The organism is Streptomyces sp. NRRL F-5123, assembly GCF_000721495.1.
Classification (GTDB): Bacteria; Actinomycetota; Actinomycetes; order Streptomycetales; family Streptomycetaceae; genus Actinacidiphila.
The window spans coordinates 1-55,536 of the sequence record NZ_JOHY01000037.1 but is presented as its reverse complement, the minus strand read 5'-3'; the positions used below and the strand labels follow the sequence as shown (position 1 = coordinate 55,536).

At 73.6% G+C, this 55,536-nt stretch carries 53 protein-coding genes and 1 pseudogene (1 of these 54 only partly in view); 27 read left to right on the top strand and 27 right to left on the bottom strand.

The window, feature by feature from the left end; genetic code table 11:
• On the top strand, positions 1-26 hold the 3' end of the coding sequence (locus IH54_RS0125575) for a sugar isomerase domain-containing protein (RefSeq protein WP_031520996.1). 739 nt of this gene lie to the left of the window's left edge; 26 of the gene's 765 nt are visible here — the last part of the coding sequence; the start codon falls outside the window, past its left edge; it ends in the stop codon at positions 24-26.
• Between the two features lie 120 nt (positions 27-146).
• Positions 147-1,814 carry a glucose-6-phosphate isomerase gene (gene pgi, locus IH54_RS0125570; RefSeq protein ID WP_031520994.1) on the top strand — a complete coding sequence of 556 codons (1,668 nt, stop codon included), beginning with the start codon at positions 147-149 and terminating at the stop codon, positions 1,812-1,814.
• A gap of 163 nt (positions 1,815-1,977) precedes the next feature.
• Here pgi and pgl read toward each other — a convergent pair whose 3' ends face one another.
• From pgl to tkt, 5 genes are read right to left on the bottom strand one after another with little or no spacing between them, the layout of a single operon-like run.
• Complete coding sequence (pgl, locus tag IH54_RS0125565) at positions 1,978-2,691, bottom strand: 6-phosphogluconolactonase (RefSeq protein WP_234343844.1); 714 nt, start codon at positions 2,689-2,691, stop codon at positions 1,978-1,980.
• Between the two features lie 38 nt (positions 2,692-2,729).
• A complete protein-coding gene (gene opcA, locus IH54_RS0125560) occupies positions 2,730-3,785 on the bottom strand; it encodes a glucose-6-phosphate dehydrogenase assembly protein OpcA (RefSeq protein ID WP_031520990.1) in 1,056 nt (351 codons plus the stop codon).
• A complete protein-coding gene (gene zwf, locus IH54_RS0125555) occupies positions 3,782-5,332 on the bottom strand; it encodes a glucose-6-phosphate dehydrogenase (protein WP_052397857.1) in 1,551 nt (516 codons plus the stop codon). Before zwf ends, opcA begins: the two co-directional genes overlap by 4 nt.
• A 1-nt stretch (position 5,333) precedes the next feature.
• Positions 5,334-6,452: a transaldolase gene (tal, locus tag IH54_RS0125550; RefSeq protein WP_031520985.1), complete on the bottom strand. Its 1,119-nt coding sequence runs from the start codon at positions 6,450-6,452 to the stop codon at positions 5,334-5,336.
• A 36-nt stretch (positions 6,453-6,488) separates the two neighbouring features.
• Positions 6,489-8,576 carry a transketolase gene (gene tkt / locus IH54_RS0125545; RefSeq protein ID WP_031520983.1) on the bottom strand — a complete coding sequence of 696 codons (2,088 nt, stop codon included), beginning with the start codon at positions 8,574-8,576 and terminating at the stop codon, positions 6,489-6,491.
• Positions 8,577-8,972: 396 nt separating this feature from the next.
• Between tkt and IH54_RS0125540 the strand changes: the two genes are divergently transcribed.
• Both IH54_RS0125540 and IH54_RS0125535 read left to right on the top strand, forming a co-directional pair.
• A complete protein-coding gene (locus IH54_RS0125540) occupies positions 8,973-9,917 on the top strand; it encodes a heme o synthase (protein ID WP_031520980.1) in 945 nt (314 codons plus the stop codon).
• Positions 9,918-9,970: 53 nt separating this feature from the next.
• The gene (locus IH54_RS0125535) at positions 9,971-10,279 is read left to right on the top strand and encodes a hypothetical protein (RefSeq protein ID WP_324607818.1); all 309 of its coding nucleotides are present in this window, start codon (positions 9,971-9,973) and stop codon (positions 10,277-10,279) included.
• A gap of 5 nt (positions 10,280-10,284) precedes the next feature.
• Here IH54_RS0125535 and IH54_RS47960 read toward each other — a convergent pair whose 3' ends face one another.
• From IH54_RS47960 to IH54_RS0125515, 4 genes are all read right to left on the bottom strand, one after another.
• Positions 10,285-11,247: a hypothetical protein gene (locus tag IH54_RS47960; protein ID WP_031520975.1), complete on the bottom strand. Its 963-nt coding sequence runs from the start codon at positions 11,245-11,247 to the stop codon at positions 10,285-10,287.
• A gap of 438 nt (positions 11,248-11,685) precedes the next feature.
• Complete coding sequence (locus tag IH54_RS0125525; protein ID WP_031520973.1) at positions 11,686-12,687, bottom strand: COX15/CtaA family protein; 1,002 nt, start codon at positions 12,685-12,687, stop codon at positions 11,686-11,688.
• A gap of 65 nt (positions 12,688-12,752) precedes the next feature.
• Positions 12,753-13,562, bottom strand: coding sequence for an ABC transporter permease (locus IH54_RS0125520; protein WP_031520971.1), 810 nt, complete (start codon positions 13,560-13,562; stop codon positions 12,753-12,755).
• Positions 13,559-14,494 (bottom strand): ABC transporter ATP-binding protein, encoded by a 936-nt coding sequence (locus IH54_RS0125515; protein ID WP_031520969.1) that lies wholly within the window; start codon positions 14,492-14,494, stop codon positions 13,559-13,561. The genes IH54_RS0125520 and IH54_RS0125515 overlap by 4 nt, the downstream gene beginning before the upstream one ends.
• Before the next feature lie 133 nt (positions 14,495-14,627).
• On the opposite strand from IH54_RS0125515, the gene IH54_RS0125510 reads away from it, so the two are divergent.
• The 8 genes from IH54_RS0125510 (at position 14,628) to IH54_RS0125475 (ending at position 21,270) form a co-directional block, all read left to right on the top strand.
• Entirely contained in the window at positions 14,628-15,404 is a 777-nt protein-coding gene (locus IH54_RS0125510) for a helix-turn-helix transcriptional regulator (RefSeq protein ID WP_031520966.1), read from the top strand.
• Entirely contained in the window at positions 15,401-16,822 is a 1,422-nt protein-coding gene (gene sufB / locus IH54_RS0125505; RefSeq protein WP_031520964.1) for a Fe-S cluster assembly protein SufB, read from the top strand. Before IH54_RS0125510 ends, sufB begins: the two co-directional genes overlap by 4 nt.
• Positions 16,823-16,915: 93 nt before the next feature.
• Positions 16,916-18,085: a Fe-S cluster assembly protein SufD gene (gene sufD, locus IH54_RS0125500; protein ID WP_031520962.1), complete on the top strand. Its 1,170-nt coding sequence runs from the start codon at positions 16,916-16,918 to the stop codon at positions 18,083-18,085.
• Positions 18,082-18,411, top strand: coding sequence for a non-heme iron oxygenase ferredoxin subunit (locus IH54_RS0125495; RefSeq protein WP_031520960.1), 330 nt, complete (start codon positions 18,082-18,084; stop codon positions 18,409-18,411). The genes sufD and IH54_RS0125495 overlap by 4 nt, the downstream gene beginning before the upstream one ends.
• A 7-nt stretch (positions 18,412-18,418) precedes the next feature.
• Positions 18,419-19,183, top strand: a complete 765-nt coding sequence (sufC, locus tag IH54_RS0125490) for a Fe-S cluster assembly ATPase SufC (RefSeq protein ID WP_031520958.1) — start codon at positions 18,419-18,421, stop codon at positions 19,181-19,183.
• Positions 19,184-19,209: 26 nt separating this feature from the next.
• Positions 19,210-20,457 carry a cysteine desulfurase gene (locus tag IH54_RS0125485; RefSeq protein WP_031520955.1) on the top strand — a complete coding sequence of 416 codons (1,248 nt, stop codon included), beginning with the start codon at positions 19,210-19,212 and terminating at the stop codon, positions 20,455-20,457.
• A 13-nt stretch (positions 20,458-20,470) separates the two neighbouring features.
• Complete coding sequence (sufU, locus tag IH54_RS0125480; protein WP_031520953.1) at positions 20,471-20,935, top strand: Fe-S cluster assembly sulfur transfer protein SufU; 465 nt, start codon at positions 20,471-20,473, stop codon at positions 20,933-20,935.
• Positions 20,932-21,270 (top strand): metal-sulfur cluster assembly factor, encoded by a 339-nt coding sequence (locus tag IH54_RS0125475; RefSeq protein WP_031520951.1) that lies wholly within the window; start codon positions 20,932-20,934, stop codon positions 21,268-21,270. Before sufU ends, IH54_RS0125475 begins: the two co-directional genes overlap by 4 nt.
• A gap of 138 nt (positions 21,271-21,408) precedes the next feature.
• Here the strand turns inward: IH54_RS0125475 and IH54_RS0125470 are convergent, their stop codons facing one another.
• Entirely contained in the window at positions 21,409-22,962 is a 1,554-nt protein-coding gene (locus IH54_RS0125470) for an MFS transporter (protein ID WP_107060251.1), read from the bottom strand.
• A gap of 92 nt (positions 22,963-23,054) precedes the next feature.
• Between IH54_RS0125470 and IH54_RS0125465 the strand changes: the two genes are divergently transcribed.
• Positions 23,055-23,699 carry a TetR/AcrR family transcriptional regulator gene (locus tag IH54_RS0125465; protein ID WP_031520947.1) on the top strand — a complete coding sequence of 215 codons (645 nt, stop codon included), beginning with the start codon at positions 23,055-23,057 and terminating at the stop codon, positions 23,697-23,699.
• Between the two features lie 22 nt (positions 23,700-23,721).
• Here IH54_RS0125465 and IH54_RS0125460 read toward each other — a convergent pair whose 3' ends face one another.
• On the bottom strand, positions 23,722-24,513 hold the full coding sequence (locus tag IH54_RS0125460; protein ID WP_031520945.1) for an alpha/beta fold hydrolase: 792 nt from the start codon (positions 24,511-24,513) through the stop codon (positions 23,722-23,724).
• A 111-nt stretch (positions 24,514-24,624) separates the two neighbouring features.
• Here IH54_RS0125460 and IH54_RS0125455 point away from each other — a divergent pair, with 111 nt between their 5' ends.
• On the top strand, positions 24,625-26,445 hold the full coding sequence (locus tag IH54_RS0125455) for a DUF2264 domain-containing protein (protein WP_234343830.1): 1,821 nt from the start codon (positions 24,625-24,627) through the stop codon (positions 26,443-26,445).
• Positions 26,446-26,448: 3 nt separating this feature from the next.
• On the opposite strand, the gene IH54_RS0125450 is transcribed toward IH54_RS0125455, so the two are convergent.
• A complete protein-coding gene (locus IH54_RS0125450; protein WP_031520941.1) occupies positions 26,449-26,844 on the bottom strand; it encodes a cupin domain-containing protein in 396 nt (131 codons plus the stop codon).
• Between the two features lie 53 nt (positions 26,845-26,897).
• Here IH54_RS0125450 and IH54_RS0125445 point away from each other — a divergent pair, with 53 nt between their 5' ends.
• The 5 genes from IH54_RS0125445 (at position 26,898) to IH54_RS0125425 (ending at position 33,202) form a co-directional block, all read left to right on the top strand.
• Positions 26,898-27,860: a helix-turn-helix domain-containing protein gene (locus tag IH54_RS0125445; protein WP_031520939.1), complete on the top strand. Its 963-nt coding sequence runs from the start codon at positions 26,898-26,900 to the stop codon at positions 27,858-27,860.
• Between the two features lie 165 nt (positions 27,861-28,025).
• Complete coding sequence (dapD, locus tag IH54_RS0125440; RefSeq protein WP_031520936.1) at positions 28,026-29,006, top strand: 2,3,4,5-tetrahydropyridine-2,6-dicarboxylate N-succinyltransferase; 981 nt, start codon at positions 28,026-28,028, stop codon at positions 29,004-29,006.
• A 155-nt stretch (positions 29,007-29,161) separates the two neighbouring features.
• Complete coding sequence (locus IH54_RS0125435; RefSeq protein WP_031520934.1) at positions 29,162-30,643, top strand: hypothetical protein; 1,482 nt, start codon at positions 29,162-29,164, stop codon at positions 30,641-30,643.
• 304 nt (positions 30,644-30,947) lie between these two features.
• Entirely contained in the window at positions 30,948-31,454 is a 507-nt protein-coding gene (locus IH54_RS0125430) for a YcxB family protein (RefSeq protein WP_031520932.1), read from the top strand.
• Positions 31,455-31,705: 251 nt separating this feature from the next.
• Positions 31,706-33,202 carry an alkaline phosphatase PhoX gene (locus IH54_RS0125425; protein ID WP_031520930.1) on the top strand — a complete coding sequence of 499 codons (1,497 nt, stop codon included), beginning with the start codon at positions 31,706-31,708 and terminating at the stop codon, positions 33,200-33,202.
• A gap of 78 nt (positions 33,203-33,280) precedes the next feature.
• On the opposite strand, the gene IH54_RS0125420 is transcribed toward IH54_RS0125425, so the two are convergent.
• Entirely contained in the window at positions 33,281-33,721 is a 441-nt protein-coding gene (locus tag IH54_RS0125420) for a MarR family winged helix-turn-helix transcriptional regulator (RefSeq protein WP_031520928.1), read from the bottom strand.
• Between the two features lie 102 nt (positions 33,722-33,823).
• Between IH54_RS0125420 and IH54_RS0125415 the strand changes: the two genes are divergently transcribed.
• The gene (locus IH54_RS0125415; protein ID WP_031520926.1) at positions 33,824-34,750 is read left to right on the top strand and encodes a quinone oxidoreductase family protein; all 927 of its coding nucleotides are present in this window, start codon (positions 33,824-33,826) and stop codon (positions 34,748-34,750) included.
• 71 nt (positions 34,751-34,821) lie between these two features.
• Here the strand turns inward: IH54_RS0125415 and IH54_RS0125410 are convergent, their stop codons facing one another.
• The 3 genes from IH54_RS0125410 to IH54_RS0125400 form a co-directional block, all read right to left on the bottom strand.
• Positions 34,822-35,466 (bottom strand): HNH endonuclease family protein, encoded by a 645-nt coding sequence (locus IH54_RS0125410; RefSeq protein ID WP_031520924.1) that lies wholly within the window; start codon positions 35,464-35,466, stop codon positions 34,822-34,824.
• Between the two features lie 302 nt (positions 35,467-35,768).
• On the bottom strand, positions 35,769-36,965 hold the full coding sequence (locus tag IH54_RS0125405) for a TerD family protein (protein WP_031520922.1): 1,197 nt from the start codon (positions 36,963-36,965) through the stop codon (positions 35,769-35,771).
• Positions 36,966-37,159: 194 nt separating this feature from the next.
• Positions 37,160-37,801: a nucleotidyltransferase domain-containing protein gene (locus tag IH54_RS0125400; protein ID WP_031520920.1), complete on the bottom strand. Its 642-nt coding sequence runs from the start codon at positions 37,799-37,801 to the stop codon at positions 37,160-37,162.
• A 103-nt stretch (positions 37,802-37,904) separates the two neighbouring features.
• On the opposite strand from IH54_RS0125400, the gene IH54_RS0125395 reads away from it, so the two are divergent.
• Complete coding sequence (locus IH54_RS0125395) at positions 37,905-38,201, top strand: DUF6087 family protein (protein WP_031520917.1); 297 nt, start codon at positions 37,905-37,907, stop codon at positions 38,199-38,201.
• 503 nt (positions 38,202-38,704) lie between these two features.
• Here the strand turns inward: IH54_RS0125395 and IH54_RS0125390 are convergent.
• The 3 genes from IH54_RS0125390 to IH54_RS0125380 all read right to left on the bottom strand — a co-directional run bounded on the left by IH54_RS0125390 (position 38,705) and on the right by IH54_RS0125380 (position 41,803).
• Positions 38,705-39,703, bottom strand: a complete 999-nt coding sequence (locus IH54_RS0125390; RefSeq protein ID WP_031520915.1) for a cupin domain-containing protein — start codon at positions 39,701-39,703, stop codon at positions 38,705-38,707.
• A gap of 113 nt (positions 39,704-39,816) precedes the next feature.
• A complete protein-coding gene (locus tag IH54_RS0125385; RefSeq protein ID WP_063762371.1) occupies positions 39,817-40,992 on the bottom strand; it encodes a macrolide family glycosyltransferase in 1,176 nt (391 codons plus the stop codon).
• Between the two features lie 208 nt (positions 40,993-41,200).
• Positions 41,201-41,803: a CatB-related O-acetyltransferase gene (locus IH54_RS0125380; protein ID WP_052397870.1), complete on the bottom strand. Its 603-nt coding sequence runs from the start codon at positions 41,801-41,803 to the stop codon at positions 41,201-41,203.
• A gap of 155 nt (positions 41,804-41,958) precedes the next feature.
• Between IH54_RS0125380 and IH54_RS0125375 the strand changes: the two genes are divergently transcribed.
• Positions 41,959-42,723, top strand: coding sequence for an MgtC/SapB family protein (locus IH54_RS0125375; RefSeq protein WP_031520909.1), 765 nt, complete (start codon positions 41,959-41,961; stop codon positions 42,721-42,723).
• Between the two features lie 4 nt (positions 42,724-42,727).
• Here the strand turns inward: IH54_RS0125375 and IH54_RS0125370 are convergent, their stop codons facing one another.
• On the bottom strand, positions 42,728-43,537 hold the full coding sequence (locus tag IH54_RS0125370) for an NAD-dependent epimerase/dehydratase family protein (protein ID WP_031520907.1): 810 nt from the start codon (positions 43,535-43,537) through the stop codon (positions 42,728-42,730).
• A 226-nt stretch (positions 43,538-43,763) separates the two neighbouring features.
• On the opposite strand from IH54_RS0125370, the gene IH54_RS0125365 reads away from it, so the two are divergent.
• The gene (locus IH54_RS0125365; protein ID WP_031520905.1) at positions 43,764-44,696 is read left to right on the top strand and encodes a 5-dehydro-4-deoxyglucarate dehydratase; all 933 of its coding nucleotides are present in this window, start codon (positions 43,764-43,766) and stop codon (positions 44,694-44,696) included.
• A gap of 1 nt (position 44,697) precedes the next feature.
• Complete coding sequence (locus tag IH54_RS0125360; RefSeq protein WP_031520902.1) at positions 44,698-45,879, top strand: hypothetical protein; 1,182 nt, start codon at positions 44,698-44,700, stop codon at positions 45,877-45,879.
• A gap of 255 nt (positions 45,880-46,134) precedes the next feature.
• Here the strand turns inward: IH54_RS0125360 and IH54_RS0125355 are convergent, their stop codons facing one another.
• The 4 genes and pseudogenes from IH54_RS0125355 to IH54_RS0125340 all read right to left on the bottom strand — a co-directional run bounded on the left by IH54_RS0125355 (position 46,135) and on the right by IH54_RS0125340 (position 49,683).
• Positions 46,135-47,028, bottom strand: a complete 894-nt coding sequence (locus IH54_RS0125355; protein ID WP_031520900.1) for a hypothetical protein — start codon at positions 47,026-47,028, stop codon at positions 46,135-46,137.
• A 137-nt stretch (positions 47,029-47,165) separates the two neighbouring features.
• A pseudogene (locus tag IH54_RS0125350) lies at positions 47,166-47,732 on the bottom strand (SigE family RNA polymerase sigma factor); the annotation flags it as partial.
• A 215-nt stretch (positions 47,733-47,947) separates the two neighbouring features.
• Positions 47,948-48,796 carry a class I SAM-dependent methyltransferase gene (locus IH54_RS0125345; RefSeq protein ID WP_078862522.1) on the bottom strand — a complete coding sequence of 283 codons (849 nt, stop codon included), beginning with the start codon at positions 48,794-48,796 and terminating at the stop codon, positions 47,948-47,950.
• Positions 48,797-48,912: 116 nt separating this feature from the next.
• The gene (locus tag IH54_RS0125340) at positions 48,913-49,683 is read right to left on the bottom strand and encodes an IclR family transcriptional regulator (RefSeq protein WP_031520894.1); all 771 of its coding nucleotides are present in this window, start codon (positions 49,681-49,683) and stop codon (positions 48,913-48,915) included.
• A 141-nt stretch (positions 49,684-49,824) separates the two neighbouring features.
• Here IH54_RS0125340 and IH54_RS0125335 point away from each other — a divergent pair, with 141 nt between their 5' ends.
• On the top strand, positions 49,825-51,354 hold the full coding sequence (locus IH54_RS0125335) for an aldehyde dehydrogenase (NADP(+)) (RefSeq protein ID WP_031520892.1): 1,530 nt from the start codon (positions 49,825-49,827) through the stop codon (positions 51,352-51,354).
• Between the two features lie 155 nt (positions 51,355-51,509).
• Entirely contained in the window at positions 51,510-51,989 is a 480-nt protein-coding gene (locus IH54_RS0125330; protein ID WP_052397856.1) for a GNAT family N-acetyltransferase, read from the top strand.
• 159 nt (positions 51,990-52,148) lie between these two features.
• Here the strand turns inward: IH54_RS0125330 and IH54_RS0125325 are convergent, their stop codons facing one another.
• Entirely contained in the window at positions 52,149-52,862 is a 714-nt protein-coding gene (locus tag IH54_RS0125325; RefSeq protein ID WP_052397855.1) for an SMI1/KNR4 family protein, read from the bottom strand.
• Positions 52,863-52,908: 46 nt separating this feature from the next.
• Complete coding sequence (locus IH54_RS0125320; protein ID WP_031520886.1) at positions 52,909-53,550, bottom strand: NAD(P)-dependent oxidoreductase; 642 nt, start codon at positions 53,548-53,550, stop codon at positions 52,909-52,911.
• 228 nt (positions 53,551-53,778) lie between these two features.
• On the opposite strand from IH54_RS0125320, the gene IH54_RS0125315 reads away from it, so the two are divergent.
• Positions 53,779-54,168: a winged helix-turn-helix transcriptional regulator gene (locus IH54_RS0125315; protein ID WP_031520883.1), complete on the top strand. Its 390-nt coding sequence runs from the start codon at positions 53,779-53,781 to the stop codon at positions 54,166-54,168.
• A gap of 18 nt (positions 54,169-54,186) precedes the next feature.
• Here the strand turns inward: IH54_RS0125315 and IH54_RS0125310 are convergent.
• Positions 54,187-55,536: MFS transporter (locus IH54_RS0125310; RefSeq protein ID WP_043182216.1), on the bottom strand; the 1,350-nt coding region annotated here is incomplete at its 5' end.

Genomic DNA, 55,536 nt, shown 5'->3' with positions numbered 1-55,536 from the left:
GGCGCATCCACCGCGGCGGGTTCTGACCCATTCCCCGGGCCCTTCTGAGCCAGGGTCACCGCAGGCCGCACCGGGTGCCGGGCCCGCGTTCCGCCGCGTCATCAACTAGCGTTGATCCCGCAGCGAGGACGAGGAGAAGTGGACTGATGTCCGAAACCAACGCGCAGGACGGCAAGAGCCGCATCCGTCTCGACCAGCGACCGGAGTGGCACGCGCTCGCCAAGCACCGCGACGAGACGGCGGGCACCCACCTGCGGGACCTGTTCGAGGCCGACCCCGGCCGGGCCCAGCGCTACACCCTCCAGGTCGGAGACCTCCATCTGGACTACTCCAAGCACCTGGTGACCGACGAGACGCTGGCGCTGCTGCGCGAACTGGCGGCGGCGACCGGCGTGTCGGAGCTGCGGGACGCGATGTTCCGCGGCGCGAAGATCAACACCACCGAGGACCGCGCGGTGCTGCACACCGCGCTGCGCGCCCCGCAGTCCGCGACGATCGAGGTCGACGGCTACAACGTCGTCCCCGGCGTGCACGCGGTGCTCACCAAGATGGGTGTCTTCGCCGACCGCATCCGCTCCGGCGAGTGGACCGGCCACACCGGCAAGCGGATCCGCAACGTCGTCAACATCGGCATCGGCGGCTCCGACCTCGGCCCGGCGATGGCCTACGAGGTGCTGCGCGCGTACACCGACCGCGACATGACCGTGCGGTTCGTGTCCAACGTCGACGGCGCCGACCTGCACGAGGCGGTACGCGACCTGGACGCGGCCGAGACGCTGTTCGTGATCGCGTCCAAGACCTTCACCACCATCGAGACCATCACCAACGCCACCTCCGCCCGCACCTGGCTGCTCGGGCAGCTCGGCGCCGGGGACGACGCGGTGGCCAAGCACTTCGTCGCGCTGTCGACGAACGCGGAGAAGGTCACCGAGTTCGGCATCAACCCGGACAACATGTTCGAGTTCTGGGACTGGGTCGGCGGCCGCTACTCGTACGACTCGGCCATCGGGCTCTCCCTCATGGTCGCGATCGGCCCGGACGCCTTCCGCGAGATGCTGGCCGGCTTCCACCTGGTCGACGAGCACTTCAGGACCGCCCCGCCGGAGCGCAACGCGCCGCTGCTGCTCGGCCTGCTCGGCGTCTGGTACGGCGGCTTCCACGACGCGCAGTCGCACGCGGTGCTGCCCTACAGCCACTACCTGGCGAAGTTCACGGCCTACCTCCAGCAGCTGGACATGGAGTCCAACGGCAAGTCCGTCGACCGCGACGGCAAGCCCGTGGACTGGCAGACCGGCCCCGTCGTGTGGGGCACGCCCGGCACCAACGGCCAGCACGCGTACTACCAGCTGCTGCACCAGGGCACGAAGCTCATCCCCGCGGACTTCATCGGCTTCGCCCGCCCCGTCGCGGAACTGGGCCCGCTCGCCGGCCAGCACGACCTGCTCATGGCCAACTTCTTCGCCCAGACCCAGGCGCTGGCCTTCGGCAAGACCCCCGAGGAGGTCCGCGCGGAGGGCGTCCCCGAGGAGCTGGTCCCGCACAAGACCTTCCGCGGCAACCACCCGACGACGACCGTCCTCGCCACCGAGCTGACGCCGTCCGTGCTGGGGCAGCTCGTCGCGCTGTACGAGCACAAGGTCTTCGTGCAGGGGGCGATCTGGAACATCGACTCGTTCGACCAGTGGGGCGTCGAACTCGGCAAGGTCCTCGCCAAGCGGATCGAGCCCGCTCTGACGGAAGGGGCGGACGTGCCGGGCCTGGACGCCAGTACGTCCCACCTGGTGGCCAGGTACCGCGAGCTGCGCGGCCGCTAGCCCCTGCGGGGGCCTGGGCCCCGAAGGGGCGCGGGGAACTGCGCGACCAGCCACGACGTGCCGTCACGTCGCCACCGTCCGAAAGGGGCTGTTCGGTCCGATCCGGACCACCGGCCGGTGGATGGCTGAGCGCGCAGTTCCCCGCGCCCCTGTGGGGCCCTGCTCAGACGGAGAGCTTCGCCGCCGCTGCGGCGTCCAGCAGCCACAGCGTGCGGGTCAGGCCGCGGGCGGCCGAGGCGGGGGCCTGGAGCCCGCCCGGCTCGGACAACGCCAGGGCGACGGCCCCGGCCTTGTCCTCGCCCGCGGCGAGCAGCCAGACCTCGTGGGCCGCGCGGATCGCCGGCAGCGTCAGGGAGACACGCAGCGGCGGCGGCTTCGGGGAGCCGTGGACGCCGACCACCGTGCGGACGTCCTCGCGGACCGCGGGGTGCTCGGGGAAGAGGGACGCCACATGGGTGTCCGGCCCGACGCCGAGCATCAGCACGTCGAAGGCCGGCACCCGCGCGTGGTCCTCCGGGCCGGCCGCGGCGGCCAGTTCGGCCGCGTAGGCCGCGGCCGCCGCGTCGACGTCGGAGCCGTACGGGCCGTCCGAGGGCGCCATCGGGTGGACCCTGGCGGGGTCCAGCGGGACGGCGTCCAGCAGCACCGCGGCCTGTGTGACGTTGCGCTCCGGGTCGCCGTCCGGCAGGAAGCGCTCGTCGCCCCACCACACGTCGAGCCGCGCCCAGTCGACCGCGTCGCGCGCGGGGGACTCGGCGAGGGCCGCGAGCAGCGCGTTGCCGTTGCGCCCGCCGGTGAGCACCACCGAAGCGGTGCCGCGGGCGGCCTGCGCGTCCACGACGCGGGTGATGAGCCGGGCCGCGGCGGCCCTGGCCATCAGCTCCTTGTCGCGGTGGACGACGACCTCGGGAGTGCTCACTTCGAATTCGCCGCCTTGCTGCCGGAGCCGGAAGCCGGAGCCGCCTTCTTCGCCGCCGACGGGGTCGCCCCGGAGGCGCCCTTGGCGGCCGTCCCGGCCTCCTTGCCGCCCTTGGCGGAGGCCCCGGCACCGACGAGGTGCTTGACGCCGAAGTCCACCGTCGCGCGGTATATGTCGTCCGGGTCGAGCCGGCGCAGCTCCTCGGCGATCAGCTCCGAGGTCTCCCGCCGCTTGAGCGCCACGTGCCGGTCCGGCTGACCCGGCACCGACAGCTCGGCGAGCCGCCCGTCGGCGCGGTCCAGGCAGATGTCGCCGGCCTCGGTGAACAGGTGCACCCCGGTGATGCCGGGCCCGTCCGAGACCTTGCGCTCGACCTCGACGCCCAGCCGGTCGGCGAGCCACAGCGCGAGCAGCTCGGTGCTCGCGTTGTACGCCTCGCCCTCGACGGCCGCCGAGACGATCCGGGCGTGCTTCTGGTCCAGCGCCGCCGCCAGCATGGAGCGCCACGGCGTGAGCCGCGTCCAGGCCAGGTCGGTGTCACCGGGGGTGTAGCCCTCGGCGCGCAGCGTCAGCGAGCCGACCGGGTCCTCCGCGGAGGCCGCGTCGGTGATCCGGCGCTGGGCGAGCCGCCCCAGCGGGTCCTTGCCGGGGTGCTCCGGCGCCTGGTCCGGCCACCAGCACACCACGGGGGCGTCCGGCAGCAGCAGCGGCAGCACGACGGACTCGGCGTGGTTGGCCAGCTCGCCGTGCATACGCAGCACGACGGTCTCGCCGGTGCCGGCCTCGTCGCCCACGACCACCTCGGCGTCGAGCCGGGCGCCCGCCCGCTCCCGGGGGGAGCGGCCGGGACGCTTGATGACGGCGAGGATGCGCGAGGGGTGCTCGCGCGACGCCTCGTGCGCCGCCCGCAGCGCGTCGTAGGCGCTGCCCTCGTCGGTGACGATGACCAGCGTCAGCACCATGCCCACCGCGGGGGTGCCGCTGGCGTGCCGGGCGTCGATCAGCCCGGCGTTGATGCGTGCGGACGTGGTGTCCGTGAGATCGATCTTCATGGCCGGCGCCAGCTCCTGCCGTCTCGTGCGAGCATCTCGTCCGCCTCGGCCGGGCCCCAGGTGCCCGCCGCGTACTGCGCGGGCTTGCCGTGCTTGTCCCAGTACGCCTCGACCGGGTCGAGGATGTTCCAGGACAGCTCCACCTCCTGGTGGCGCGGGAAGAGGTTGGCGTCGCCGAGCAGCACGTCCAGGATGAGCCGCTCGTACGCCTCGGGGCTGGACTCGGTGAAGGACTCGCCGTACGCGAAGTCCATCGTCACGTCCCGCACCTCGGTGGAGGTGCCCGGCACCTTGGAGCCGAACCGCACCGTGACGCCCTCGTCCGGCTGCACGCGGATGACCAGGGCGTTCTGCCCCAGCTCCTCCGTCGCGCCGGTCTCGAACGGCAGGTACGGAGCGCGCTTGAAGATCACCGCGATCTCGGTGACCCGGCGGCCCAGCCGCTTGCCGGTGCGCAGGTAGAACGGCACCCCGGCCCAGCGGCGGTTGTTGATGGTCAGCTTGATCGCGGCGAAGGTGTCGGTCTTGGACTTGGGGTCGATCCCGTCCTCCTCCAGGTAGCCGAGCACCTCCTCGCCGCCCTGCCAGGCGTGCGCGTACTGCCCGCGCACGGTGTGCTTGGCGAGGTCGTCGGGCAGCTCGACCGCGCCCAGCACCTTGAGCTTCTCCGCCGTGAGCGCCTTGGGGTGGAAGGAGCCGGGCTCCTCCATCGCGGTGAGCGCCAGCAGCTGGAGCAGGTGGTTCTGGATCACGTCGCGGGCCGCGCCGATGCCGTCGTAGTACCCGGCACGGCCGCCGATGCCGATGTCCTCGGCCATCGTGATCTGGACGTGGTCGACGTAGGACCGGTTCCAGATCGGCTCGTACATGGTGTTGGCGAAGCGCAGCGCCAGGATGTTCTGGACCGTCTCCTTGCCCAGGTAGTGGTCGATCCGGAAGACCTCGTTGGGCGGGAAGACGTCGTGCACGATCCGGTTGAGCTCCTGGGCGCTCGCCAGGTCGTGCCCGAACGGCTTCTCGATGACGGCGCGCCGCCACGAGTCGCCGGTGCCCTCCGACAGGCCGTGCTTCTTGAGCTGCTGCACCACGTTCGGGAAGAACTTCGGCGGCACGGAGAGGTAGAAGGCGAAGTTGCCGCCCGTACCGCGCGCCTTGTCCAGCTCCTCGATCGTGGACTTCAGCGTCTCGAAGGCCGTGTCGTCGTCGAAGTCGCCCTGCACGAACCGGCAGCCCTCGGCCAGCTGCTGCCAGACCTCCTCGCGGAAGGGCGTGCGCGCGTGCTCCTTGACGGCGTCGTGCACCTCCTGCGCGAAGTCCTCGTTCTCCCACTGCCGGCGGGCGAAGCCGACGAGCGCGAAGCCCGGCGGCAGCAGCCCGCGGTTCGCGAGGTCGTACACGGCCGGCATCAGCTTCTTGCGCGACAGGTCACCCGTCACGCCGAAGATGACCAGGCCGGACGGACCGGCGATGCGGGGCAGCCGCCGGTCCAGCGGGTCGCGCAGCGGGTTGTCACCGCGCGAGCCCGCCTCATCGGTAGCAGTGCTCACCTCAGGCCTCCGAAGGAGCGAGCCGTTCGAGTTCCGCCTTGGTGGAGTCCAGCAGGTCGTTCCAGGCCGTCTCGAACTTCTCGACGCCCTCGTCCTCCAGCAGCTGGACAACATCGTCGTACGAGATGCCGAGCGCCGCGATCGCAGCCAGTTCGGCGCGCGACTGCTCGTACGTGCCCGCGATCGTGTTCCCGGTGACCTCGCCCTGCTCGGCGGTCGCCTCCAGGGTGGCCTCCGGCATGGTGTTGACCGTGTTGGGCGCGACCAGCTCGGTGACGTAGAGCGTCGCCGGGTAGTTCGGGTCCTTCACGCCGGTGGAGGCCCACAGCGGGCGCTGTCGGTTGGCGCCGGCCCGCTCCAGGGCGGCCCAGCGGTCGGAGCCGAAGACCTCCTCGTAGGCCTCGTAGGCCAGCCGGGCGTTGGCGACGGCGGCCTTGCCCTTGAGCGCCTTGGCCTCGTCCGTGCCGATCTTCTCCAGGCGCTTGTCGATCTCGGTGTCGACGCGCGAGACGAAGAAGGACGCCACCGAGTGGATCTTCGAGAGGTCCAGACCCGAGGCGTTCGCCTTCTCCAGACCGGTCAGGTACGCGTCCATGACCTCGCGGTAGCGCTCCAGCGAGAAGATCAGCGTGACGTTGACGCTGATGCCGCGCGCGGTGACGTCCGCGATGGCGGGCAGGCCCGCCTTGGTCGCCGGGATCTTGATGAGCGTGTTCGGCCGGTCCACCAGCCACGCGAGCTGCTTGGCCTCGGCGATCGTCGCCCGGGTGTTGTGCGCCAGCCGCGGGTCCACCTCGATCGAGACCCGGCCGTCGCGGCCGTTCGTCGCGTCGAAGACCGGGCGGAAGATGTCCGCCGCGTCCCGCACGTCGGCGGTGGTGATCATGCGCACCGCCTCGTCCGGGGTCAGGCCGCGCGCCGCCAGGTCGGAGACCTGCGGGTCGTAGAGCGCGTCACCGACGATGGCCTTCTGGAAGATGGCCGGGTTGGTGGTGGCGCCGACCACGTGGCTCTGGTCGATGAGCTCGCCCAGGTTGCCGGTCGTGATACGCCTGCGGGACATGTCGTCCAGCCAGATCGCGACGCCTTCGTCGGAGAGGCGCTTGAGTGCGTCTGTCATGGGAATTGCATCTCCTGGTGTGTCGTGTTACCTGCGTCAGCGATCTGCGGCGGCGAGAGATTCCCGGGCCGCTGCGGCCACCGCCTCCGCGGTGAACCCGAACTCGCGGAAGAGCACGCCCGCGCTCGCCGAAGCACCGAAGTGCTCCAGGCTCACGATGCGTCCCGCGTCGCCCACGTAGCGGTACCAGGTCAGCGCGATGCCGGCCTCGACCGCGACCCGGGCCTTGACCGAGGGCGGCAGCACGCCGTCCCGGTACGCCTGGTCCTGCTCCTCGAACCACTCCACGCACGGCATCGACACCACACGGGTCGGGATGCCGGCCGCCTGGAGCTCCTCGCGCGCGCCCACCGCGAGCTGGACCTCGGAACCGGTGCCGATCAGGATCACCTGCGCCGGGCCGCCCTCGGCCTCGAAGAGCACGTAGCCGCCGCGCGCCGCGTCCTCGTTGCGGTCGTACGTCGGCAGGCCCTGCCGGCTGAGCGCCAGGCCGTGCGGCGCGCCCTTGCCGAACTCCTTCGTCCAGCGCTTCTGGATCTCCCGCCACGCCACGACCGTCTCGTTGGCGTCCGCCGGGCGCACCACGTTCAGGCCCGGGATGGCGCGCAGCGAGGCCAGGTGCTCCACCGGCTGGTGGGTCGGGCCGTCCTCGCCGAGGCCGATCGAGTCGTGCGTCCACACGTACGTCACCGGCAGGTGCATGAGCGCCGACAGCCGGACCGCGTTGCGCATGTAGTCGGAGAAGACCAGGAACGTGCCGCCGTAGACACGGGTGTTGCCGTGCAGCGTGATGCCGTTCATCTCGGCGGCCATCGAGTGCTCGCGGATGCCGAAGTGGACCGTGCGGCCGTACGGCTGCGCCTCCGGCAGCGGGTTGCCGGCCGGCAGGAACGACGAGGTCTTGTCGATCGTGGTGTTGTTCGAGCCCGCGAGGTCGGCCGAGCCGCCCCACAGTTCGGGCACGATCGCGCCGAGCGCCTCCAGCACCTTGCCGGACGCGGCACGGGTGGCGACGGACTTGCCGGTCTCGAACACCGGCAGGTGCTCCTCCCAGCCCGCGGGCAGCTCGGCCGCCGCGACCCGGTCGAAGGTCGCCGCGTGCTCGGGGTTGGCGGTGCGCCAGGCGGCGAAGGACTTCTCCCACGCGGCCTTGGCGTCGCGTCCGCGGTCACCGACCGCACGGGTGTGGGCGATCACGGCGTCCTCGACCGCGAAGTGCTGGTCGGGGTCGAAGCCGAGCACCTCCTTGGTCGCGCGCACCTCGTCCTCGCCGAGCGCCGAGCCGTGCGCGGCCTCGGTGTTCTGCGCGTGCGGCGCGGGCCACGCGATGATCGAGCGCATCGCGATGAAGGACGGGCGCTCGGTCTCGGCCTTGGCGGCCAGCAGCGCGGTGTACAGCGCGTGCGGGTCGAGGTCGCCGTTCGGCAGCGGGGCGACGCGCTGGACGTGCCAGCCGTACGCCTCGTAGCGCTTGAGGGTGTCCTCGGAGACCGCGGTCTCGGTGTCGCCCTCGATCGAGATGTGGTTGTCGTCCCACAGCAGCACCAGGTTGCCCAGCTTCTGGTGCCCGGCCAGCGACGACGCCTCGGCCGAGATGCCCTCCTGGAGGCAGCCGTCACCGGCGATGGCCCAGACGGTGTGGTCGAAGGGCGAGGTGCCGGGGGCGGCGTCCGGGTCGAACAGACCGCGCTCGTAGCGCGCGGCCATCGCCATGCCCACCGCGTTGGCGACACCCTGGCCGAGCGGCCCGGTGGTGGTCTCCACACCGGTGGTGTGGCCGTACTCCGGGTGGCCGGGGGTCCGCGAGCCCCAGGTCCGGAAGGCCTCCAGGTCGGCCAGCTCCAGGCCGTAACCGGCGAGATAGAGCTGGGTGTAGAGCGTCAGGCTGCTGTGGCCCGCGGACAGCACGAAGCGGTCGCGGCCGGTCCAGTCGGCGTCCGCGGGGTCGTGCCGCATCACCTTCTGGAAGAGCAGGTACGCGGCCGGGGCAAGGCTCATCGCGGTGCCGGGGTGGCCGTTGCCGACCTTCTGCACGGCGTCGGCTGCCAGGACTCGGGCGGTGTCTACGGCCCGCTGGTCCAGATCGGTCCAGTCAAGGTCTGCGGTGGTCGGCTGCTTGCTCACCCTGGGTCAGGGCTCCTCTCAACAATGTCGAACGCGCCGGTGACGTGGTGCCTACCCGACGCGGCTGAGCCTACCGCCGAGCGCGCTCACCTATTCGATCCTGCCCCCGTACGTCCGAGTTCGCCTCCCGAATCCCGGTGACGGCTCATATGCCCCGGTTGAACGGCGTAGAGACCACGTACGAACGCCGGACGACACGGGACGAATGCCGGATAACGGTCCTCGGTCCGGTACGAAGGGCCGGGCCCGGCAACACGACCGACCCCGGAAGCAGCCGGGGTATTCCCTACGTCTAGAGTGGCGTGGTACGCGCAGGCCGCACCGTGGCCGGCCCGCTGGTGTGCAGGCGGGGCCAGGTGTCCGCCGGTCTGCTGGACTCATCTCCTTGGGGTGTTCGTGACGGCCGTCGAAACCCGACCCGCGGGGGTCATCGCGACAGGCCCCGTGCATCGGCCGCTGGCGGCCCGTGTCATGGGGTTCGTGGCACTGACGAAACCGCGGATCATCGAGCTGTTGCTCATCACGACGGTTCCGGTCATGTTCCTGGCCGCGGGCGGCGTGCCCGACCTGTGGCTGGTCGTCGTCACCATGATCGGCGGCTACCTCTCCGCGGGCGGCGCCAACGCACTCAACATGTACATCGACCGCGACATCGACGCGATGATGCACCGCACGGAGCAGCGTCCGCTGGTCACCGGGCTGGTCTCGCCGCGCGAGGGGCTGGTCTTCGGCATCACCCTCTCCGTGGTCTCCACGGTGTGGTTCGCGGTCCTCGTCAACCCGCTGTCCGCGGGCCTGTCGCTCACCGCGATCCTCTACTACGTCTTCGTCTACACCCTCGGCCTCAAACGCCGCACCGCCCAGAACATCGTGTGGGGCGGGGTCGCCGGCTGCCTCCAGGTCTTCATCGGCTGGTCCGCCGTCCGCAACGAGCTCGGCTGGGCGCCCTTCGTCCTCTTCCTCGTCCTCTTCTTCTGGACGCCGCCGCATTACTGGCCGCTGTCCATGAAGGTCAAGGACGACTACGAGCGGGTCGGCGTCCCGATGCTCCCGGTGGTCGCGGGCAACCAGGTCGTGGCCCGGCAGATCGTCCTCTACAGCTGGGTCATGGTCCTGACCTCGCTCGCCCTGTGGTGGCCGCTCGGTGAGACGTCCTGGTTCTACCCCGTGGTCGCGGCCGCCCTCGGCGCCTTCTGGCTCAAGGAGGCGCATGCGCTGCACTCCCGGGCGAAGGCCGGTGTGACGGGCCCGAAGCTCAAGGAAATGCGGCTCTTCCACTGGTCGATCACCTACGCCACGCTGCTCTTCGTCGCCGTGGCGGTGGACCCCTTCCTCCACTGACCTCTTCCGCTGTGCGGGGGCCGAGGTAGCTACCCGCGAGTAGCATGAGCCCCATGGCTGAGAGCAAGGGGACCGGGCGGCTCGCCCGGCAGGCAGCGCGCTTCGCGCGGGAGCACGGCGGTGCCGAGGCCACCGTCGAATACATCGGCGCCCGAGGCGCGCGCATCGTGCTGGTCGGGCAGGACGGCGTCTGGGGCGACCTCGTCGCGCCCGGCTACGACGCCGCCCGCGACGCGGTGAACGCCGCAGGGCTCACCCTCGCGGAGGACTTCGGGGGCGAACTCGCGGGCCGCGTGCGGACCGGGCCCTACGAGTGGCGAAGGATGGCCGGAATTCAGATCGGCGGCGGGTCCCACACCTGACGCTGTCACTTGCCGAACGGACCATGACGGGGTCCTGACGGGCAGGCGGGCGGCGAGGGGGGCGGCGGGTGGCCGGGCACCTGGTGGACGCGTACGGCCACGGGGTGCACCCCGCGGACCTCGGCCTCGGCGCCTTCGAGGCATGGCTGCCGGGTGCCGCCGCGCCGCACACCACGCTCTTCGACAGCCCCGCCGGCTTCGCGGTACGCCGCTGGTGCCCGCCGCTGCTGGGCCTGGAACCGCACTGCGCCCCGGCACGCTACCTGGCCAGGCGCCGCGAGCTGGGCGCGTACGAGTCGGTACGGCGGCTGCTGCGCGGCACCGGCGTCGGTACGTACCTGGTCGACACGGGGGAGCCCGGTGAGCTGGTGCCGCCCGAGGAACTGGGGGCGGCGGGCGGCGCGGCCGCGTACGAGATCGTGCGGCTGGAGCAGCTGGCCCAGCAGGTTGCCGACACCTCCGGGACGGCAGGGGGCTTTCTGGCCAATCTCGCGGAGTCCGTGCACGGCGCTGCGCTGGGCGCGGTGGGGTTCGCGTGCGCGGCGGAGGAGCTGGGCGGCGGGCCGGGCGCCGGTGCCGCCCACGGCCCGCCGCAGCCCGCGCAACTGCGGTACGCCGCCGCGCGCTGGCTCGGCTCCCGCCGGGTGGGCTCGCGGCCGGCCGACCCCGTACTGCTGCGCCACCTCGCGTGGCAGGCGGTCGCGGAGGGCCTGCCGCTCGTGCTGCGGCACCGCCAGGAGGGGCCGGGGCCGGGTGCGGCTGCCGCCTTCCTGCGGGCCATCCGTGGGGAGGGCGTTGACGTGGTGCTGCTGCCCGGGCCCGCGCACGAGGGCGCGGCGGCGCGCCTCGCGGGGGAGCTGGCCCACGTCCACGTGGGGGTGGGCGGGGATCCCGGGCCCGTGCTCCTGCTGGCGCCCTTCGGCAAGGTGCTCTATGTCGGCGGCGCGGTGGGGCTGGCCGAGCTTCACGTCGCGGCGGCGCGGGGGTTCCAGGCGGCCCTGGAGGCGTTCGCCGCTGCTCGGGTCGGGGCGGGGGAGTGGTCCGCGTCCGACGCGGGGCGCGTTGCCGCGCTGGTGGGGTCCGGGAACGCCCGCCGCGTCTTCGGCTCTCGCGGTAGGGGCTGGGCGCGCAGTTCCCCGCGCCCCTTGCGCTCTGGGGTGCCTCTCGCGCTGGTCGCGCGGCCTTCTCGCCGTGGGGGCTGGGCGCGCAGTTCCCCGCGCCCCTTGCGCTCCGGGGTGCCTCTCGCGCTGGTCGCGCGATCTTCTCGCCGTGGGGGCTGGGCGCGCAGTTCCCCGCGCCCCTTACGCGACGGGCTGCACCTTGCGCGTGGCGTCGCGATCTTCTCGCCGTGGGTGGTTGCTCGCGCGGTTCCCCGCGCCCCTGATGCGTCCCCTCTGCGTCAGTCGTCAGCCCAGAACGCTCTCGCGCGGCTCCGCGGCAGCGGTGGCGGGAGAAGCCCCGGGTTCGAACTCGGGGCGTTCGCGCATCGCGAGGAGGACGCGGAGGACGGCGATCCAGATGAGGCTCGCGCCGAACATGTGGAGGTCGACGAGGGCTGCCGGGAGGTGGGTGAAGTACTGGACGTAGCCGATGACGCCCTGGGCCATGAGGACGGCGAAGAGTTCGGCGACGCGGCGCTGGGGGCCGCGAGGGGCGTCGACGGCGCGGAGGACGAACCAGAGGGCGACGGTCAGGCCGACGACGACCCACGCGAAGTCGGCGTGCAGCTGCGCGATGGTCCTCCAGTCGACCTCGATGCGCTGCAGCTTGTACTTGCCGCTGGAGTCGCCGGGGTGCGGGCCCGCCCCCGTCACCAGCGTGCCCACCACGATCAGCACCGCGGACGCGCCCGCGAGCACCAGGCCCAGCTGGCGCACCGGCTTGCCGACCAGGGGGCGCGGTGAGGCGTCGCCCTCCGCGACGCGCTGCCAGGTGAGCACCGCGACGGTGATGAGGGCCACCGTGAGCAGGAAGTGCAGCGAGACGACGTACGGGTTGAGCTTGGTCAGGACGGTCAGGCCGCCCCACACCGCGTTGCCGGCCACGACCCAGAACTGCGCCCACGCCAGCCGGTAGAGGCCGGTGCGGCGCGGCTCCGCCGCGCGGACGGCGATGATCGCCCAGCCGACCGCGGCGCACAGCACGTACGTCAGCATGCGGTTGCTGATCTCGATGGCGTGGTGGATGCCCATCTCGCGCGTGCCGAGCAGGCTGTCGCCGTTGCAGGTGGGCCAGGTCGGGCAGCCCAGGCCGGAGGCCGTCAGCCGGACCGCGCCGCCGGTGATCACGATGACCACGGACATCACCAGGGCGGCCAGGGCCGCCCGGCGGACCGTCACGGGGTCCGGGGTCCACCTGGCGGCGATGAAGGCGAGCGGGTTTCGCGCGATTTCGGGCAGCTTCGGCACGGAGCCATCGTAGGCGCCTCCTTGTGCGTGTTTTCACGAGGGGCCCGCGCGGGGCCCGCACGCGGCTACTCCCAGCGGAAGAAGCGGCTCGCCGCGGCGAGCCCGACCGCAGCCCACACCGCGAGGATGCCGAGGTCGGCCCAGGGCATCGCGGCGCCGTCCCGCAGGACGTCGCGCAGGCCGTCGGACAGCGCGGAGACGGGCAGCAGCTGGAGCGCTGAGCGCACGGGGCCGGAGAACTTGTCCATCGGCACGACGACCCCGCCGCCGATGAGCAGCAGCAGGAAGACCAGGTTGGCGGCGGCGAGCGTCGCCTCCGCGCGCAGCGTGCCCGCCATCAGCAGCCCGAGCCCCGAGAAAGCGGCGGTGCCGAGCAGCAGCAGGACGAGCACGGCGAGCGGGTTGCCGTGCGGGGACCAGCCGAGCGCGAAGGCGATCGCGACCAGCAGGACGACCTGGAGCAGCTCGGTGACCAGCACCGAGCAGGTCTTGGCGGTCAGCAGCGCCCAGCGCGGCAGCGGCGAGGCGCCGAGGCGCTTGAGCACCCCGTAGCGGCGCTCGAAGCCGGTGGCGATGGCCTGGCCGGTGAAGGCGGTGGAGAGCACGGCGAGCGCGAGGATCCCGGGGGCGAGGAAGTCGACGGACTTGCCCGCGCCGGTGTCGACGATGTCGACGGAGCTGAAGACGAGCAGCAGCAGTGCCGGGATCACCACGGTGAGGAGCAGCTGCTCGCCGTTGCGCAGCAGCATCCTCGTCTCCAGCAGGGCTTGCGCGCGGATCATCGCGCCCGTGCCGGCGGGGCCGGGGCGCGGCGCGAACATGCCGGCGTGCGGGGCGTCCGGCGCGGTGTCCGTGGTGCTCGTGGTGGCGGTCATCCGCGCAGCTCCCTGCCGGTCAGTTCCAAGAAGACGTCCTCCAGGGTGCGCCGCTCCACCGCGAGTCCCTCCGGCAGGACGCCGTGCTGGGCGCACCACGAGGTGACGGTGGCCAGCAGCTGCGGGTCGACCCTGCCCTCGATGCGGTAGCTGCCGGGGCCCAGCTCGGCGGCGGCGCTGTCGGCGGGCAGCGCCTTGAGCAGCGAGGCGAGGTCCAGACCGGGGCGGCCGGTGAAGCGCAGGGTGCCCTCGGCGCCGCCGCGGCACAGCTCTTCCGGGGTGCCGCGGGCTATCGCGCGGCCGGCGTCGATGATGACGACCTGGTCGGCGAGCTGCTCGGCCTCGTCCATGAAATGGGTGGTCAGCACGATGCTCACGCCGTCGGCGCGCAGCTCGCGCACCAGCTCCCAGGTGGCCCGCCGGGCCTGCGGGTCCAGGCCCGCGGTGGGCTCGTCGAGGAAGACCAGCTCGGGGCGGCCGACGACGGCCATGGCCAGCGCGAGCCGCTGCTGCTGCCCGCCGGACAGCCGCCGGTAGGCGGTGCGGCCGCACGATTCCAGGCCGAGCCGCTCGATGAGCAGCGCCGGGTCCACCGGATGGGCGTGCAGCGCGGCGGTGTGCCGCAGCATCTCCTCGGCGCGGGCGCCGGGGTAGACGCCGCCGGACTGGAGCATCACGCCGATCCGGGGCCGCAGCGCCGCCCCCTCGGTGACGGGGTCCAGTCCGAGGACGCGTACCCTGCCGGAGTCCGGGCGGCGGTAGCCTTCGCACACCTCGACGGTGGTGGTCTTGCCCGCCCCGTTGGGGCCGAGTACGGCGGTCACGCTGCCGCGCGGCACCGTGAGGTCGAGACCGTCGACCGCGGCCTGGGCCCCGTACCGCTTGACCAGACCGGCCACCTCGACAGCAGGGACCCCGGACGCGTTTCGCATGGGACGAGTCTAGGGAGGCGGGGCGGCGGATCCGGCCGCGGGGCGTCATTAGGTGACCCTAAGTGATGCAGCACACCGCGCCCGGCGCCGGCGCGGCTTGCCGGGGCCTGACGAATTACGCAACAATGTCTTTGTGAAATACGTCGGTGGTGCCGCTCAAGGGGCGGCGGAGGAGCAGACGACCGGGGAGCGGCGCACCCGCAACCGGGTCGCCCGGTCCATCCTGGACCACGGACCCTCCACCGCCGCCGACCTCGCGGAGCGGCTGGGTCTCACCCAGGCCGCCGTCCGCCGCCACCTCGACGCGCTCGTCGCGGAGAACGTGGTGGAGCCCCGCGAGCAGCGGGTCTACGGCCAGCGCGGCCGCGGCCGCCCGGCCAGGGTCTTCGCGCTGACCGACTGCGGCCGGGACGCCTTCGACCAGGCCTACGACGCCCTCGCGGCCGACGCGCTGCGCTGGATCGCCGAGACCGCCGGCGGCGGAGCCGAGGGGCAGGCCGCCGTGTCGGCCTTCGCCCGGGCCCGCGTCGCCGCGCAGGCCGAGCGCTACCGCGCCGCCGTCGAGGCCGCGGCCCCCGAGGACCGCACCCGGGCCCTGGCCCGTGCGCTGTCCGCGGACGGCTACGCGGCGACCACGGCCGCGACCAGCAGCGACTCCGGCCCCGCCGGGGAGCAGCTGTGCCAGCACCACTGCCCGGTCGCCCATACGGCCGAGCAGTTCCCCGAGCTGTGCGAGGCGGAGGCCGAGGTCTTCTCCCGGCTGCTCGGGACCCATGTTCAGCGGCTGGCCACCATCGCCCACGGCGACGGCGTGTGCACGACCTTCGTGCCCAAGGCCCCGCAGGTGCCCCGCAGCACCACCCCCACCGATCAGGCAACAGCCCGCACGTCCGGGAGGAACCCCGCATGACTGCTCCCACGGAGACCACTCACCCGGAGCTGGAAGGCATCGGCAACTACGAGTACGGCTGGGCCGACTCCGACATCGCGGGCGCGTCCGCGCGCCGCGGCCTGTCCGAGGACGTGGTCCGGGACATCTCCGCGAAGAAGGGCGAGCCGGAGTGGATGCTGAAGCTGCGGCTCAAGGGCCTGCGGCTGTTCGGCAAGAAGCCCATGCCGACCTGGGGCTCGGACCTGTCGGGGATCGACTTCGACAACATCAAGTACTTCGTGCGGTCCACCGAGAAGCAGGCCGAGTCCTGGGAGGACCTGCCGGAGGACATCAAGAACACCTACGACCGGCTCGGCATCCCGGAGGCGGAGAAGCAGCGCCTGGTGGCCGGTGTCGCCGCGCAGTACGAGTCCGAGGTGGTCTACCACCAGATCCGCGAGGACCTGGAGAGCCAGGGCGTCATCTTCCAGGACACCGACACCGCGCTGCGCGAGCACCCGGAGCTCTTCCAGGAGTACTTCGGCACGGTCATCCCGGCCGGTGACAACAAGTTCGCGTCGCTGAACACCGCGGTGTGGTCCGGCGGGTCGTTCATCTACGTCCCCAAGGGCGTGCACGTCGACATCCCGCTGCAGGCCTACTTCCGTATCAACACCGAGAACATGGGCCAGTTCGAGCGGACGCTGATCATCGTCGACGAGGACGCGTACGTCCACTACGTCGAGGGCTGCACCGCGCCGATCTACAAGTCCGACTCGCTGCACTCGGCCGTCGTCGAGATCATCGTCAAGAAGGGCGGCCGCTGCCGCTACACGACGATCCAGAACTGGTCGAACAACGTCTACAACCTGGTGACCAAGCGCGCCGTCGCCTACGAGGGCGCCACCATGGAGTGGGTCGACGGCAACATCGGCTCCAAGGTCACCATGAAGTACCCGGCCGTCTACCTGATGGGCGAGCACGCCAAGGGCGAGACGCTGTCCATCGCGTTCGCCGGCGAGGGGCAGCACCAGGACGCCGGCGCCAAGATGGTGCACATGGCGCCCAACACGTCGTCCAACATCGTCTCCAAGTCGGTGGCGCGCGGCGGCGGCCGCACCTCCTACCGCGGCCTCATCGAGATCGGCGAGGGCTCGGCCGGATCGAAGTCCAACGTGCTGTGCGACGCGCTGCTGATCGACACCGTCTCGCGCTCGGACACGTACCCCTACGTCGACGTCCGCGAGGACGACGTGTCGATGGGCCACGAGGCGACGGTCTCCAAGGTCTCCGACGACCAGCTCTTCTACCTCATGAGCCGCGGTCTGACCGAGTTCGAGGCCATGGCGATGATCGTGCGCGGCTTCGTCGAGCCGATCGCCAAGGAGCTGCCCATGGAGTACGCCCTGGAGCTGAACCGGCTGATCGAGCTGCAGATGGAGGGCGCCGTCGGCTAGCTGCCGGCGCGCCTCCCGTATCCCGCTCGCGACGTCCCCGAGCCTTCCCGAGCTTTCCCGAGTTCCTCCCGAAAGAGAGCTGTACGACTAGCCATGGCTGACATCACCCCTGCGGGCAGCACCACGGACGGTGCCATCACGGTGGGACAGCCCGCCGACGCCCGGGTCAGCGCGGCCCCGTCCTACGACGTGGCCGACTTCCCGGTACCGCACGGACGCGAGGAGGAGTGGCGCTTCACTCCGCTGGAACGGCTGCGCGGGCTGCACGACGGCACCGCCGAGGCCACCGGCGCCCTGCGCGTCGAGGTGACGGCGCCGGAAGGCGTCACCGTGCAGACCGTGGACCGCACCGACCCGCGGGTCGGGCGCGCCGGCAAGCCCGTCGACCGGGTCGCCGCGCAGGCGTTCAGCTCCTTCGAGAAGGCCTCGGTCGTCAGCATCCCCAAGGACACGATCCTGACCGAGCCGGTCAGGATCGCCGTCCACGGGGAGGGCGGCACGGTCTTCGGCCACCAGGTCGTCGAGGTCGGCGCCTTCGCCGAGGCCGTCGTCGTCATCGACCACACCGGTGACACCACTTTCGCCGCCAACGTCGAGTACCTGATCGGCGACGGCGCCAAGCTCACCGTGGTGTCCGTGCAGGACTGGGACGACACCGCCGTGCACGCCGCACAGCACACCGCGCTCGTCGGCCGCGACGCCAGCTTCAAGTCGGTCGTCGTGACCTTCGGCGGCGACCTGGTCCGCCTCCACCCGCGGGTCGTCTACGGCGCCCCCGGCGGCGAGGCCGAGCTGTACGGGCTGTACTTCACCGACGAGGGCCAGCACCAGGAGCACCGGCTCTTCATCGACCACGACACCCCGCACTGCCGCTCCGACGTCGCCTACAAGGGCGCGCTGCAGGGGCGGGACGCCCACGCGGTGTGGATCGGCGACGTGCTCATCCGGGCAGCCGCCGAGGGCACCGACACCTACGAGCTCAACCGCAACCTGGTCCTCACCGACGGCGCCCGCGTCGACTCGGTGCCGAACCTGGAGATCGAGACCGGCGAGATCGTCGGCGCCGGTCACGCCTCCGCGACCGGCCGCTTCGACGACGAGCAGCTCTTCTACCTGCAGTCCCGCGGCATCCGCACCCCGGAGGCGCGCCGCCTGGTCGTGCGCGGCTTCTTCGGCGAGCTGGTCCAGCAGATCGGCCTGGCCGACCTGGAGGAGCGGCTGATGGCGAAGATCGACGCGGAGCTGGAGGCGTCCGTCGGATGACCACCACCGACGCGTACGTCGCCGTCTGCAAGCTCGCCGAGCTGGAGGAGGACACCCCCCGCCGGGTCGAGGTCGACGGCACCCCGGTGTCCGTCGTCTCCACCGGCGGCGACGTCTACGCCATCTACGACATCTGCTCGCACGCCAACGTCTCGCTCTCCGAGGGCGAGGTCGAGGACTGCCAGATCGAGTGCTGGCTGCACGGGTCCCGTTTCGACCTGCGCACCGGCCGCCCCTCCGGGCTGCCCGCAACGCGGCCCGTGCCCGTATACCCCGTCAAGATCGTTGGGGACGACGTGCTCGTCTCCGTCACCCAGGAGTCCTGAGTCACCCATGGCCACGCTTGAAATCCACGACCTGCACGTCACCGTCGAGGCCGACAACTCCACCAAGGAGATCCTCAAGGGCGTCGACCTGACCGTGAAGCAGGGCGAGACCCACGCGATCATGGGTCCCAACGGCTCCGGCAAGTCCACCCTCGCGTACTCGCTCGCGGGCCACCCGAAGTACACCGTCACCGGCGGCACCGTCACCCTCGACGGCGAGGACGTCCTCGCGATGAGCGTCGACGAGCGCGCCCGGGCCGGCCTCTTCCTGGCCATGCAGTACCCGGTCGAGGTCCCCGGCGTCTCCGTCTCCAACTTCCTGCGCACCTCCGCGACCGCCATCCGCGGCGAGGCCCCCAAGCTGCGTACCTGGGTCAAGGAGGTCAAGGAGACGATGGAGCGGCTCCAGATGGACCCCTCCTTCGCCGAGCGCAACGTCAACGAGGGCTTCTCCGGCGGTGAGAAGAAGCGCCACGAGATCCTCCAGCTGGAACTGCTCAAGCCGCACATCGCGATCCTCGACGAGACCGACTCCGGCCTGGACGTGGACGCGCTGCGCATCGTCTCCGAGGGCGTCAACCGGGTCCGCGAGTCCGGGCAGGTCGGCACGCTGCTGATCACCCACTACACGCGCATCCTGCGGTACATCAAGCCCGACTTCGTCCACGTCTTCGCCGCCGGCCGCATCGCCGAGTCGGGCGGCGCCGAACTGGCCGACAAGCTGGAGGAAGAGGGCTACGAGTCCTATGTGAAGGGTGGTGCTGCAGCGTGACACTCCCCCCGCCGACCCGGCGGCCCCTGCCCGGCCTCCTCGACACCGAGGCGATCCGCAAGGACTTCCCGGCCCTCGACCGGGTCGTCCACGACGGCAAGAAGCTCGTGTACCTGGACAACGCGGCGACCTCGCAGAAGCCGCGCCAGGTCCTCGACGTGCTGAACGCGTACTACGAGCGTTCCAACGCCAACGTCCACCGCGGTGTGCACGTGCTCGCCGAGGAGGCCACCGCGCTGTACGAGGGCGCGCGCGACAAGGTCGCCGCGTTCGTCAACGCGCCCAGCCGCGACGAGGTGATCTTCACCAAGAACGCCTCCGAGTCGCTCAACCTGGTCGCGAACATGCTCGGGTGGGCGGACGAGCCGTACCGGGTCGACCGGGACACCGAGATCGTCATCACCGAAATGGAGCACCACTCCAACATCGTCCCGTGGCAGCTGCTCTCGCAGCGCACCGGCGCGACGCTGAAGTGGTTCGGGCTCACCGACGACGGCCGGCTCGACCTGTCCGACATCGAGCAGGTCATCACCGAGAAGACGAAGATCGTCTCCTTCGTGCTGGTGTCCAACATCCTCGGCACCGTCAACCCGGTCGAGGCGATAGTGCGCCGCGCCCAGGACGTCGGCGCGCTCGTGCTCGTCGACGCCTCGCAGGCCGCCCCGCACATGGCGCTCGACGTGCAGGCGCTGGGCGCCGACTTCGTGGCCTTCACCGGGCACAAGATGGTCGGCCCGACCGGCATCGGCGTGCTGTGGGGCCGCCAGGAGCTGCTGGAGGACCTGCCGCCCTTCCTCGGCGGCGGCGAGATGATCGAGACCGTCTCGATGCACTCCTCCACCTACGCGCCCGCGCCGCACAAGTTCGAGGCCGGCACCCCGCCGATCGCCCAGGCCATCGGGCTCGGCGCGGCCGTGGACTACCTCACCGCGATCGGCATGGACAAGATCGCCGCGCACGAGCACGCGCTCACCGAGTACGCGCTGGAGCGGCTGCGCGACGTGCCGTCGCTGCGCATCATCGGCCCCGACACCGCGCAGGACCGGGGCTCGGCGATCTCCTTCACCCTCGGCGACATCCACCCGCACGACGTGGGCCAGGTGCTCGACGAGCAGGGCATCGCCGTCCGCGTCGGCCACCACTGCGCCCGCCCGGTCTGCCTGCGGTACGGAATTCCCGCGACCACGCGGGCGTCGTTCTATCTGTACTCCACCCCGGCCGAGGTCGACGCCCTGGTCGACGGGCTGGAGCAGGTCAGGAACTTCTTCGGGTGATGGTGGTGCTGCTGTGAAGCTGGACTCGATGTACCAGGACGTGATCCTGGACCACTACAAGCACCCGCACGGGCGCGGCCTGCGCGAGGGCCAGGCCGAGGTGCACCACGTCAACCCGACCTGCGGCGACGAGATCACGCTGCGGGTGCGGATGGACGGCGAGGTCGTCGGCGACGTCTCGTACGAGGGCCAGGGCTGTTCCATCAGCCAGGCCAGCGCGTCCGTCCTGAACGACCTGCTCGTCGGCAAGGAACTGGCGGAGGCGCGGAAGATCCAGGAGACCTTCCTGGAGCTGATGCAGTCCCGCGGCCAGATCGAGCCCGACGACGCGATGGAGGAGGTGCTGGAGGACGCGGTCGCGTTCGCCGGCGTCTCGAAGTACCCGGCGCGGGTCAAGTGCGCGCTGCTGAGCTGGATGGCCTGGAAGGACGCCACGGCGCAGGCGCTGTCCGGCACCACCCCCGAGGAGACCGCATGACTGACGGCACCGAGGTCGCGCTGAAGCCGGCTTCCGAGGAAGAGATCCGCGAGGCGCTGTACGACGTCGTCGACCCCGAGCTGGGCATCGACGTCGTCAACCTGGGCCTCATCTACGGCATCCACGTCGACGACTCCAACGTCGCCACCCTGGACATGACCCTCACGTCCGCGGCCTGCCCGCTGACCGACGTGATCGAGGAGCAGGCCCAGACCGCGACGGAGGGCATCGTCGCCGACCTCAAGATCAACTGGGTCTGGATGCCGCCGTGGGGCCCCGAGAAGATCACCGACGACGGCCGCGAACAGCTGCGCGCACTGGGCTTCAACGTCTGAGCAGTGCGCTCCGCGCGGGGCGTGCGTGAAAAGGGGGCGCGGGTGACCGCGCCCCCTTCGCGTTGTGTTCCCGGTGCGACGCAGCCCTCCCCTCCACGGGCGCCGGGACGGCGCCGGGGCTGCGTCGCACCGGGGGTCTCAGCGGCCCGCCGCCCGGTGGCCCTTCTCGCGGATGGCCAGCGCCATCAGGCCCGCCGCCAGGCAGAGGACACCGGCCACGGCGAAGACGACGTTCGTGGCGTTCACGAAGACCCCCGCCGCGGCGCGGTGTTCGGCGGCGGGCAGCAGGCGCAGCGCGCTCGTGTCGAGGTTCCCGTCGACGCTCGCCGCCCCCGTCAGGTGGGCGTCCAGGTAGCGCGCCACGATCGTGCTGTAGAGGGCGAAGCCGAACGACGTGCCCAGTTGCTGGGCGAACCGCAGCGACCCCGTCGCGACCCCCAGATCCGCCGGATCCACGGAACTCTGCATGTACTGCAGGCCCAGCCCGAGTGACTGCCCGATCCCGATGCCGAGCACGAAGCAACCCGCGCCGATCACCCAGTAGCTCGTGCCCGTTCCTATCCCGCCGAAGGCGATGAGCACCACGGCCTCGAAGAGGCCCGCGGCGACCAGCAGGTACTTGAACTTGCCCAGTGTGTCGACGACGACCTTCGCGACCGGTACGGAGGCCAGCACGCCGGCGGCCGTGCACGCGGTCAGCAGGCCGGCGCGCCCGGTGCTCAGGCCTCGGCCGACCTGCAGGTAGCCGTTGACGTAGAAGAGGCCGCCCGCCACGCCGGTCCCCGCGACGAGCGAGACAGGCGTCATCATCCGGAAGACGGGGTTGCGCAGCAGGGACAGCGAGACCAGCGGCTCCGGCGCGACGAGGCTGCGCCACACGAAGCAGCCCGCGAGGAGCACCGCGCCCCCGGTCAGGGCGGCGATCTCAGCCGACGACCAGGCGTAGCGGCTGCCGCCCCACTGGGCCGCCAGCAGCGCGCACGCGCCGAAGCCGGCGAGCAGGGCGGCGCCGAGGAAGTCGATCCGGCGGCGTACCGGGTGCGCCGGCAGCCGCAGGGCCAGGGCGAAGACCGCGAACGCCGCTGCCGCGACGGGCAGGTTGACCAGGAAGACCCAGCGCCAGCTCAGGCTGTCGGCGATCAGGCCGCCCAGAGTCGGCCCGAGCGCCAGACCGATGCCGAACATCACCGCCGCGCCGACGCCGACGGCGTGGGAGGGCTTGACCGTGCGGTCCGGATCGCCGTCCTCGTCGCGGTCGTCGAAGAGGGTGCCGGTCAGGACGAGGGTGATCGCGGTGAGCCCGCCCGCGCCGAGCCCCTGGACGGTGCGGGCGGCGATGAGCTGGGTGAGCGACCGGGCGGCGCCGCAGCCGAGCGAGCCGGCGCTGAAGAGCCCCAGTGCGGCGAGCAGCAGCGGCTTGCTGCCGTACTCGTCGGCGAGCCTGCCGTAGAGCGGCACCACGATGCAGTCGGCGAGGGCGTAGCACGAGGTCAGCCAGGGGAGCTCGGCGATGCCGTGGACCGGGTCGAGATCGGAGACCGTCTTCCACGCCACCGCGGACACGATGTTGATGTCGAGGATCGCCAGCAGCAGCACGGTGACGGCGGCCGCGCCCACCAGCTTGACCTGGCGCGTGTCCATCAGCAGGACGGGCCCGTCGTAGACGGGGGCCCAGGTGCTCTTGTCTCCCATGGGAAGTACCCTAGGTATAAAAATACATAGAGGCAAGTTTTACTTTGAGTGTAATAGTCAACCGAGGTGAACATTCTTGGTAGAATCCGGCCATGGCTGACGAGCTGGGGCTGCGGGAGCGCAAGAAGCTGCGGACGGGCGAGCACATCTCCGAGACGGCGATCGCGCTCTTCCTGCGGGACGGCTTCGACCGGGTCGCGGTCGCCGATGTCGCCGCCGCCGCCGAGGTGTCGAAGAAGACCGTCTTCAACTACTTCCCGACCAAGGAGGACCTGGTCTTCCACCCGCTGCGCGACCACGTGGACGAGCCCGCCCGCGTCGTCAGGTCCCGGCAGCCCGGCGAGCCGCCGGTGGCCGCGCTGCGGCGCCACTTCCTCGCGGGCCTGGCCGCCGCCGACCCCAACACCGGGCTCGCCGACTACCCGGAATTCCTGGCCTTCCAGCGGATGGTCATGGAGGCGCCCAGTCTGAAGCTGCGGCTGATGGAGCAGTGGATCCGCAGCGAGGACGGCCTCGCGGAGGCGCTCGCCGAGGCCCTGCCCGCGGAGGAGGGCGATGCTCCCTCGCGGGCGGTCGTGCCCCGCGTGCTCGCGGGCCAGGCGCTCGCCGTGCAGCGGGCCCTGACGGTGTGCAACCTGGAGCGGATGCTCGCGGGGGAGCGCGCCCGGGACGCCCTGGCGCAGGCCACGGCGGAGGCGGAGCTGGCCTTCGGGCTGCTCGCGAAGTCCTTCCCCTGAGGCGGCCGGCGGGCCGCTCGGCTCAGCCGGCGAGCGTGTCGAGCAGGGCGGCCAGCTCCGCGGGGCCCTCGGCGTGGGCCAGGTGGCCCTGGCCGGGCAGGACGTGGACGGCGGCGCCCGGTACGAGGGCGCGGACGTCCTCGAAGGCCGTCCCGTACGGCGGCAGGCCGCGGTTGCGTGCGCCGACGACCAGGTCGACGCGCTCCGCCAGGCGGCCGAGGGGCCGCGGCTCCGCGGAGTTGAGGGCGGCGATCTCGGCGTACAGCGGCTCGGCGAGCCTGCGCAGCATCTCCCAGGTCGGGCGGTCCGCGCGCAGCGCCTCGACGTATTCCGCGGAGAACCCGGAGATCCGCCGGTTCACGATCTCCACCGCGAGGTCCAGGTCCGCCGCCGCGTCAGCCGCCTTCAGCTCCTCCAGGGCCTCCGCGCCGAACGGGCGGAGCACCGGCTCGTAGCCGATCAGCTGCCGCACCGGGCGTTCCCCGGCGGCCAGCAGCGCCACGAGCGCCCCGTAGCTCCAGCCGAACACCGCCCGCGGCTCGCCGAGGGCATCGAGGACGGCGCCCAGGTCGGCGACCTCGGTGCGCATCGAGTAGTCGCCGGTCAGCGGCCCGGACGGGGTGCGGCCGCGGCGGTTGACGACCGCGGCCGAGGGCCAGGCGCTCAGCGCCCGCACCACGTCCCGCCAGCCGTGCGCGTCGCTCATGACGCCCGGCAGCACGAGCAGGCCGGGCGCGCCCGGCTCCCCGAACACGTCGACGGTGACCCAACTGCCCCCGGACACCGGGACCCTGTGCCGTATCGCGTGCTCCATGCGGCCATTGTGGCCCGCCCCTCCCGCGGTCATCGCGGCGGGAGGGGCGTTGACGTGCGCGGAGCTGGTTGCGAAAGTTGTCGCAACATCGGCGTCGGGAGGGCGGTCCCCATGGGCAGCGGTACGGGCAGCGGGGCGTGGGGCGGTACGGGCGACGGTACGGGCGGCGCCCGCGCCGAGATGCAGGCGTACGCGCGGGAGCTGGCGGACGTGCTGCCACCGTACGCGAGCCCCGGCGGGGCCAGGATCCGGCTCGGCGTCAACATCGCCCACCACCCGGACACCGCCGCCGACTTCGAGGGCTACGCCCGCCCGCTGTGGGGGCTGGCCCCGCTCGCCGCGGGCGGGGGCGACTTCGCGCACTGGGAGCTGTGGGCGCGCGGGCTCGCCGCGGGCACCGACCCCGCCCACCCCGAGTACTGGGGCGAGCCGCGGGACATCGACCAGCGCACGGTGGAGTCCGCCGCCCTCGGCTTCGCCCTCGCCCTCGCTCCCGACAAGCTCTGGGACCCGCTCAGCGGCGCCGAGAAGGACCGCGCGGGCGCCTGGCTCGCCCGCTTCGTCGACGCCCGCACCCCGGACAACAACTGGAACTTCTTCCCCGTCATGGTCTCGCTCGGCCTGGACCGGGTCGGCTACGCCCACGACCGCGACGCCCGGCACGCCCGCCTGGACCGGCTGGAGACCTACGCGCTCGACGACGGCTGGTACGCCGACGGCCCCACCCCGCAGCGCGACTACTACATCCCCTGGGCCATGCACTTCTACGGCCTCATCTACGCCGTCCTCGCCGGTGACGAGGACGCCGCCCGCGCCGCCCGCTTCCGGCAGCGCGCCGGCGAATTCGCCCAGGGCTTCCGGCACTGGTTCGCCGCCGACGGCTCCGCCGTGCCGTACGGGCGCAGCCTCGTCTACCGCTTCGCGCAGGGCTCCTTCTGGGGCGCCCTCGCCTGGTCCGGCTCCGACGCGCTGCCCGCGGGCGAGGTCAAGGGGCTGCTGATGCGGCATCTGCGCTGGTGGCGCGACCGCACCGGGAGCATCGCGCCCGACGGGCTGCTCAGCATCGGCTACGGCTACCCGCAGCCCGCCGTCGCCGAGCAGTACAACGGGCCCGCCTCGCCGTACTGGGCGATGAAGGCCTTCCTGCCGCTCGCGCTGCCCGCCACCGACCCCTTCTGGGCCGCCGACGAGCAGCCGCTGCCGGACGATCTGCCCGGCACCCTCGTCCAGCCGCCCGCGGGCGCGGTCCTTTCCCGCTCCGGCGGGGACGTCACGCTGCTCAGCGGGCTCCAGCACAACACCTGGGCGCGCGGCGGCCCCGCCAAGTACTCCAAGTTCGCCTACTCCACCCGCTTCGGCTTCAGCCTCCCGGCCGGCGACCTCGGCCTGGTCCACGGGGCGTACGACTCGGTGCTCGCCGTCAGCGACGACGAGGACGAGCCCGTGCACTTCCGGGTCCGCGAGACGTGCGAGGAGTTCGAGGCCCTCGCCGAGGACGGCACCGTCCGCAGCACCTGGCGGCCCTGGGCCGACGTCGAGATCACCACCTGGCTCACCGCCGCCGGCCCCTGGCACCTGCGCACCCACCGCATCCGCAACCAGCGCGCCCTGCACACCGCCGAAGGCGGCTTCGCCGTCGACCGCGACGGTCCGGGCACGCGCCGCGAGACCGCTCCCGGCCGCGCCCTTGCCGCCGGACCCGCCGGTGACCTCAGCGGCCTCGCCGACCTGCCGGGGCCCGGCGCGGAGCCCCGTGAGGGCCACGTCGTCGAAGTGCTCCCCGGCACCAACGTCCTGGCCGTCCGCACCGCCGTCCCCACCCTGCTGGCCCATCTCCCGGCCGGCGAGCACTGGCTGCGCTGCGCCGTCCTGGGGGCCGGGCCCGAGCAGGCGGCGGCGTGGGAGTCCGAGCCGCCGGCCGCGCGGTACTGACGGTCACAGGGCGAGGGGGTGGCCGGTCGTGGCGTCCACGTGGTCCGGCACCTCCTCGTGGCTGTCACCCACGGTGAGCGTGCCCGTCGGCTCCAGCACCATGATCGACGCGCCCTCCGCGGAGGACGGGCAGTGCTCGACGCCCCGGGGCACGGTGAAGACCGACCCCCGGGGCAGCACCACCGTGCGCTCGCCGGCCGGCTCGCGCAGCGCGATGTGCAGCTCCCCGTCCAGGACCAGGAAGAACTCGTCCGTGTCGTGGTGCGCATGCCACACGTGCACGCCCCGCACCTTCGCGACCCGCACGTCGTAGTCGTTGACCCGCGAGACGATCCGCGGGCTCCACAGGTCGTCGAAGGAGGCGAGGGCGGCCGCGAGCGCGGTGGGTTCAGTCGTCATGCGGATCATCCTCGGGCAGGCGCGCACCCCTGCGGCAGTGCTAGGAATCGCACATGCCGCAAGGATCCTCGCACCGGGTCGTCGTCCTCGTCGACGACAACTCCAACCCCTTCGAACTCAGCTGCGCGATCGAGATCTTCGGCCTGCCCAGGCCCGAACTCGACCGCGACCTCTACGACTTCGCGCTGTGCGCGGCCCGGCCGCAGACCCGCATGCGGGACGGCTTCTTCACGCTCGGCGGTGTCGCCGGGCTCGACGCCGCCGACACCGCGGACACGCTGATCGTCCCCAACCGGCCCGACGTCGAGGCGCAGCGCCCCGCGGCCGTGCTCGACGCGATACGCCGCGCGCACACGCGCGGGGCCCGGATCGTCGGCTTCTGCAGCGGCGCCTTCACCATGGCCGAAGCCGGGATCCTCGACGGGCGCCGGGCCACCGCGCACTGGCGCTGGGCCCATCTCTTCCGCGCGCGCTTCCCCGCGGTGCGGCTCGAACCCGACGTGCTCTTCGTCGACGACGGCGACATCCTCACCGCGGCGGGCAGCGCCGCCGCGCTCGACCTCGGGCTGCACGTCGTCCGCCGCGACCACGGGGCGGAGGTCGCCAACGCCGTGAGCCGGCGGCTCGTCTTCCCCGGCCACCGGGACGGCGGGCAGCGCCAGTTCGTGGAGCGCCCCGTGCCCGAGCTGCGCGACCACTCGCTCGGGCCCGTCCTGGCGTGGGCTCTCGGACGCCTCGACGCGCCCCTGACCGTCGCCGACCTCGCCGCGCGCGCGGCCGTCAGCCCCGCGACCCTCCACCGCCGCTTCCGTGCCCAGCTCGGCACCACGCCGCTCGCCTGGCTCACCGGCGAGCGCGTCGCCCTCGCCTGCCGCCTCATCGAACGCGGCGAGCCCCGCCTCGACGTCGTCGCCCGCCGCACCGGCCTCGGCACCGCCGCCCACCTCCGCGACGTGCTCCGCCGGGTGACGGGCCTGTCCCCCTCCGCCTACCGCGCCCGTTTCGGCGCGTCGTGAGGGCGTTCCGGGCCGCGCCGTGCGGTGGCCCGCGCGACCAGCCCCCACCGGGCGGGCCCGCGACAGCGGCAAGTGGCAGCCCGGAGGGCTGGGGCAGGCCCCGGAAGGGCCAGGTCGCGGCGGGCCGGGTGCGGGGAGCGGCGGCGCAGGCGTTAGCGTCTGCATATGAATGACTTCCGTGCCTCCGGCGCCCTCGGCGTCGGACTTGCGACCGTCGCCGACGACGGCACCGTGCTCGACACCTGGTACCCCGCCCCGCAGCTGACCGCGGAGCCGGGCCCCGCGGGCACCACGCGGCTGACCGCGGACGAGGCCGCCGAGGCCCTGGGGAGCGCGGCCCCCGCCGCGCTGGGCCCCGACCCGCGCCGCGGCGTCGAGGTGGTCGCCGTCCGCACCGCCATCGCGTCCACGGACGACAAGCCCCTCGACGCGCACGACGCGTACCTGCGGCTGCACCTGCTCAGCCACCGCCTGGTCCGCCCGAACCAGCTGAACCTGGAAGGGCTCTTCGGCGTCCTGGCCAACGTCGCCTGGACGTCGATCGGCCCCGTCCCGGTCCCGCGGCTGGAGGCGGCCCGGCTCGCGGCCCGCGCCGAGGGCCTGCACCTGTCGGTGTACGGCGTGGACAAGTTCCCCCGGATGACGGATTACGTCGTCCCGTCCGGCGTGCGCATCGCCGACGCCGACCGCGTCCGGCTGGGCGCGCACCTCGCGTCCGGCACGACCGTGATGCACGAGGGCTTCTGCAACTTCAACGCGGGCACGCTCGGCTCGTCGATGGTGGAGGGCCGCATCTCGCAGGGCGTCGTGATCGGCGACGGCTCGGACATCGGCGGCGGCGCGTCCATCATGGGCACGCTGTCCGGCGGCGGCACGCAGATCGTCTCGGTCGGCGAACGCTGCTTGCTGGGCGCCGAGTCGGGCCTCGGCATCGCACTGGGCGACGACTGCGTCGTGGAGGCCGGCCTCTACGTCACCGCCGGCACCCGCGTCACCCTCCCGGACGGCGAGATCGTCAAGGCCGTCGAGCTGTCCGGCGCCGACAACCTCCTCTTCCGCCGCAACTCCACCACCGGCAAGGTCGAGGTCCTCCCGCGCACCGGCTCCTGGGGCGGCCTGAACGCGGCCCTGCACAGCCACAACTGACCCGCCGGCCGCGCCCGCGACCCGCCCTCCCGCCCGGGCGGGAGCGGCGTCCCGCCTCGCGGGCGCGCCCGGCCGGACCCCCTAGGCTGAGGGGGAGCAGGCGGTGCGGGTCGCCGCCGCAGATGTGGCCGAACGCCGAAGAGGGAGCCTTCCCGATGTCCGCAAGTCCTTTCGTCCTGCCGCCGGTGCGGCTGCTTCCCGTGGGTGACCTCGCCCGCTCGGCGCTGGACGTGCCGCTGCTGGAGCGGGCGCTCCGGCTGGCCCGGTGGGCCGCGCCCGAGCGGGCGGTGGACGTGACGGGGGAGCTGCTGGAACCCGATCTCGTCGCCGCTGCCGGGGAGTTGGGGCTCTCCGCGGAGGATCCCGACGCGCTGGGTGAGACCGCGCAGGCGTGGGCCGCCGCCGTCGACTCCGGGCTGCTCGCCCTGGAGATCGAGGAGGAGGCCGAGGAGTCGGCCCCGCTGGGCGAGGCCGCCGGGCGCGCGGTGCCGGGCGAGAACCTGGACGCCGTCGCCGCCGGTGAGGTGCAGGACGTCCTGGACGCCTGGCTCGCCACCGCCGAGTCCGCGCTCGCCGAGGCCGCCGCCCCGGACCTGGAGAGCTTCCACGACTCCGGGGACGGCGAGCTGCCCGCCGACCGGCCCGACTGGGACCCGGAGGAGGAAGCCGACTTCCTCGACACGGCCCTCGCCAACCTCTACACCCTGGCAGCCCTCGACGACGGCTCCGAATCCGTGCAGGGCGCCGTACCGCTGCCCGTCCTCGCCGCCTCCCTCGTCGTGCCCGACGAGATGGAGCAGCCCAGCGACGCCGTCCTCGAAGAGGTCACCGAGGTCATGCTGCGTCTCGACGACCACTTCCGGCTGCTCGCCCCGACCGGTCTCGTCGACTACCAGCCGCTCGACGACGCCCTCATCGAGGACGAGGACGATTCCGGCCTCCCCGAGCCCGGCGACGACCTCGACCCCGAGGAGATCTCCCGCTACGGGCTCGTCCGGCTCACCCCGCTCGGCCTCTACGGCCTGCGGCAGCTCCTGCTCGACGCCGGCGCGTCCGCCCCCGTCGTCGGCGACCTCGCCGGCGCCCCCGGCTCCGAACTCCTCGACGCGCTCTCCGGCTACCCCGACCGCCTCGCCCGTGCCGAGGCGGAGGGCTGGCTCGCCGACCGCAAGCCCGCCGAGGCGGCCCGTGAGCTGCTCGCCGCCGCGCGCGGCACGGACGACGGTGCCCCTTCCCGGCGGCTCATGTGCCAGCAGACCCTCACCCTCGTCGGGGCGGGGGCCGAACCCGCGCTCCGCGAGGTCCTCGACGACCGCCAGCTCGGCGGGCTCGCCCGCGTGTGGCTCACCGAGAGCGGTGCGCGGGACGTCCCGGCGCCCGACCCGGAGATGGTCTACTGGCTCACCGTCGACACCCTCGCCGCGCAGCTCGCCGCGGGCGACGACCACGAACTCCTCTCCGAGCTGGTCGCCGACCTCGTCGCCCGCCACGACGGCTTCTTCGACGCGGCCTGGCGCGTCGACCACCCCGCCACGGCGGACGTCCTGGAGGCGATGGGCCAGCTCCACCCGGACCGCCGCTCCGCGAAGGCGGCCCGCAAGGCAGCGTTCAAGGCCCGCTCACGCGAGGCCCGCTGACCCTGCCCCTGCGGGGCGGCCGCGCCCTCGTCGAGCGATGAGCGTTTTCCCGCTGCCGCGGAAGGCGCACGGCTGCGCCGCCGGGCGAGCGTTTCGCGCTGCCGCGCGGGGCACTCGTTTCCAGGGGGCGGCTGGAGCACCCCCACGCCCCTGAAGACGCTTGCCCCGCAGGGCATTTCACACCCGGTTCCGGGGCGGCAGCCCCGACCTCGTGCCCGGCGCCGCAGCGCTGACCCCCGGGGGTTCCGGAGCAGGCACGGACTTGGAATCCGCCGCCGTCTCCCCACCGGACTCAGGAGCCAGTATGGCCGAGACGCTGATAACGACGACCTTCGTCACCACGCCGGACACCGTGCTGCGCTCGTACCGGGCCTGTGCCCGGAGCGGGTACATCCAGCGTGTGGTCGTCACCGGCGGACTCATGGCAGCCGGAGTCGTGGTGATGATCGCCGGGTTCGTCGCAGCGCGCGCCGCAGTTCCGGTGGGTGCGGTGCTGGTGGTCTACGGCGCGGGGTTTTTCCTGCTGCGCGAGCGTTCCGTCCGGCGTCAGCTGGCGCCCTACCTGGGCGGCGCCCGTGAGGTCACCGTCACCATGACGGACACGGAGTACCGCACGCAGAGTCCGGACCTGGCCACCGCGCGCACGTGGCGGTCGTTCCGGAGCGTGTCGCGTGTCGGTGACTTCCGGGTGTTGCGGCTGTCCCCTCGGATGGCCATGGGCCTGCCCGTCGAGGCGCTGGACGAACGGCAGACGGCCGCCTTCCTCGAACTGCTGCGGGAGAAGGGGCTCTACGCGGCTGCGGCATCCTGAGCCGTACGTCGGGATCCCCGCCGATACCGGTCAGGCGATCGCGCTCCCGAGGAAGCGCCCGGCCCCGGAGCCCGGCCCTGCGGTCCGGCGAATTTGAATCGCCCTTTGCGAATTCTTGGCCCCACCATGGAGTAGACCCCCGTCGTACTCCGGGTGTTCACCGGGAGTTGGCCCCCGGCGGCGAGCGTGGCCGCCGCACGCAAGCAAAACGCGCCGCGTGGGCGTCGCGTACGCGAGACAAGGGGACCACCGTGCCGCTCAGCCGCAGAGATTTCGTTCACCGTTCGGCGATCACCGGGGCCGGCATCGCCCTGGCGGGTGCCGTCGACGTACTGGCCACCGCTCCCGGCGCGCTGGCGTCGGACGCGCAGGGACACGGCGGCCACGGGGAGGACGGCCACGGCCACGGCGACGAGCTGGGGTACGGGCCGCTGACGTCGGACCCGGCGGGGCTGCTGGCGCTGCCGGCGGGCTTCTCGTACCGCGTCGTCACCCGTACGGGGACCACCACGCTGGACTCCGGCGAGACGACGCCGTCCAACCACGACGGCACCGCCGCCTTCGCGGGCAGCCGCGGCGCGACGCTGCTGGTCAACAACCACGAGATCGGCGGCCCGCTGGCGAAGGCGGCGCACCCCGTGCCGCACGCCGCGGAGCTGGTGTACGACCCCGCGGCCGCGGGCGGCTGCACCGTCGTGGAGGTGCCGCAGCACTGGCGCGGCGACGAGGGCGGGCGCGGCAAGGGCCACGCGGACGCGGTCAGCGAGTGGGTCGGCATCGCCGGCACCTCCACCAACTGCGCGGGCGGCGCGACCCCTTGGGGCACCTGGCTGACCTGCGAGGAGACCGAGGACAGGGCCGGCCAGAACGGCATGACCAAGGACCACGGCTACGTCTTCGAGGTGGACCCGCACGACCGGCACGCCAACCGCCACCCCGAGCCGATCAAGGCGCTGGGGCGTTATGCGCACGAGGCCGTCGTCGTCGACCCCAAGCGCGGCCACATGTACCTCACCGAGGACGCCGCCGGCCCCAACGGCCTGCTCTACCGCTGGACTCCGCCGCACGGCTTCCACCACGGCCGCGGCCGGCTCGCGACGCTCGGCGACACCGACGGCGTGCTCCAGGCCTTCCGCTGCTTCGACGCCAGGGGCCACTTCGTCGACGACCTGTCGCGCGCGACCGTGATCGGCACCCGCTACGGCGTGGACTGGGTGGACGTCCCGGACCGCGACGCGAGGACGACCTCGGTGCGCAAGCAGTTCACCGAGGGCCAGGTCACCCGCGCCCGCAAGCTGGAGGGCATGTGGTGGGCGGACGGCGGCACGTACGTCGTGTCGTCCTTCGCGCGCGCGGAGAGCCCGGTGCAGCACGACGGCGCCGTGTGGTTCTACGACCCGGTCCGCCGCACGATCACCCTCAAGGTGCTGCTGGGCGTCAACACCGCGCCGGAGAAGGACGGGCCGTTCGACGGCCCGGACAACATCACCGTCTCGCCGTACGGCGGCCTGATCATCGCCGAGGACGGCGAGGGCGTGCAGCACCTGTTCGGCGCCCTCGACGACGGCCGCACCTACCCGCTGGCCCGCAACGAGCTCAACATCGGCTCCGCGGAGGAGCCGGAGTACAGCGAGTTCACCGGCGTGACCTTCTCGCCCGACGGCGACACGCTCTTCGCCAACATCCAGACCCCCGGCATCATGGTCGCCATCACCGGCCCCTGGCGCCGCCAGCGCGCCGGGCGCTGACCTCGCGCCCGCCCGAAGGCCCGTCGGCCGCCCCGGAGTCCGCCGCCGGGGCGGCCGTACGCGTTCCCGCCGTGGGAGTCATGCCACGCCGCTGACCCGCCGCAGCATGTCGAGGAACTGCACGCGCTCGTCCGCCGAAAGGGGCTCCAGCAGGCGGTCGTTGGCCTCCTGACCGGCCACCGTGCATTCGCCCAGGCGCTGTTCGCCCGCCGCCGTGAGGCGTACCGCGTTCTTGCGGCGGTCCGCCGGGTCGGGCGTGCGGACGACGAGGCCGGCCGCCTGGAGGTCGTTGAGCACGCCGACCACGTCCTTCGGGTCGAGCGCGACGGCCCGGCCCAGCTCGGCCTGGGCGACGGGGCCGAGGTCGGCGAGGGCCGACAGGACCACGTGGTGCCACATCTTCGTGTCGTGCCGCGCGAGCGCGTCCGCGACCAGCGCGCGCCCGCGGGCCGCCGCCCGGCCGAGCAGCCAGCTGGGGAGGCCACGAATACTGCTGGGGGCCTGCGGGTTCTCCGTCATGCCCGGCAGCATACGAGAAAACGTTGGACATCCCCACGGTTATGACGATACCGTTGGAATCTCCAATGAATTTTCATCGGTCACGACGGGGGTCGATCGCGTATGCGGCGCATACGGTACGAGGACGGCGGCGCGCCGGACGGCGGCCTCTTCCTGGAGGAGGTCCCGGTCCCGGAGCCCGCGGCGGGCGAACTGCTCGTCGAGGTCGCGGCGGTGGGCGTCACGCTCCCCGTCGTGCGCAAGGTGCGCGCGGGCGGCCCGCCCGTCCCCCTCGGCGGCGAGGTCGCGGGCGAGGTCGTACGCGTGGGCGAAGGAGTGACCGGCTTCGCGCCCGGCGACCACGTCACCGGCCTGTGCTTCGGGCACGGCTACGCCGACTTCGCGCTGCTCGACTCCACCATGGCGGTGCGCGTTCCGGCGGGGGCGACCGCGCGGGACGCGGTGGCGCTGGTGCGCAGCGGGGTGGTCGCGCTCGGCGCGCTGGAGGCCGCGCAGCTGGCGGAGGGCGAGTCGGTGCTGGTCACCGCCGCCGCGAGCGGGGTCGGCCATCTCGCCGTGCAGCTCGCCGGGTTGCGGGGCGCGGGGCGCGTCGTGGGGGCCGTGGGCGACCCGGCGAAGGCGGGCTTCGTCCGCTCCCTCGGCGCCGACGGCGTGGTGGCGTACGGTGAGGAGGGCTGGGGCGGGCCGTACGACGCCGTGGTCGACGCGGTCGGCGGGGAGTTGCTCGGGCCCGCGGTCCGCGCGCTCGCGCCCGGCGGGCGGCTCGTCGCGTACAGCTCGGGCGGCGGCACGATCGAGGCGTACGACCTGCTGGCGGGCGGTAGATCGGTGATCGGCTTCCAGATCGCGCGGGTGGCCAGGAGGCAGCCCGAGCGGTACGCGGGCTGGGTGCGGGAGTTGTGGCGGCTCTTCACGGCGGGCGCGCTGCGGCCCGCCGTGCACGCGGAGTTCGCGCTCGCCGACGCGGGCCTGGCGCACGCGGTGATCGAGGGCCGGGCGAACCGCGGCAAGGTCGTGCTCGTTCCGTGAGTCCCGCGAGTGGGGGAGTGACGGCCGCCCCGGGTGCGCCGCCGGGGAGGCCGTGACGTTTCTGCCCCGTGTCAGCAGCCGTTCAGGATCGAGCTGAGCTTCGACTTCTCGGCGCTGTCCACGGTGAGGCCGTAGTAGTGCTTGACCTGCACCCAGGCGCGCGCGTAGGTGCACTGGAACGAGGCCTGCGGCAGCCACTCGGCCGGGTCGCTGTCGCCCTTGGAGCGGTTGGACGACGCGGAGACGGCCAGCAGTTGCGGGCGCGTCACGTCGTTGGCGAAGGCCTGCCGCTGCGCGGTGGTCCAGGCCCAGGCGCCCGAGCCCCAGGCCTCGGAGAGCGGCACGAGGTGGTCGATGTCGAACGTCGACGCGCTCGTGGTGGTCACCCCGTCGTAGACGCTCGTCCAGGTGCCGGCCGTGGCCTTGCAGGAGCTGTCGGTCGTCACGCCGCTGCCGTCGCGCTTCAGGACGTACTCGCGGGTGTCGCAGGTGCCGGAGATGGTGATCCAGGTCGGGAAGAGGTTCCGGTCGTACGTCGAGGCGTGCGTCTCGGCGGTGGCCGGCATCCCTGAGAGGTAGGTGCGGGCGGTGGAGGCGGCGATGGGCGTGGGCAGGGCGGCGGAGGCGCTGCCGCTGCCGGCCAGCAGGGCGGTGGCGGCGAGGGCCGCGGTGCCGGCGGTGGCGGCTATGCGGTGGGCGAGGCGGTGAGCAGGCATGGCTGAGCACTCCCGTGGCTAGGGGGGTTGAGGGTGAGGGGGCGTACTCACACCAGCGTCCCGGCCCGGGGTCTATGCGGGTAGATGCGCACCGGTAAAATTTAGGTGGCCATGACACTACGGGGGGTGTCCAGCGCCCGGCGCACAACCGAACGGCCCAGTCCCGTAAGCGGAATTGGGCCGTCCGGTGGGTGTGGCGGCGCGTCAGTGGCTCTGCGGCGCGCCCGCTTTCGATGGGGCGCGCCGGATCGCGCCGGGCTCGCCGGTCCGCGCCGGAGCCCGTCGGTATACGGCGACGCCTGTCAGAGCGCGGCGGCGCCCGGCTGGACGAGGGCCCTGGCGGTCTGGCCGTCGGCGAAGGTGCCGAGCGCGGTCATCTCCCACTCACCGGAATACTGCCGGACGAGCTTGGCCATCAGCACGCCCGTGCGCGGCTCGCTGCCGGTGAGGTCGAAGCGGACCAGTTCCTCGCCGGTGGAGTCGTCGAGCAGCCGGCAGTATGCCTTGGCGACCGCGTCGAAGGTCTGCCCGGAGTAGGAGTTGACGGTGAAGACCAGGCCGGTCGCGTCCTGCGGGAGGCGGCCGAGGTGGACCACGATCGTCTCGTCGTCGCCCGAGCCGTGGCCCGTCAGGTTGTCGCCGGAGTGCTTGATCGCGCCCTTCTGGGCCTTCTTGTGCCCGAAGTAGCACGTCTCCAGGTGGTTGCGCTGCGGGCCGTAGACGATGACCGACGCGTCCAGGTCGATGGCCGGGCCGCCGTACGCGGGCTCCCAGCCGAGGCCCATCCGGACCGAGGACAGCAGCGGCTTGCCCGCCTTGACGAGGGAGACCGTCTCGTTCTTGCGGAGGTTGACCCGGCCCTTGTCGAGGCTGATGCGGGCGGGTGCGGCGGGCGGTGCCGGCGGCGCCGCCGGGGGAGCGGGCGGCGGGGGCGGCAGGTGCGTGGCCGCGGGGCCTGCGGGAGGAGCCTGCGGTACGGGCGGGGCCTGCGGCGCTTGCGCGGGGGGCTCCTCGACGGTCACGCCGAAGTCGGTGGCGATGCCCGCGAGCCCGTTCGCGTACCCCTGCCCGACCGCGCGCACCTTCCAGGCGCCGCCCCTGCGGTAGACCTCGACGACGACCAGCGCCGTCTCGGGCCCGAGCCCGGTGGGGGCGAAGGTGGCGATGACGGCGCCGTCGTCCGCGCCGCGCACGGTGGCGGTCGGCGTCGTCCCGGAGAAGGCGCCGCCGCCGTCGATGCTCGCGGTGACGACGACCTTCTCGATGGTGGCGGGCACCGCGCCGGTGTCCACCGTGATGGCGTCGGGCGCGGCGCCCCCGCCCGCGCGGTGCGTCACCCCCGGGCCGCCCTGCGGCTGGTTGTAGAAGACGAAGTCGTCGTCGGAGCGCACCTTGCCGTCGGCGGTGAGCAGCAGGCCCGAGACGTCCAGCCGCACCGGCGCGCTGACCTCGACGGTCACACGGGGCACGGGCAGCGGCACATTCGAGCCGGGGGTCATTGCGGTCATGTCCGCATTAACGCCCGACCGGCCTTTGCGGTTCCATTACCCGCGGCCGTCCGGGTACGCCCTTGCGCCCGCAGGCCGCCCTCCGCCACGGCACGGGCGAATGCGGCGCACGCCTCCGGCGCGAACAGCAGCGCGGGCCCGTGCGGGTCCCTGCTGCAGCCGCCCCCGGCGGCCGCCGGGGGCGGCTACAGCTGCGACGTCCAGGGGTGGCCCGGGTGGACGCGGGCGAGGAGGGTGGCCAGGGTCGTGCGCTGCGCGGGGGTCAGGCGGGGGGCGGTCGACACGAAGTCCGCCTGGTCCTTCGGGCGGACGTGCTTGGCCTTGAACAGCAGGACCAGTTCGGGGGTCAGGTACGGGACGCCGCTCCGGGTGCGGAGGACGATGTCGCGGTAGGGGAGGCGGATGCTCGGGTCGCGGCGGAAGATCCAGGTGTCGCCGTCGTGGGGTTCGCGGAAGACGTCGAGCAGGTAGTTGCCGGTGGCCGGGTCGCGGAGCCAGGTCTGGTGGACGGCGGCCAGGGCCTCCGGGGTGGGGTCCTGCCAGATGCGGCCGCTGCCTGCCGCGTCGAAGACGTGTCCGGGGAAGCGGCGGCGGACCTCGGGGAAGCTCGCGGCCGGGATCGCGATCTCGATGTCCCCGTGCGGGCGCGTCCGCTCGCCGCGGAAGAGGTCCAGGGCCCAGCCCGCGGCCACGTACCAGGGTGTGCCGATGCCGGCCAGCCGTCGGGCGACCTCGTCAGGGGTCCAGCAGGACGACCACCTGGCGGGCAGGGCTTCGATCTCGTCGGGTGACAGCGCGACACCGCCGCCGGGGAGTTGCTCGCTCACCGCAGGAACGTACCGGAATCCGTCAGCGGGGTGCCCGCCGGTGAAGGACGGCGGGCGCTAACCTCCTCGGGGGACGGGCTGTCGAGCCGTCAGGAGAACGTGCATGGACGAACCGCTGTCGGAGTGGGTGCAGCGCCGGGACGCCAGGATCGGGCGGCTCCGCGCCGTCCCCCTGGTCTCCGGTGACACCCCGCGGGCCGCTCACCTCAACCCCGACGAGCCGCGGGCGATCCAGCGCTGGAACGGGCACACGTGGGAGCCCTACGCGGTCGTCCCCAGCCTGGCCGCGGCCCAGCGGCTGCTGTACCCCGCCGCCGAGCCGCCGCCCGACCCGTCCGACGCCTTCCCCGCGCCCACCGGGCGTCACCGCAAGCCCCGCACCGCACCGCCCGAGGGCTGACGGCCCGCGCCCCGGCACCGGGGGGGTGGTGCCGGGGCGCGGGAGCCGGGCGGGTGGTTTTCGGAGGCGGACGCCGTCAGCCGGCTGTGGGGCGGGTCACCGCCACCGGCCCGCGTCGTCGAGTTGTCGGTGACGGGGGCGGGAAGGCAGTGCTCCACCGGGTCCCCGATGCGGTCGTGCCCCGCCGCGTACAGCGAGTGGACGGCGTGCCGGCCGTCGGAGAACCTGATCTGCTGCCCGCTGGCGCCGGTCGACGCTGTCCCAGCACTGCTGGCGACGGCGGCCCACCAGCCCCGGTGTTACCGCGGTGGAGGCTGTCCATGAGCCGAGGGACTTTCTTCTCATCGTGCTTTCCCCATTTTTGTCGCCGGGTGCCGCGGTCACCGTGTCCTGGCGCACCGTCGGCTCCCGGTGTGGTCGGGTCCGAGCCTAGGGACGGGGGGATCTCGGGGGTGTGCCGCGCGTGCCGCGCTCCTTGACGATGCGTGCAGGGCGGTGGGCCGTCAGGCGCGGGAAGGCTCGGCCTGCGCCGCCGCCGCGCGGTAGGCCTGCGGGCTCGTGCCGTACGCCGCGCGGAAGGCCCGGCTGAAGGCCGCCGCGTTGCCGAAGCCCCAGCGGGCGCCGATGACATGGACGGGGTGGCGGCGCAGCTGCGGGCGGGCCAGGTCGGCGCGGCAGCGCTCCAGCCGGCGGCGGCGGATCGAGGCCGCCACGCCCTCACCGCGCGAACCGGAGGCGTGTTCCTGGAAGAGCGTGTAGAGGCGGCGCAGCGAGATGTGGTGGTGCTCGGCGATCGCCCGCGGGGTCAGGTCCGGGTCCGCGAGGTTCTGCTCGATGAAGGCGTCGATGCTGCGCAGCAGCAGATGGACGCGGGCCGCGGCGGGCGGCTCGGCCTCCGCGCCCAACTGCTGGATCAGGCACGTGGTGGCCAGCTCCACCGCCACACCGCCGAGCCTGCCCAGGTCCTGCGGCCGTACCCCGGAGCCGTTCCCTGCGACGGCGACCAGGAACTGCGCCAGGACCGCCCCCATCCCGTCGCCGCCCTCCACCCGCCGGGCGAGCAGCCGCTCGACCTGGCGGCCGGCGAGCGGCATGCGGGCCTTGGGTATCTGCAGGACGAGCGCCTCGACGCCCGCGCCGTCCAGGCCCGAACGGGACTCGTACGGCCGCGAGGTGTCCCACAGCACCATGTCCCCGGCGCGCAGCTCCGCCTCGCCGCCTCCTTGCGCGTACCAGGCCGAGCCGCGCGTCACCAGGCCCAGCTGGTACTGCTCCGGGTCCCCGCGGCGGATCAGGGCCGGGGTGCGCCGGGAGTGCAGCGGCGAGAACGCGAAGCGCGCCAGCCGGGCGGGTCCGAGGTCCAGCAGCGCGCCCTCGGCGTGGAAGGCGGCGGGGTCCGGTGCGGAGAAGGCCGACGGCATGAGGGCGGTGGAGATCGTCTCCACGAACCAGTCGAACCTGTCCGGAGCCGGCACGTCCACCGCCGTCACCCCGTGCCACATCACCGGACCCCCGTCCTTCACTTCCCCGTTCCGGGCGCAACCTTGCCCGGGCGATTACGCAGTCTGCCCGACGGCCCGGGGCTTCCCCGGAACCGCCGGGCGTGTTTTGCGCCTCAGTCCAGCATGGCCTCGACAAGATCGGCGGCCCGCGGGGTGCCGCCCTCGGACCGCGCGGCGGCACGCAGGGCGGCCGAGCGGCGGGCGACCTCGGGGTCGGCGGTCAGGGCGAGCAGGGCGGAGCGCAGCGCCTCGGGTGTGGCGTCGGCGGTGTCGACCCGGCGGGCTACGCCCAGCTCCACGAGGCGGTCGGCGTTCATGAACTGGTCGGCGGCCTGCGGGACGGCGATCATCGGGACGCCCGCGAGCAGCCCCTCGCTGCAGCCGCCCATCCCGGCGTGCGTGACGAAGGCGTCCGCCTGCGCCAGCACGGCCCGCTGCGGGACCCAGGGGTGCACCTCGGCGTTCGCCGGGATCACGCCGAGGCCGGCCGGGTCGGTGTGCTTGCCGACCGACAGGACGACGTGCCAGCCGGGCAGGTCGCCGAACGCCGCCAGGCACCGCCGGTAGAACTCCGGCTGCCGGGTGTACGCCGAGCCCAGCGAGACCAGCAGGACCTTCGACGCGCCCGCCGGGCGGGTCCAGGCGTCCGCGCCCTCCGCAGGGTCGAAGCACGGGCCGACGAAGGTCACCGTGCGGGTGTCGACCCGGTCGGCGTGCGGCTGCATCGCGCGGGTGATGAGCGCGAGGGTGTTCGCGGGGCGGCCGGAGAAGGCGTCGACGTCGGTGGTGGCCGCCCCGCAGCCCGCGAGCCAGCGGGCGAACCGCTCCCGGTAGGCGTCCGCGCCCGGCAGTTGCCGCAGGTGGACCGCGACGTCCTGCTCGTAGCCCTCCCAGCCCACGAACGTCGGCGACAGCTGCATCAGCGGCCTGCCCTGCGCCTCGGCGAGGGCGCGCGCGGCGTAGGCGCCGATGTCGTACAGGTACAGGTCCGCCGGGTCGGCGTCGTACGCGGCGCGCAGCCGGGGCAGCGCCTGGACCGCGTCGTCGAGGAAGAGGCCCATCGCGGCGACGGGGTCCTCGGGCCAGTCGTTGTCGGCGACCGGCAGTACGGAGGCGCAGGGCACCGGTTCGGCGCCGGTCGCGCTCACCAGGTCGGCCACGGCGGGGTCGTTGGCGTACGTCACGCGGTGGCCGCGCGCGACCAGTTCGCGGATGAGGGCGAGGCTGGGCAGGACGTGGCTGACGGCGGGGATGCCGACCATCGCGACATGGGCACGGCGACGGGACATGGATGATCAACTCACTTCAGGTCTACGGCGGACGGGCACGGCACACCCGCGCGCCGGCCCCTCCGCCGGAAGCCCGGGGAGCGGGGCCGCGCGCCCGCGGGCGTGCGACGAGGACGGGGCGCTGGCCCGCCGCGCGTCAGCCGTAGAGCTGATGCATGAAGAACATGCCCGCGAGCCTAACCGCCCGCGGGCCGCCGCGGCACGCGGTTTACCGCGGGGCGGCCGCCTCCAGGTCGGCGACGCTGCCCGACATGATCGTCCGGACGTGGGCGGTGATGTGGTCCAGGGGCCAGTCCCACCACGCCACCGAGAGCAGCCGGGCGACGTCCTGCGCGCCGTAGCGGGTGCGGATGAGGCGGGCCGGGTTGCCGCCGACGACGCCGTAGTCGGGGACGTCCGCGGTGACCACGGCGCCGGTGGCGACGATCGCCCCGTGACCGATGCGCACGCCGGGCATCACCGTCGCCCCGTGGCCGAACCAGACGTCGTTGCCGACGACGGTGTCGCCGCGCGAGGGCAGGCCGGTCAGCAGGTCGAAGTGGTCGGCCCACGAGCCGCCCATGGTGGGGAAGGGGAAGGTCGAGGGGCCGTCCATCCGGTGGTTGGCGCCGTTCATGACGAACCGCACTCCGGTGCCCAGCGCGCAGAACCTGCCGATGACGAGCTTCTCCGGCCCGTAGTGGTAGAGCACGTTGCGCGTCTCGAACGCGGTCGGGTCGTCCGGGTCGTCGTAGTACGAGAACTCCCCGACCTCGATCAGCGGGGATTTCACCAGCGGTTTGAGCAGCACCACCCGCGGCTGCCCGGGCATCGGGTGGAGGACGGTCGGGTCGGCGGGGACGGGTACGGGCACGGGATTCCTGTCGGTCGTGGTCGGGGGGCGGGCTCCATGATCGCCGGGACGCGCGCCCCGCGACACCCGTTTACCGGCGGCCGCCGCCGCGGGCCGCGCAGTAGCGTGGACCGATGCACACTTGGCAACCGGTGGCGTCCGTCGTGTGGGACCCGGGCGGCGGGCAGGGGGCGCGGCAGCTCGGGGAGTTGGGGCTGGCGCTCGTGCTCTCCACGCTGATCGGGCTGGAGCGGGCGGTCCAGCAGAAGAGCGCGGGGCTGCGTACGCACACCCTGGTCGGCGTCGGGGCCGCCCTCTTCATGGAGGTCTCGCAGCACGGCTTCGGTACGGTGCTCGGCCACGAGGGCGTGACGCTGGACCCGTCGCGGGTGGCGGCGCAGGTCGTCAGCGGGATCGGCTTCATCGGCGGCGGGCTGATCTTCGTACGGCGGGACGCCGTGCGGGGGCTGACGACCGCGGCGACGATCTGGCTGACCGCCGCCATCGGCATGGCCTGCGGCGGCGGCCTGGTGCTGCTCGCGGTCGCGGCGACCGCCGGGCACTTCCTGGTGGTGCGGGTCTTCCCGCTGGTCACCGCGCGCATCCCGGCGGTCGCCGGCCCCGGGCAGTCGGATCTGCGGATCTCCTACCAGGTCGGCACCGGCGTGCTGGCCCGCGTCCTGGAGCGGTGCACGCGGGCCGGCTTCCGGGTCGTGGAGGTGCACGTCAACCGGGCGCCGTGGGCCGACCGGGAGGACGGACGGGCCGCCGCCGGGGGCGCCGCGGAGGTGGAGCTGTCGATCGAGGGCTCGGGGGACGTCCCGCTGCTGGTGACGGACCTGTCCGAGATGGAGGGCGTCGTCGGCGTCTCCTCGCCCGCCGAGGGCGGCGACTACTAGGCCGTCAGTACGGCCAGATGGGCGGCTCGGTGCAGAAGGCGCCGCCCAGGTTGGCGTGCGCGGGGTCGTCCGGGTTCAGCTCGCCCTGCTCGGCGACGAGCTTCGCGGCGAAGACCTCGGAGTCGTCCTGCGGCTCGTAGCCGAGGGCGCGGGCGGGGGCGAGGTCCCACCACAGGCGGGTGTTGGCGGAGCTGCCGTAGACGACGGTGTGGCCGGTCACGTCGGCGGTGAGAGCGGCGTGCAGCAGGCGGGCGCAGTCGGCGGGGCTCATCCACACCGAGAGCATCCGCACCGTGGTGGGTGCGGGGAAGCAGGAGCCGATGCGGATGGAGACGGTCTGCGTGCCGTGCCGGTCGGCGTAGAGCTGCGCCAGGTCCTCGCCGAAGCACTTGGACAGGCCGTAGAAGGTGTCGGGGCGGCGCGGGGTGTCCAGCGGGATGAGCGGGTCGTCGCCCTGCGGGCGGGGGGTGTAGCCGACCGCGTGGTTGCTGGAGGCGAAGACGATCCGCCGGACGCCCTCGGCGCGCGCGGCCTCGTAGAGGTTGTAGGTGCCCTCGATGTTGGCCTTGAGGATCTTGTCGAAGGTGGACTCCAGCGAGATGCCCGCGAGGTGCACGATCGCGTCGACGCCGCGGACCGCCTCGCGCAGCGCCTCGGTGTCGGCGAGGTCGGCGGTGATCGCGTCGGGTTCGCCCTCGATCGGGAGCATGTCCAGGAGCCGCAGCTCGTAGCCGTAGGAGGGGAGCAGGCCGCGCATCAGGGTGCCGAGGCCGCCGGCGGCGCCGGTGAGCAGAATGGTGCGGGGAGCGGGCATGTCGGGTCTCTCCTCGGTCTCACCGGCCGCTGGGGCCTGGGGGCGGTGCACGCGAGTATATCCATGGCCGTGGTTCATGTATATGGACATCGATCATGCCCGACCCACCCGTCTGACCTGCGCCCGTCGGCTTGACCCGCGTACGGATGCTCGCTTAGCGTGGCAGCGTTCACGAATATGGACGTGAATCAGATGAGCGCACGACCCGGACCTTCAGGGGGACCCGATGACCGCACCCTCACTCGCCGAGCGTCTCGACGGCCTGCTGTTCTTCCCCGTGACGGCCTTCGGTCCGGACGGCGCCCTGGACCTCGACGTCTTCCGGGCCCATGTGCGCGCAGGGGTGGACGCCGGTGCGGCGGCCGTCTTCGCCTGCTGCGGCACCGGCGAGTTCCACGCCCTCACCCCGGCGGAGTTCGGCGCGTGCGTGGCCGCCGCGGTCGAGGCGGCCGGCGGGCGCGTCCCGGTGCTCGCGGGCGCCGGGTACGGCACCGCGCTGGCCGCCGAATACGCCGCCCTGGCCGAACGGGCGGGCGCCGACGGGCTGCTGGCCATGCCGCCGTACCTGGTCGTCGCGGACCAGGAGGGCCTGCTGCGGCACTACGCCGCGCTCGCCGCCGCCACCAGCCTGGACGTCATCGTCTACCAGCGCGACAACGCCGTCTTCACCCCCGGTACGGTCGTCGAGCTGGCCAAGGTGCCCAACATCATCGGCCTCAAGGACGGCCACGGCGACCTCGACCTGATGCAGCGCATCATCAGCGCGGTGCGCACCGAACTGCCCGGCGACGGCTTCCGCTACTTCAACGGCCTGCCCACCGCCGAACTCACCGGCCTGGCCTACCGCGGCATCGGCGTCACCCTCTACTCCTCGGCCGTCTTCGCCTTCTCGCCGGAGATCGCGCTCGCCTTCCACCGCGCCCTCACCACCGGTGACGACGCCACCGTGGACAAGCTCATCGACGGCTTCTACCGTCCGCTGGTCAACCTCCGCAGCAAGGGCCGCGGTTACGCCGTCTCGCTGGTCAAGGCCGGGGTGCGGCTGCGCGGCCTGGACGTCGGCGGGGTCCGGCCGCCGCTGAGCGAGCCCCCGCCCGCACACGTCGAGGAACTGGCCGAACTCGTCGAGCGCGGCACCGCGCTGCTCGGGGGGCGCTGACATGCGCGCCTCCGCCTTCGTCTACCCCTGGGACGTCAACGGCGACCCGGCCGCCGCCGAGCGCATCGCGGATCTCGGCGTCGCCCAGGTGACCCTGGCCGCCGCCTACCACTCCACCCGGGCGCTCACCCCGCGCCACCCGCGGCACCGCGTCGTCACCGCCGAGCACGCCGCCGTGCTCTACCCGGTCGACGAGCGCCGCTGGCAGGGCCGGGAGCTGCGGCCCTACCCGGCGGGCGCGTGGGCGCCCGGCGACGCGTGGGGGAGCGCCGCGGAGGCGCTGCGCGCGGCGGGCCTCGACGTGCACACCTGGGTCGTGCTCGCGCACAACTCCCGGCTGGGCGCCGAGTATCCGGACACCTCCGTCGTCAACGCCTACGGCGACCGCTACCCGTGGGCGCCCTGCATCGCCCGGCCCGCCGTCCGCGGCTACCTGCTCGACCTCGCCGCCGAGGCCGCCGTGCGCCCGGGAGCCGCGGGCACCGAGCTGGAGTCGCTCGGCTGGTACGGGCTCGCGCATCTGCACGCCCACGACAAGATCGGCGGGGTGCCGCTCGGCGACGCCGGGCAGTACCTGATGTCGCTGTGCTTCTGCCCCTCCTGCCGCGCCGGTTACGCCGGGCTCGGCGCCGACCCGGACGAACTCGCCGCGGGCGTGCGGGCCGCGCTCGGGCCCGTGTGGAGCGGCGAGGCGGAAGGGAACGCGGGCATCGAGGCGCTGCTCGGCCCGCGGTGGACCGAGTTGACGCTCAAGTGGCGTACCCGGACCGCCGGTTCGCTCCAGGAGCAGGCCGTGGCCGCGGTACGCGCCGCCGCCGGGCCCGGCTTCCGGGTGCTCATGCACGCCGACCCGGTGCCGTACCGCTGCGGCGCCAACGCCGGGGTGGACGTCGGGCGCATCCTCGCCCAGGTGGACGGCCTCGTGCTGCCCTGTCCGGGCGGCCCGGCCGGTGCCGCGGGGCGGGAGGCGGTGCTCGCGCCCGTCGCCGCGCACGCCGGGCCGGACACGGTGGTGGCCGCCAACTTCACGGTGGTCTCCGGCATGGGCGGCAGCCCCGGCACGCTCGCCGCCGACGCTGCGCACGCCGCCGAGCTGGGTGCCACCGAACTGCGGCTCTACCACGCGGGGTTGGCGAGCCGGGCGGATCTGGCGGCGGCCCGCGCCGCCCTGCACACGGGTTGATCGCGTGCAGGGCGGGGGATGCCGGGGAGCGGCGATCATGGGGGTACCGCCGCGCCCCGGAGCTTCTCCTGAGGGGGAAGCGTGCTGGGCCGTGCACCCCCCAGTTGCCGCCGGGGCGCGGGAGGTTGCCGCGGATCGACAAAATATTTCCGGCAGATTTCCCCGCGTCGGCCTTGTGCCGTCCAGGCCCCTGCGCAACTGCCGTCTCAGGTGACAAATCCCCCTGGAACGCCCGCTGTCGGCCGCGGCAGCGGGTCAGAAACCGCCGCCGACGGTCACCGAACCGCCCGTGGCGTACCCGGCGGTGGCGGTGTAGCGGTCGCCGTCCGTGCCGCCCTGCCCCGGGTCGTGGGTGAACTGCCCGGCGAAGCTGTAGGTGTCGGCCGGGAGCGTCTGCCCGGCGGCCAGCGTCCAGCGGTAGACGATGTAGTCCGCCTCGGTCGTCACCTTGACGCTCACCTGCGTCGCGTCGGTCCACGAGGCCGAGTACGTCTCGCCGTTGACCCGGGCGATCCGCAGCTCCACCGTCAGCGAGGTGATCGGCTTCTGCGACGTCAGCCGCACGTCGCTCTCCGTCCAGTACGCGTCGCTGTTCGAGCCGAGCACGCCGTCGGACTGGAGCGGCCCGCTGCCCTGCGGCAGGCCGGTGCCCGCGGACGACGGACCGGAGGAATGCGGGGGCGAGCCCGGGACGCTCGGCGGCGCGGCCTGGAGCGGCGGGGTGGTCGTGCCGCGGCCCGCGGTGTTGCGCGGCCCGGGCGACTTTCGGTGCGCGGAGGGCGTGGTGGAGTGCCGCTGCACGGGCACCCGGCGCTCGCCGCCGCCCGTGCTGCCCGAGGCGATCGGGGAGGGCGGCGCGGGGTCGGCGCTGTCCGACGTCACCGAGGAGTGGCCGGGCTGGTTCGTGCCGGTCACGGCGCCCACCGCGAGGCCGCCGATGCCGATCGCGCCCGCCACGGCCGCGGTCACCGCGGTGACCCGCATCCACGGCGCCGCCACCGGCCGGTCGTGGCCGCGGGCGGCGGAATCCGGCGCGCCGCTCCCGGTGCCGTCCGCGGTCATCGCGTGCTCGACGCGGGCGAGCATGCGTTCCCTGTCGGGCCGGTGGGCGTGCGCGGCCTCCCGCAGCCGCTCCGGCAGATCGGTCATCACAGTCCCCGTCCCGTACGAGTACGAGCACGAGCCACATGACCCGCCGCACCCAGCAGTTGTGTCCCCGGGCCCATGTCGCCGGGGGAGCCGCCCGCCGCGCCGACCGGGGTGTCCGGCCGTCCGGTGCGCGGCAGTCGATCCGGGCCCGCACCGCCGCTCGCGGCCGCCGCACCCGGTCCCTGCACCGTACCGGTATCGGGTGTCCGGGGTTGCAGCAGCCTTTCCAGCTCCGCGATACCGCGGGACGTCTGGCTCTTGACGGTGCCCACCGAGATGCCCAGCGCGTCGGCCGTGTCCCGCTCCGACAGGTCGAACGCGTGCCGGAGCACCACGCACGCCCGCTTGCGGAACGGCAGCCGCTGCAGCGCTTCGCGCAGGTCCAGCACGGCCGGGAGGTCGGGTCCTTCGGTGCGCTCGGTGCGCTGCGACCAGAAGAGCGCCACCCGGCGCCGCTCGCGTACCGCGCTGCGGATCCGGGAGCGGGCGAGGTTGGCCACCACGCCGCGCGCGTACGCCACCGGGTGCTCGGTCGCCTTGACCCGGTCCCAGCGGCGCCACAGGGCCACCAGTGCGTCCGCCGCGAGATCGTCGGCAGCGTCCGCCTCGCCCGTCAACAGGTGTGCCAGCCGGGCGAGTTCGGCGTAATGCCGTTCGAAGAACGCGTGGAACGCGACGGAATCGTCGTCGACGGCAGTGCCCACGGTCACCTCTTCCTGCCCGGAACTCCCCGCCACGGCGCGGCGAGAGCGTAGCAGCGGGAAGAGGCTCTGGGCAGAGGTTGGGAATCACCGATTCCCGGCGGTAACTGCTGGTGAGCGTGCTGTGATGGAGCGTACGCGGGGTGCTGCCGGAGGACTGTGCCACCGGCAGCCCGGGGGCCGCGAGGGAGCCTCGGCGGGAGCCCCGGCGCCCGGTGTCAGCCCGCCGCGTGCTCGCAGCGCTGGACCCGGGTCACCAGGTGCAGCTCGAACTCGCCCGAGGCCGTCTCCGGGCGGGACTTGAGGTAGTCCAGGATGCGGGCGGTGGCCGCCGCCCGCTGTGCGGGCTCCATCACCAGCAGATGCGAATGGGTCGCGGCCGTCGCGGTCAGCGTCTCGGCGGTGCGGACCATCACGTGCGGGAAGTCGGCCTCCACCGGCGCGGAGAAGGCGGGGTGCGGTTCAATGGCGCGGCGCGGCTTGTTCTCCCAGCCGAGGAAGGACACCTGGCTCGGCGAGATCTCGCCCAGGCCCGCGATCCAGCCGACCCGGTCGTCGTCGGCGTTGGACAGCGTCGCCAGCACCCCGCCGGGCCGCAGCACCCGGGCGATCTCGGGCAGTGCGCGCTCCTGGTCGAACCAGTGGATGGCCTGGCCCACGACCACCGCGTCCACCGAAGCGTCCGCCAGCGGTATCCGCTCCGCCGCGCCGGACAGCGCCGTGGCCTGCGGCAGCCGCTCGCGCAGCGCGTCCAGCATCCCCGCGTCCGGCTCCACCGCCGTGACCCGGTGGCCGAGCGCGAGCGCCTCGCGCGTCAGCTTGCCGGTGCCCGCCGCGAGGTCCAGCACGTCCAGGGGGCCGCCGCCGCGCCGGGCCGACACGGGCGCGAGGGCCCACGCCACCGCCTCGGACGGGTAGCCCGGGCGGTGCTCGTCGTAGTCGGTGGCGACCGCGCCGAAGGACGAGGCGCGCCGGGCGACCCACTCCTGCGTCTCCGCGTCGCCCGCCGGGGCGCCGCTGTCACGGCCCGAGGTGCTGCTGTCGTTCCCGTTCGTAATGATCCCCATGTTCACGACCCTACGACCCCCCGGCCGGGCCATGTCCTGGGGTTCCGTCCCGTTCCCACGAAGGGGGCACCGCTGACGAGCGGGGTTCGAGGCGCCCGCCCCCGGAGGGCGGGCCGTCAGAGGCGGCGGGTCGCCAGCAGCAGCCGGTCGCGCGCGTCGAACAGCGCGTCCTTGATCATCTGCTCGTGCCCGGCCGTGAGCCGCGCCACCGGCACCGAGCAGCTGACCGCGTCCCGCGCGGGGGTGCGGTAGGGCACCGCGATGCCGAAGCAGCGCAGCCCGAGCGTGTTCTCCTCGCGGTCCACCGCGAAGCCCTGCTCGCGGATGACCGCCAGCTCCTCGATGAGCTTCTCGCGGTCGGTGTGGGTGTGCTCGGTGAGCGGCTCCAGGGTCTCCGGCAGCAGCTTGCGCACCTGCTCGTCGGTGTACGTCGCGAGCAGCGCCTTGCCGAGCGAGGTGGAGTGCGCCGGCAGCCGGCGGCCGACCCGGGTGAAGGGCCGCAGGTAGTGCTGGGACTGCCGGGTGGCGAGGTAGACCACGCTGGTGCCGTCGAGGCGGGCCATGTGGATGGTCTCGCTGGTGTCGTCCGACAGCCGGTCCAGGGTGGGCCGGGCGGCGGCCACGACCTCGTCGCCGTCGATGTAGGACGTGCCGACCAGCAGCGCGCGCACGCCGATGCCGTACCGCGTGCCTGTCGCGTCGGTCTCGATCCAGCCCAGGTCGACGAGGGTGCGCAGCAGCATGTAGAGGCTGGACTTCGGGTAGCCGACCGACTCCTGCACGGCGGCGAGGCTGTGCATGCCGGGCCGTCCCGCGAAGAACTCCAGCAGCTCCACCGTGCGGACCGCGGACTTGACCTGGGAACCGGCTCCCTCGGCAGCAGCCATGCGCTCGACCCCTCTTGTTCGGCCGGGAGCCGCGGACGTAGGCTCCCCTTGCAGGTTCACATCTAAAGACGTCGTTCAGTATATAGAACAACGTCCTGGTGCAGCAGCGTCGTGCAGTACGGAAATGTGGAGGTTATTCCGGTGGCAGTACCAGTCTGGAGCGTCGACCCCCGGAGCGGGAAGCAGCGCGAGCAGGTCGCCGTCGAGGCCACGGCCGAGGACGTGGACGCCGCCGTACGCGCCGCCGCCGCCGCGATCCCGGCGCTCGCCGACCGAAGCGTACGCTCCCGGCTGCTGCGCGCCGCCGCCGGGGCGCTGGAGGAGGCGGGCGAGCGGGTCGTCGCCGCCGCCGACGCCGAGACCGCGCTCGGCGTGCCCCGCCTCACCGGCGAACTCGCCCGTACCGCCTTCCAGCTGCGGACGTTCGCGGACGTCGTCGACGAGGGCGCGTACCTCGACGTGATCATCGACACCCCCGACCCGGACGCCAAGCCCATCCCGCGGCCCGACCTGCGCCGGATGAAGATCCCGCTCGGCGTCGTCGCCGTCTACGCGGCCAGCAACTTCCCGCTCGCCTTCTCCGTGCCCGGCGGCGACACCGCGAGCGCGCTCGCCGCGGGCTGCCCCGTCGTCGTCAAGGCCCACCCCGACCACCCCGCGACCTCCGCGCTGTGCGCCGAACTGCTGCGCGGCGCGGCCGTATCCGTCGGGCTGCCCGCCGACACCGTCGTCCTCGTGCACGGCTTCGCCGCCGGGGTCGAGCTGGTCCGCCACCCGCTCGTCGCCGCCGCGGGCTTCACCGGCTCGGTGCCCGGCGGGCGTGCGCTGTACGACGCGGCGGCCGCCCGGCCGCGCCCCATCCCCTTCCACGGCGAGCTGGGCAGCCTCAACCCCGTCGTCGTCACCGAGTCCGCCGCGGCCGAGCGGGCCGAGCAGATCGGCACCGGCCTCGCCGGGTCCTTCACGCTCGGCGTCGGCCAGTTCTGCACCAAGCCCGGCCTCGTCCTGGCCCCCGCCGGGGACGACGGCGACCGGCTGGTGGCCGCGCTCACCGGCGCCGCGGGCGGGGCCGCCGCCGGCGTGCTGCTCGACGGCCGGATGCGCACCAACTTCCTGGCCGGCGCCGCCGCCCGCGCCGCGCTGCCCGCCGTGACCGCGCCGGTCGCGCCCGCGGAGGACGGCGAGCTGGGCGTACGGCCCGGCTTTCTGACCGTCGCCGCCGCCGAGCTGGCCGCGGAGGGCGCGTACGACGTGCTGCTGGAGGAGTGCTTCGGGCCGCTGACCGTCGTCGTACGGTACGGCTCCGCGGACGAGCTGGCCGCCGTGCTCGACCGGCTGCCGGGCAACCTCACCGCGACCGCCCACCTCGGCGTCGCCGAGGCCGCCGGGCAGAACGGGGCCGCCGCCGGACTGCTGGCCCGGCTCAGCACTCTCGCGGGCCGCGTCCTGGTCAACGGCTGGCCGACCGGTGTCGCCGTGACCGCCGCCCAGCACCACGGCGGGCCCTACCCCGCGACGACCTCCACCTCCACCTCGGTGGGCGCGACCGCCATCGAGCGCTGGCTGCGCCCGGTGGCCTACCAGGACACTCCGCCGGCCCTGCTGCCCCCGGAGCTGCAGGACGGCAACCCGCTGGGCATCCCCCGCCGGGTGGACGGCAAGCGCGGCTGAACGCCGCGCCGCACGGACGGGCGGGCCGGGCCGGGCGGCACGCCGGGTGGTTGCCGGTGCGATTGCCCGCGCCCCGGAAAGGCCCGCCCGGCGGTGCTCTCCCGCCGTACGGGCCGGGTCCGTGGGCGCGGACCGGGCCTGGTTGGATCGGACGCATGAGCACGACGCCCGAACCCGGCCCGTACCGGCACGACCTCCGCCCCGCGACCCGCGCCGACCTGCCCGCCGTCCTCGCCCTCCTCGCGGGGGAGGACGGCGTGGTCGACCCGGCGACCGTCGAGGTCACCGACGCCTACGAGCGGGCCTTCGCCGCGGTCGAGACGGACCCGCGCAACGAGATCCTGGTGCTCGTGGACGCCGCGGGCGAGGCCGTCGGCTGCCTCCAGGTCACCCGCATCCCCGGCCTCGGCAAGGGCGGCGCCGAGCGCGCCCTCATCGAGGCCGTCCGCATCCGCGCCGACCTGCGCGGCTCGGGCCTCGGCCGCGACCTCGTCCGCCGCACCCTGGACCGCGCCCGCGCACAGGGCTGCGCGCTGGCCCAGCTGACCAGCAACAAGTCCCGTGACGCGGCCCACCGCTTCTACCTCTCCCTCGGCTTCGAGGCGAGCCACGAGGGCTTCAAGCTGCTGCTCTAGTGCTGTGACCGGGAGGGTTTGCCGGTAGCTTGCGGCGTCCGGTGCGGTGCGTCGCAGGGCGCCGGGTCGGCCTCGTAGTGGGCCTGCTCGGTCGATGCGGCAACGCAGCGAGGTGCCGTGCCGGGCGTCGCAAGCCGGTGAACCCTCCCGGTCACAGCACTAGCTGCGACCGTGGGCCGTGCCGCCCCGGGCGGGCGGCCCGGCGGCCGCGGCCTGCTCGGCCTGCTCCAGCCAGCCGGCGTACCAGCGGGCGAAGGTGAGGGGAGCGCCGCCGCCGTCGAGGAGCGGGGCGAGATCGACGTCGTCCACCCGGTCGTCGGACCACACCGTCCCGCGGTGCGGCCCGGTGAGGACCAGCCACTCGCGGCGGGCGCAGCCCAGGTGGCAGATCGTGACGGCGCCCGCGGTGCGCTCGGGCGCGTACATGACGGCCTCCCAGCGCTCGTCCCACGCCTCGAAGGCGTCGTCGAAGTCCTCGATCTCCGCGAAGTCCTCCTCCTCGGGGCGCTCGGCGAGCAGGGCGGCGACGGTCTCCGGGTCCGGGCCCCGCTCCGGGAAGGGCACGGCGAGCGCCGACAGGTCGGCCAGGTCCGCGCCGTCCCCCTCCCAGCGCCATCGGCCCTGCACCCGCCGGACCGGGAAGAGGCCGTACGCGGGCCCGGCGCCGCCCGCGCCGACGTGCAGCAGGAAGGAGCGGTAGTCCTCCGGGAGCCGTACGCCCGTCTGCGCCTCCAGCTCGGCGACCTCGCGCTCGGTGAGCGGGTCCTCAAGGACCCACCCGTGCCACCGCGCCCCGAACACCTCGCCGCCGCCCGGGCCGCCGCCCGCCGCCGCGACCCGCTCCCGTACACCCGCCCACGCGTGATCCGTCATGGGCAGACCGTACGGGCGGCCACCGACAGCGGGCCGCTCGGGCCGCTCAGGTCACCGCGAGGTGGGTGCGGTGGTGGCGGGGGTCCGCGGCCTCGTCGAGGAGGGCCAGGGCGAAGTCGCGGTAGGTGATGCGGGCGGCCGGGTCGATGTGGGGGCGGGGCTCGTAGCGGCCGGTGGGTTCGGGGGCGTCGTGGACGAAGTCGCCCGCGGGCGCGAGGTAGAGCCAGTCCAGGGCCCCCGCTTCGGCACGGAGGGTGTCCAGGCCCGCCGCGTGGGCCGTGCAGAACGGGCGGAACTCGTCGGGGAACGCGGGGGAGTCCAGCTGGCTGCTGCCGTCCTGGCCGGGGAGCACGGCGGACAGGCCCACCGTGACCAGCCGGGGCACGCCGGCCTCGGCCAGGCCCGCGGCCAGCGCCCGGGCGGCGGCGGGGAAGAAGGCCGCGGGGTCGGTGCCCTCGCCGTACACGGCCGCGGTGTTGACCGCGGCGTCGTGCCCGGCCGCGAGCGCGGCGACGGCCGCCGGGTCGGTGACGTCCCCGGCGGCGAGCCGTACGCCCTCGGCGGCAAGCGCCGCGTGGCGGGAGGGGTCGCGGACCACCGCCGTGACGTGGTGGCCCCGGCGGCGCGCCTCGGCGACGGCCTCCCGGCCGGCCCGGCCGCCGGCCCCGAAGATGACGTAGGTGCCCATCGGCGGAATACCTCCTGCTGGTGGCGTGGCTTGAGGTGATGCGGTGATGCGCGACTGTGCGCCGCCCGGGAAACGTAGCCGCGGGGGCGGTTACCTCCCGGGTACCGCCGGGCCGGGCCCGTACCGCCGGGCGGGGCCCCGCACGACCCGGCGGGCCCTGCACCACCGCACCGGGCCCGTGCCACCGCACCGCCGAGCCCCGAACCGCAAGACCGGAGGAGAGAGCCCATGACGCCCCGCCGACCGCCGCTGCCCGCCGACCTGTTCGACGAGGTGTGCCCGTCCTCGTTGCTCCCCTTCCGCTTCGGCGACAAATGGGCGCCCCTGGTGCTCGCCTGCCTGGAGGACGGCCCGCGCCGCTTCTCCGAACTGCGCGTCCCGCTGCGCCGCGTCACCCCCAAGGTGCTCACGCAGTCGCTGCGGGGCCTGGAGCGGGACGGTTTCGTCTCCCGCACGGTGCACGCCGACCCGCGGCAGGGCGTGGACTACGCGCTGACGCCGCTCGGCCGCAGCCTGCTGGAGCCGCTCGCCGCCGCGTGCGCGTGGGCCGCCGAGCACTGGGACGAGCTGCTCGACGCCCATGAGCGCGGCACCGCACGGGAGCCCGCCGCCGGGTGAACCACCGGGCGGGCGGCGTCAGTCGCGCGGGCGCAGCGCCACCGCCGCCCCCGCGGCGGCGGCCAGCACCAGGCCCGCGGCCACCAGCAGGCTCGCCCGCAGGCCGGGCAGGAAGTGCGAGCCGGCCACCAGCGAGCCGAAGAGCGCGACGCTCAGCGCCCCCGCGACCTGCCGGGCGGCGTTCAGTACACCCGCGGCCAGCCCCGCGCGCTCGGCGGGCACCGCGCCCATCACCGACGTGGTGAGCGCCGGTACGGCCAGGGCGCCCCCCACGCCCAGCGGGACCATCAGGAACGCCACCGCGAGCGGCGGGGTGTGCCGTCCCACCGGCAGCAGCGCCAGCAGGCCCGCCACCATGACGAGTTGGCCGGCGACCATCGGCAGCCGGGGCCCGAACCGGTTGGTGACACGGCCCGAGAGGACGTTCACCGTCGAGATGAGCAGCGTCATCGGCAGGAACATCAGGCCCGCCGTGAGCGCCGACTCGCCGCGTACCTGCTGGAAGTACAGCCCCAGCACGAAGAACATGCCGAAGAAGCCCACGCTGAGCGCCGCGCCCGCCGCCACCGACGCGGAGAAGGCGGCGCCCCGGAAGAGGCCCAGCGGGACGACGGGGTGCGGGTGCCGGGTCTCGGCCAGCACGAAGGCCGCGCCCGCGGCGACCGCCGCGCCCGCCGCGACCCAGCCGGCCACCCCGCCCTCGATCACCGCGAAGGTGAGCGCGCTGAGCGCCAGCACCGCGGTGACCTGGCCGGGCACGTCGAGCGGCGCCGGACGGCGTTCGCCGCGGGCGCCGCGGGCCAGCACCAGGGTCACGGCGGCGAAGGGCAGGTTGACGTAGAAGATGGACCGCCAGTCCCAGGCCGTGGTGAGGACCCCGCCCACCACCGGGCCGAGCGCCACCGCCGTGGAACCGCCCGTCGCCCACACCGAGATGGCGCGGGTGCGCTTGACCGGGTCCGCGTAGGCCTGCCGCACCAGCGCCAGCGAGGAGGGCAGCATCACCGCCGCCGCCGTGCCCTGCACCACGCGCGCCGCGACGAGCACGGCGAGACCGGGCGCGAGGCCGCAGGCCAGGGACGACAGCGCGAACACCAGCACGCCGCCGGCGAAGGCGCGGCCCGCGCCGATCCGGTCCGACAGCGCGCCGGTGGACAGCATCAGCGCGGCGAAGGCGAGGGTGTAGCCGTCGACGACCCACTGGAGCGCGGACAGTCCGCCGTGCAGGTCCTTCCCCATCGCCGGGAGCGCGACGTTGACGACGGAGGCGTCGAGGGTGATGAGGAAGAAGCCGAGCAGGGCGGCGGCGAGCATCCGCCCGGGGGAGGCCGGGGAGGCGGAGGGGGCGGGCGGCGCGGGGAACGCTGG

Bases quoted from the DNA above. Each gene is read 5' to 3' on its own strand.
- IH54_RS0125460 (WP_031520945.1), bottom strand. From the start codon at position 24,513: ATGGAGCACGCGATACGGCACAGGGTCCCGGTGTCCGGGGGCAGTTGG.
- IH54_RS0125385 (WP_063762371.1), bottom strand. From the start codon at position 40,992: ATGTCCCGTCGCCGTGCCCATGTCGCGATGGTCGGCATCCCCGCCGTC.
- pgl (WP_234343844.1), bottom strand. From the start codon at position 2,691: ATGGCCAGGGCCGCCGCGGCCCGGCTCATCACCCGCGTCGTGGACGCG.
- IH54_RS0125355 (WP_031520900.1), bottom strand. From the start codon at position 47,028: ATGACCGATCTGCCGGAGCGGCTGCGGGAGGCCGCGCACGCCCACCGG.
- IH54_RS0125535 (WP_324607818.1), top strand. From the start codon at position 9,971: ATGGCTGAGAGCAAGGGGACCGGGCGGCTCGCCCGGCAGGCAGCGCGC.
- IH54_RS0125455 (WP_234343830.1), top strand. From the start codon at position 24,625: ATGGGCAGCGGTACGGGCAGCGGGGCGTGGGGCGGTACGGGCGACGGT.
- IH54_RS0125495 (WP_031520960.1), top strand. From the start codon at position 18,082: ATGACCACCACCGACGCGTACGTCGCCGTCTGCAAGCTCGCCGAGCTG.
- IH54_RS0125345 (WP_078862522.1), bottom strand. From the start codon at position 48,796: ATGGGGATCATTACGAACGGGAACGACAGCAGCACCTCGGGCCGTGAC.
- IH54_RS0125420 (WP_031520928.1), bottom strand. From the start codon at position 33,721: ATGACGGAGAACCCGCAGGCCCCCAGCAGTATTCGTGGCCTCCCCAGC.
- IH54_RS0125405 (WP_031520922.1), bottom strand. From the start codon at position 36,965: ATGACCCCCGGCTCGAATGTGCCGCTGCCCGTGCCCCGTGTGACCGTC.
- IH54_RS0125465 (WP_031520947.1), top strand. From the start codon at position 23,055: ATGGCTGACGAGCTGGGGCTGCGGGAGCGCAAGAAGCTGCGGACGGGC.
- IH54_RS0125445 (WP_031520939.1), top strand. From the start codon at position 26,898: ATGCCGCAAGGATCCTCGCACCGGGTCGTCGTCCTCGTCGACGACAAC.
- IH54_RS0125315 (WP_031520883.1), top strand. From the start codon at position 53,779: ATGACGCCCCGCCGACCGCCGCTGCCCGCCGACCTGTTCGACGAGGTG.
- opcA (WP_031520990.1), bottom strand. From the start codon at position 3,785: ATGAAGATCGATCTCACGGACACCACGTCCGCACGCATCAACGCCGGG.
- IH54_RS0125360 (WP_031520902.1), top strand. From the start codon at position 44,698: ATGCGCGCCTCCGCCTTCGTCTACCCCTGGGACGTCAACGGCGACCCG.
- sufB (WP_031520964.1), top strand. From the start codon at position 15,401: ATGACTGCTCCCACGGAGACCACTCACCCGGAGCTGGAAGGCATCGGC.
- sufD (WP_031520962.1), top strand. From the start codon at position 16,916: ATGGCTGACATCACCCCTGCGGGCAGCACCACGGACGGTGCCATCACG.
- IH54_RS0125370 (WP_031520907.1), bottom strand. From the start codon at position 43,537: ATGCCCGCTCCCCGCACCATTCTGCTCACCGGCGCCGCCGGCGGCCTC.
- IH54_RS0125435 (WP_031520934.1), top strand. From the start codon at position 29,162: ATGTCCGCAAGTCCTTTCGTCCTGCCGCCGGTGCGGCTGCTTCCCGTG.
- IH54_RS0125410 (WP_031520924.1), bottom strand. From the start codon at position 35,466: ATGCCTGCTCACCGCCTCGCCCACCGCATAGCCGCCACCGCCGGCACC.
- IH54_RS0125515 (WP_031520969.1), bottom strand. From the start codon at position 14,494: ATGCGAAACGCGTCCGGGGTCCCTGCTGTCGAGGTGGCCGGTCTGGTC.
- IH54_RS0125415 (WP_031520926.1), top strand. From the start codon at position 33,824: ATGCGGCGCATACGGTACGAGGACGGCGGCGCGCCGGACGGCGGCCTC.
- IH54_RS0125475 (WP_031520951.1), top strand. From the start codon at position 20,932: ATGACTGACGGCACCGAGGTCGCGCTGAAGCCGGCTTCCGAGGAAGAG.
- IH54_RS0125390 (WP_031520915.1), bottom strand. From the start codon at position 39,703: ATGTGGCACGGGGTGACGGCGGTGGACGTGCCGGCTCCGGACAGGTTC.
- IH54_RS0125430 (WP_031520932.1), top strand. From the start codon at position 30,948: ATGGCCGAGACGCTGATAACGACGACCTTCGTCACCACGCCGGACACC.
- IH54_RS0125520 (WP_031520971.1), bottom strand. From the start codon at position 13,562: ATGACCGCCACCACGAGCACCACGGACACCGCGCCGGACGCCCCGCAC.
- IH54_RS0125470 (WP_107060251.1), bottom strand. From the start codon at position 22,962: ATGGGAGACAAGAGCACCTGGGCCCCCGTCTACGACGGGCCCGTCCTG.
- tal (WP_031520985.1), bottom strand. From the start codon at position 6,452: ATGACAGACGCACTCAAGCGCCTCTCCGACGAAGGCGTCGCGATCTGG.
- IH54_RS0125330 (WP_052397856.1), top strand. From the start codon at position 51,510: ATGAGCACGACGCCCGAACCCGGCCCGTACCGGCACGACCTCCGCCCC.
- IH54_RS0125365 (WP_031520905.1), top strand. From the start codon at position 43,764: ATGACCGCACCCTCACTCGCCGAGCGTCTCGACGGCCTGCTGTTCTTC.
- sufC (WP_031520958.1), top strand. From the start codon at position 18,419: ATGGCCACGCTTGAAATCCACGACCTGCACGTCACCGTCGAGGCCGAC.
- pgi (WP_031520994.1), top strand. From the start codon at position 147: ATGTCCGAAACCAACGCGCAGGACGGCAAGAGCCGCATCCGTCTCGAC.
- IH54_RS0125320 (WP_031520886.1), bottom strand. From the start codon at position 53,550: ATGGGCACCTACGTCATCTTCGGGGCCGGCGGCCGGGCCGGCCGGGAG.
- dapD (WP_031520936.1), top strand. From the start codon at position 28,026: ATGAATGACTTCCGTGCCTCCGGCGCCCTCGGCGTCGGACTTGCGACC.
- IH54_RS0125395 (WP_031520917.1), top strand. From the start codon at position 37,905: ATGGACGAACCGCTGTCGGAGTGGGTGCAGCGCCGGGACGCCAGGATC.
- IH54_RS0125375 (WP_031520909.1), top strand. From the start codon at position 41,959: ATGCACACTTGGCAACCGGTGGCGTCCGTCGTGTGGGACCCGGGCGGC.
- IH54_RS0125450 (WP_031520941.1), bottom strand. From the start codon at position 26,844: ATGACGACTGAACCCACCGCGCTCGCGGCCGCCCTCGCCTCCTTCGAC.
- IH54_RS0125325 (WP_052397855.1), bottom strand. From the start codon at position 52,862: ATGACGGATCACGCGTGGGCGGGTGTACGGGAGCGGGTCGCGGCGGCG.
- IH54_RS0125380 (WP_052397870.1), bottom strand. From the start codon at position 41,803: ATGCCCGGGCAGCCGCGGGTGGTGCTGCTCAAACCGCTGGTGAAATCC.
- IH54_RS0125340 (WP_031520894.1), bottom strand. From the start codon at position 49,683: ATGGCTGCTGCCGAGGGAGCCGGTTCCCAGGTCAAGTCCGCGGTCCGC.